The following is a 55,522-nucleotide window of genomic DNA, read 5'->3' as shown; positions in this document are numbered from 1 at the left end:
CGCGCACCGACCGTGACCTCGTCCTGGCCCGCCTCACCGCTCCCGCCGCCGGCATCACTCCCCTGGCTCTCAGCACCAGCGCCCCCGCCCAAGGTGAAGACTTGCAGATCGCGGGCTACGGACGGACCAGGACCACCTGGTCCAAGGACAAGCTGCGCACCGCCACCTTCACCGTCGGCAAGATCGCAGCGACCGGGGTCGACCTCGCCGCCAAGGCACCGGCCGGCGCGGCCATCTGCAAGGGCGACACGGGCGGCCCGGCCTGGCGCACCGTCGACGGCCAGCCCCAGCTGGTGGCCGTCAACAGCCGCTCCTGGCAGGGGAGCTGCCTTGGCATCCCCGCCGCCGAGACCCGCACAGGCGCCTACAGCACCCGTGTCGACGGCCTGGCAGCGTGGCTGAAGGAGCAGGTGGACCGGACCGACCGGTGGACGGAGACTGCACCGGTCGCGGTGTACCACCCGGACAAGAACACCATCGAGGACTTCCGCATCGGGGCGGACGGCCAGGTGTACCACGCGTTCTACACCACCGGCGGCGCCGGCTGGAGCAACTGGAACCTGGTCGCACCGGGCCAGTTCACCGCGATCAGCACCGTTCACCAGACTGACCTGAAGACCAGTGAGGTGTTCGCACTCGGCACCAACGGGCAGGTCTACCACTCCTTCTACACCACCAACAGCCCCAGCTGGAGTGCCTGGAAGCTGGTCGCCCCCGGCACGTTCACCGCGCTGAGCACGGTCTACCACGCCGACAAGAACACCATCGAGGTCTTCGCCACCGGCACCGACAAGCAGGTCTACCACGCCTACTACACCACCAACAGCAGTGGCTGGAGCAGCTGGAACCTCATCGCCTCCGGCACCTTCAAGGGCCAGACCAGCGCCGTCTACCAGGCCGACCTCAAGACCATCGAGATCTTCGCGCTGAGCACCGACGGGCAGGTCTACCACTCCTTCTACACCACGGGCAGCCCCAGCTGGAGCGCGTGGAAGCTGGTCGCCCCCGGCACGTTCACCGCGCTGAGCACGGTCTACCACGCCGACAAGAACACCATCGAGGTCTTTGCCACCGGCACCGACAGCCGCATCTACCACGCCTACTACACCACCGGCAGCAGCGGCTGGAGCAGCTGGAACCTCATCGGCTCCTGATCACGCCTCACCTGGCCGGGACGACACGCCCAGGACAATCTCCCCGGTCAGGCCGCTGGTGTGAGCTTGCCTCTGGGAGGGCTCGGCGCGGACCCGGTCAGGTGCGGTTCGCCGATAGTGACGTCCAGCCCGCGACGACAAGATCGTCGACACCCCGGTCCTGACGTTCACCCACGCGAGGTAGGACGCGTTCCTCTACCGTGCGGTCCCCGGTGGGTTCACCCTCCGCAGACCGCACGCCGCTCAAGAACTTGGTGGCCCGGCGCATCCCGCGTCGGGCCACCAACTTGTCCCGGCCCGCACTGGCGCTGGCGGTAGCGCGACAGTCAGCGAAGAGCGCGCTCTCGGGGTGTGTCTAGTGCTCTGACCGCACAGGTCCACCGGGTTGGTGGTGGCACGGTCCGGACGGGTTGGATGTGAGTCGACATCCAAGGTTCGGGGAGCGTGGTGGCGGGGCCGGTGAGGGTTCGGAGACTGACGGATCAGGAAGGTCAGCAGTTACATAGGATTGTGCGTCGGGGCAGTACGAGTTCGGTGCGCTACCGCCGGGCGATGATGCTGCTGGCCTCGGCCGGCGGCAACCGGGTGCCGGTCATCGCCCAGCTGGTAGCGGCCGACGAGAACACCGTGCGGGATGTGATCCACCGGTTCAACGAGATCGGCCTGGCCTGTCTGTGGACCCTCGGTGGGCGGGAGGCCGTCCTCGCCAACTCAGCACTGACGACGAGGACTTCGTCGTCCAGATGGCCACCACCCGCCGGGCCAAGCTCGGCCAGCCCTTCACCCGCTGGTCGATCCGCAAGCTCGCCGCCTACCTGCGCAAGGTTCATGGCCGGGTGGTCCGCCTGGGCCGCGAGGCCCTGCGCTGCCTGCTCTCCCGACGCGGCGTCGCCTTCCAACGGGCCAAGACGTGGAAGGAGTCCACCGATCCGGAGCGCGAAGCTAAGCTCGACCGGATCGAGCACGTGCTGAAACGCTTCCCGGATCGCACGTTCGCATTCGACGAGTTCGGGCCGCTCGGCATCCGCCCCACCGTAGGCAATTGCTGGGCCGAGCAAGGCCGGGCGAACCGGCTGCCTGAGACCTACCACCGCACCCACGGCGCTACCTACTTCCACGGCTGCTACTCGATCGGCGACGACTCCCTGTGGGGCGTCAAACGCTGACCCCGCATCGGCTCGGACTGGGCCCGGCTCTGGGCGAAGGAGCACGGGGGCAGCCTGGCCGCGCCGGCGCGGGCGGTGATCGGCGGCGGGTACGCCATCAGGGCCTGGCTCGCCGCGCTGCGGGCCGCCGCCGAGGTGCCGGACGGCGAAGCGGTCGCACTCGACGCGGAGCGCCGGGCGCAGCTGGAGGCGGTCGACCCGTGGTGGGCCCCGCGCTGGCCGATCATCTGGCAGCGCTCGTACGCCGTCGCCCGGATGTGGTGGCTGGAGGCCGACGGCCAGACCGACTGGGCCGGGCTGGACGTGGGCCTGCAGTTCGACGGCGAGGAGCGGGGCCGGCGGGTGCGGGCGCAGCGGGCCGCCTTCGCAGGGCTGAAGCAGGAGCGGCAGGACCTCCTGGCGGCGCTGGGCATCGAGGAGGACCAGGAGCCGGCCGCTGCCCGGGCGAAGGTGGCGGCCCGGCCGAACAAGTCCCGGGGTGACCGGTTCGCGGCCGGCCTCGCAGCCTTGGCGGCGTTCGTCGCCGAGCACCAGCACGCGAAGGTGCCCCGCCCTCACAAGCAGCCATTGGCGGCGGAGACAGGGGACAGAATAACGTTGTTCGCGCTTCGCACCTGGCTCAACAACAACAAAAGCCGCAGGGCGGGGCTGACGACGGATTAGCCCGCGCCGCTCGCCGAGCACGGCGTGGAGTGGGCGGTGGTGGAGGCGTGAGCGGGGCCGCTGTGCCTGGTGTGCCGTCGGGTGGTGACGCCCGGGGTCAGATTCCGATTCGCACCAGGAACATGCGCACCATCAGCAGCGCGTCGACGACGACGACGCCGACCAGCAGAGGGCTGGGGGTCTGCCGCAGGGTGGTGGCGCCGATCCTGATGCCGAGGGCGAGGAGTACCGCCGAGGCGGTGAAGACGGTGCCGACCAGCAGGGAGGGCGCGCCGAGTTCGGCGGCCAGGTTGCCGGCGATGAAGGCCAGGAGCACCTGGGGGATGCCGAGCAGCCAGACGGCGGCGACGCGTCGGGGGGGCCGGTCGGGGCCGGGTGGTGGTCTCGTGGAGCGGCCCCGGGCTGCCCGGCGAGGGCCCAGACGGGGGGTACGGCGGGGGCGGGGGGACGGGAGGGGTTTGGGCCGGACTGGGTACGAGGCCGTCCAGTGCGGTCTGGATCAGGTGTCCGAACACGGCGTCGGCGGCCATCTCGCGGGCCAGCACCTCCGCTGCGTCCGCTTCGGCGGCGGCGCTCCACTCCGTGTCGAGGCGCAGCACCGCCGATCGGCCCGTCTCCGTTCGGCCGAGGCGTTCCCGTACGAGTGCGATCACCTGGGCCTCTGGCCCCGTCGCCGCCCCGCCCCTGGCGACGGATTCGACGAGCACCCGGACCGCGGCCGCAGCCGGTTCCTGCTCCTGCATGTGCGTCCCCTCGTTTCCGCTCCCGGTGATGGTAGGGGCGGGCATGAAGGGCCGCCAGATGGCCGTGTCAGCTGAGCCGGGCGCGTGCGCACGCCGGCCGTTGTGGCAAGTCTGCGGCCGTCTCACGCCGGGGTGGCGGCGCCTGCGGCCGGCTTTCTGGCACGCCGAGGAGATCGGGCGGCAGTGGAGCCGGCCAGGGCGGGCTTCGCCGGTGTCGAGGGGCTGGGTGGGGGTGGGGCCGGGGTAGCGGGCGCGTTCCAACCAGCGGTCGGCGATGAGGTTGCCCTGCGCGTCCTTCTCGTCGGGGTAGGCCGCGCGGGCCTGCGCGGCGATCCGGTCGCACCATCAGCCGACCGCGGCCTGGGCGTCGCCTGGCTCGGGGACCGGCATCACGAAGTCGGGGTGCGGCTCCGCCTCGGTCTGCTCGGGGGCCTCGGTGGTGTCGGCGCTGGCGGTGGGGGTGTCGGGCACGCCGGGATCGTGGAGGGCGCCACCGACACCCTCGGGTGGCCGCCGCTGTGACCGGCAGCTCAGGATCGGTGGTGACCGGCGAGGCCCCGCTCCTCGCGGCGGAACCGGACCTGTGGGGCGCGTCGTCGTGGAGTACGACCTTGGGGGGAATCGTTGCTCGAATTCTTCGTGCTTGTCGCAGTGGTGCTGGCTGGGCTGGTTGCCGCGCCGGTCCTGTTCATCCTGGGGACCGTGGTACTGGTCCGCAGCAGCAGCGACGCCGGTCCGTCCGGCGGCCTGCGCGGGGTGGCGCTGCTGTCGGCCGGGGGCGCGGCCGCCGCGTACCTGTGGGGTGCGCTGCACCTCCTCGGCGCCGTCCTGACGACGGACGACAGTGGAACCGACGCTTTCCCGATCCAGCCCTGCCGTGAGGGCGGCATGGCCCGGGCGGAGACGGTCGTGGACCACAGCGTGAGCTTCCTGCCGCTGCGCTTCACGTGCGAGCTGCGCGCGGGAGGTGGCTACACCGTCGCCGTACCGGGGTACGTCAACCCGGCCGTGGGGGTTCTCGGGCTTGCTGCTGTGGCCTGCGGGATCCTGGCCGGCGCGGCCGGCGAACGGTCCGACCGAAAGCGATCCCCCGCACCCTGAGCCCGTGGAGAACGCTCGCATTGCCGCAGCGGTGCCCTCCGTGGTTCGCGGGCGCGCGGCAGTACTTGCGCTGCGATACGTCGCCCGGCCGTACCCCGGCGCTGTGTTGTCCGCGGACAACACGGTCGCGGAGGAGGCGGCGGCGCCCCGGGCCTCGGCGACCTGCTCCGGCAGGGCCCGTCGCCCGTTTCGCCTCTGCCCAACCCCGCTCGGGGCAGGGAAACTGACCAGTGTTCAGGAGATGCGACGGGCCGGGGAGACACGACCTGATGAGCGCGCTGAAGCTGATGACCTTCAACGTCCAGTTGCTGCCCACCGTGCCCGGCACGACCTCGCCGGGCAACGAGGCGGAGGGCCGGGCGCACGCGGTGGCGGACGCCCTCGACGCCCTTGCCCCCGACGACCGGCCGCACGTGATCGCCTTCAACGAGGTGTTCAGCGAGACCGGGCGCGACGTCCTCTACGACCGGCTCAAGCCCGCCTACCCGCACATCGCCGTCAAGCTGGACGACTGCGCCATCGGGCAGGACAGCGGGCTGATGCTGTTCAGCCGCCTGCCGTTCCGCACTCTCCCCCCTCAGGCCAGCGACCCCAAGGTGCACTTCTTCTCCTACCCGGACTCGGCCGACAAGGACGCCCTGGCGTGCAAGGGGGTGGGCCTGGTCCAGGTGCTGTTCCCGCCGACCGGGGTGGTGACGATCGCGTTCACCCACACCCAGGCCTTCTACAAGTGGGAGGACCAGTACGCGGCCGAGCGGGCCGGACAGTTCAAGGACCTCGGCCAGCAGCTCTCCCTGATCCTCGGCCCGCCCGGCACCGGGCTCTGGCGCACCCTGGTGGTCATGGGCGACTTCAACGTACGGGGCGACCCGGGCGCGGCCCTTGCGGAGTGGGGCACGGTGTTCGCCGCCCCGAGCGGTGTCTTCAGCACCGACCTGACCGACGGCTGGCGGACCTTCATGCGTCCCCCGAACGCGTTCGTGGAGTCCGATCCGGGCTACACCTGCAACAACCTGGACCCCGGCGAGAACGGGGAGCTCCCGGCCGGGCTGCTGATGCGGCTGGACTACCAGTGCTACAGCCGGGCCCCCGAGCGCAGGCTCGTGCCGCAGCACATGCGCACCAGGTTCCGCGCGCAGAGCGACCACTGGTCGCTGGAGGCCGACGCCCACCTGGAGACCCCCGCCTGCACCCCCTCCCGCGCCGTCACGGTGCCCTCCGCCACCACCCCGGAGGGGCTGCGGGCGTACGGGCTGAACATCGTCCACGACGGCAGCTACCAGTGGGTGTACATCGAGGAACCCGGGACGTACACCGTCTTCCCCGAACCCCAGCTCGACATCGACCTGTTCACCGCTGACGACATGTCAACTCCCCTCGTCCCCTACGACGTCCTGCCACCGGCCGCGAGCGGGCTGAGCACACTGCCGGGAGACCTGCGCCGGCTCGGGATCGAACCCGGCGCGGACGGGCAACAGTTCGAAAGCCGTGGCCCGTTCTTCATCCGCGTACGGGCCACGCGGCAGAGCGGCGGCTACCGCGGCGTCTGCCACGTCGGCGTCCTGCGCCACCGCGGTGAGACCCGAGCCACCGCCATCGCCCTTCTGCCCTGGGAAGCCGCGAAGGACCCGCAACTACCCAACGGCCAGAAGCTCGGCCCCAACGACGAGTGCTGGTTCCGCGCCCGCATCGACCGCGCCCACAGCGGCCTCCCGCACACCTCCACCTTCACCCTCCTCAACAGCACCGGCCACGAAGCCGCTCTCGAGGTCCTCAGCGGATCGGCCGGGACGCTCACCGCCTCCGGAAGCGGACCCCTCTCCGAGGTGGACCTGAGCGCCGTCGGCGTCGAGGTGGTGATGCTGCGCCTGCTGCGCTCCTCCCTCACCGACACCGGATTCCGGGTGGGCTGGAAGTCGGGCCTGACCTACCTGCGCTCCACCCCCACCGGTCCGATGGTCCTGTGCTGCATCGACGAGACCGGACCCGACTGGGCCGGCGGCGACGAGATCACCCTCCAACTCCAGGCGGACGGCCTGCCGGGCCACTTCTTCAGCACCTACTGGGACGACGCGGACTCCGGCGAGATGCTCAAACTCGAAGGCCAGGTCCCCGTGGTCGCGTTCGCCCAGCACATCGAGGTCTGGGTGAAGGAGCACGACTTCCTCCAAGACCCTCCGGACACCACCCTCATCCAGGCCCTGGCACCCGGCGACCCGCTCACCAAACGCGTCCAGTCGCCCTTCTCCGTCCAGAGCGGCACCTACCGCTTCGAATGCACCCTCACCCGAACCCCCGACTGACCGACCGCAGCGGCCCCGTGGGTACCGGCGCTGCCCGCAGGGTGGCCTGTACCGGCATGCTCCTCCCCCGCATCACCGCCCTGGGAGCTTCGTCACCACCGGCCGCCCGGTCATGAGGTCGGGCGAGGCGGGTTCGGTCGGAGCGTCCGCTGGGAACGCTCGTTCCGTGGACCAAGGGGTAGCCGCGTTGGTCGGCGCCGGGGTGGGTGTCGTCGGATCCGCGATCGTGGGCGGATCGGGCCGGTCGCCCATCGGCTCGTCTCGGCGACGGCCGATCTCCGGGCTCGGGCCGGACTCACAACGGCTCTCGGCGGACGGCCAGCGGACATCTGAGACGGCGTCGCGCCGCCGCACGACCTGGTGGGTTCGGCGGTGGTGTCCCGGGCTCGCCCCGGCCGGGGCGTTCTTGCCGGGTGGGTGAGACCGGTCAGAGCCGGTAGGGGTACAGCTCCACCTTGTCCGCTGCGACGGTGATCTCCACCCAGGTGCCGTCGATTCCGTCGGGCGGTGGTGGCGATCCGATCTCGAACCACACCGGCGAGTCGCCCAGATCGAGAACCGCGAGGGGTTCCTCGACGAGCTCCAGCCGACCGCGCAGGACCACGTGGCCGGCGTGCTCGCGGATGCCCGGTTCGGTGAGCGGGGTCGGTCGGGTGTTGAGGCCCCAGAGGATCTCCTCCCTGACGGTCCACTCGATGTAGTGCCGGCCCGCCACCTCGAACGGGTCGCCGCGCCACACCGCCACGGCACTGCCGACGGATGTGTGAAACCTGACCATCATCCGCTCCGGCTCGGAGGTCGGCATCAACTCTGTCTGCACCAGCACACCCTGATCATCCACCATCCCTCCGGTACGGCCGGCGGACCGACCACGAGCGCGTGTCGGAGGGCAGGTGACCGTCTCACCGGGGCTCGACCCCACCGGGGTGGGCCGAGCTGACCGAGGCCCTGCTCCGAGTGGCTCGCCGCGCTCGGCCTCGACCGGCAAGCCCGCCCGCCCGCCCGCCGTGATGGAACGTCGTGGCGGGCGGGCCGGTAGTCCACTCGGAGTTCTCCGTCAGGCCCCGCTCACCAGGTCACGGGCAGCGACCGCATGCCGTAGATGAACGAGTCGGTACGGAACTCGCGCTCGCCGGCCGGCCGCAGCCCCGGCAGTCGGCGGAACAGCGTCTCCAGGGCGATCTGGAGTTCGGCGCGGGCCAGCGGCTGGCCCAGGCACTGGTGCACGCCGAAACCGAACGCCAGCTGCCGCCGGGCGTCCCGCTCCAGGTCCAGCTCGTCCGTCGCCCGACGGCCGGCGCCACCGAACACCGTCTCGTCCCGGTTGGCGGTGGAGAGCAGCGCCATCACGCCCTCCCCGGCCCGGATGGTGACGCCGCCCAGCTCCACGTCCTCCAGCGCCACCCGGGGCAGGCCGGTGTGCACGATGGTCAGCAGCCGCAGCAGCTCCTCCACCGCACCCGGCAGGGTGGCCGGATCGGCCAGGGCGGGGATCTGCTCGGGGTGGTCCAGCAGCAGCGCGGTCGCCAGCGAGATCATGCTCGCGGTCGTGTCGTGCCCGGCGATCAGCAGCAGCACGCCCATGCCGGCCACGTCGTCCGGGGTCAGGTCGTCGCGCGCGGCGAGCCGGCTGAGGGCGTCGTCCTCCGGGTGTTCGCGCTTGCGGTCCGTCAGGCCGCGGAGGTAGTCGCGGACCTCCTCCTGGGCCACCCGGAGCTGCTCCACGGTGGCCTCCCGGCTGACCATCGTGCGGCTCAGGTCCTGGAAGCGCTCGTGGTCCTCGTACGGCACGCCGAGCAGCAGGCAGATCACCAGTGAGGGCACCGGCAGCGCGAAGTCGGTGACCAGGTCGGCGGTGGTCCGGCCCTCGGTCATCCGGTCCAGCACCCCGTCCACGATCCGCTGGATCTCCGGGCGGTGCTCCTCCACCCGCTTGACCAGGAACTCCCCGGTGATCATGCGGCGCTGGCGGGCGTGCTCGGGGTCGTCCAGTCGCAGGAAGTCCGGATTGTCGGTGATCAGCTCGCGAGCGCCCGCGATCAGCAGCGGGAAGGTCGGGTGGCGGATGTCGGCGCTGAACCGGCGGTCGGACAGTACGGTGCGGACCTCGGCGAAGCCGGTGACCAGCCAGCAGAGGTCGCCGTCGGGCAGCTTGGCCCTGGTCACCGGCCCGGTGGCGGCGGCCTCGGGGTACGCGGGCGGCGGGCCGAACGGACAGCCGCCGGAGTGCGGGGCCGGCAGGGCGAGGACAGGGGTGGTGGGTGCGCTGGTCACAGCGGGGGTCTCCTCACGTCGCGGGTGTTCTCGTGGGGCTGGGGACCGGGAAGGTTCCCGGCGCGGCCTGCGGGGTCGGTGGCGGAGGTCCGTCAGGCCCCGGTCCGCACGGGCTCGCCCCCGGTGACGGTGATCGCCCGGCCCGGGCAGAGCTCGGCGGCGAGTCGGGCGTCGTCGAACTGCTCCGGCAGCAGGACGGTCTGACGGAGCCTCACGAGACCGTCCCGGTCGTCCTGCTCGAACACCGCGGGGGCGTTCGTCACGCACATGCCGGAGGTGCAACAGAGGTCCCGGTCGACGCTCACCTGCATGTCGGGCACCTTTCGCCAGGGCGGCACCGGCTGGCCGGCGGCCGCCTCTCCTTGTCACGGCCAACCTAGCCGCCACTGGTCCAGACCACGGTGGCCGGAACGGGAATGGCTGATTCGGCCACCGTGCGCGAACCCCGTTACGGCGCAAGGCGTTTCACCCCGTGGTACCTGGCCGGACGGGTCGGCGGACCCAGCCGTCCGGACGGCCTCACAGGCCTTCGGTGGTGGCCAACTCCCCTACGGGGAAGGCCGTTTCATGCTCGGCGGCACTCTTGGCCGGCCGGGAGCCCACCACCTCGGCAAACCGCAGGGCCGACCGCGAGGTGACGGGACGTCGCGGGGGGGGGGCAGCAAGGACTGCCCTGGCGGGACAGCAAGGACTGCGCTCGCAGGGTAGCGGTGACTGCACCGGAGGCCGTCGAAGGTGACTTCGACGACGGGTTCCGGCCGGGCCGGCAGCGTCCGGGCGCCCCGGGACGGGCCCCTGCGGCACGGCCGGCCCGCCCCGAAAGGCCGGCCACGCCGTCGCGGAGGCGTCCCCGCGAGTCGTTCGGAACCGCAATCGGGGAGGAGGCCGGACCGAGGAACGAGCCGTCCGGTGACGGCATGTGACGGACGTCGCCGGTCTTGTCCGCCTCCGCGGCGGAGCGGCACCCGCCCGTGCTGCCGGCGACTTCGGCGGCTCGCAGCCCGTCGTAGGTCGGCGAGCGGTCGCGGTCGCCGTCTCGCTGGAGTGCTCCGGCGGCGAGGGCCCGCGCCGTGAACCACACGCGGGGATGCGGGCGTGGTCGCGCACTACGCGGTCGCCACGCCCAGGAACCGCAGCACCGCCGGCACGCGGCGGTGGTCGGCGTCGGCCCTGGGCAGGTCGAGCTTGGTGAGGATGCTGTTGATGTGTTTGGCGACCGCGCTCTCGCTCACGACCAGCTCGGCGGAGATGCCGGAGTTGGACCGGCCGCCCGCCATCAGCTCCAGGACCTCCCGCTCACGCGGTATCAGCCGGTCGAGCGGATCGCTGTGCCGGCGTACCAGCAGCTGCGCGACGACCAGACCAGCACCAGGGTGATGGCCAACCGCAGACGGAACCTCCTCCAGCACTCCGCCCGCCGGCCGTCAGGGGTGTCGGTGCGCCAGACCGACTCGACCTCGACGCGTCCCTCGGCGATGGCCACCGCCGCCAGCGGCACGTCCTCGGGGTGGTAGTAGGGGTGGTCCTGGCCCGCCCCGTACGTACCGTAGGTCGGCCCGGGAACCGTGTGGCTGCGCACCCCCGCCAGGTGTGCCACCCGTCGCACCCAGTCCTCCCGCACGGACCACAACACGGCGACCTCCTGGGCGGTCAGCCAGGCGCCCGGGGTGAACTTCTCGTCCGGATCGGGGTCGCCGGGGGACGGTTCCGGCGCATCACCGTGCGGCGCGGGCGGTCCTGGATCCGAGGTCTGCGACATACGGCCCCCTGACACGGCAGGCCACCAGTACACCCCCATCGGACCTCCACGACACCAGAGTTCCGGGAGCCGCCCCGTGCGAGGTACGCCCCCGCGACCAACGGTTTTGCAGGAAACGAGAATTGGCCGTCCCCCCGGCGGGCACGTCCGCGAGCTCGTCCCGGACCCGGCCCACCCCCACCACCGCCCCGGATGGCTCAACCGTCCGGGACCAAGACGGCAAGCACTGCATCGGCAGTCGGCAGTCGGCAGCCAGGAGAACAGGCCGCCGGCAACTGAACTGCCAGGCCGCACGCCTCCCAGTCAGGCTGGCGTGCTCGATCGCCAACTCTTCCGGGGGGGCGACCCAGCACCCGGCGCATGGTCCCTGCTTGTTGGGACTCAAGGAGTCCGGGTCGGATTCGGTGCGGGTGCCTTCGTCGTCCTGGTCGGGTTCGGTGCGGGTGCCTTCGTCGTCCTGGTCGGGTTCGGCGTGGGTGCCTTCGTGGTCCTGGTGGGGTTCGGCGTGGGTGCCTTCGTCGTCCTGGTCGGGTTCGGCGTCGGCGCCTTCGACGTCCCGCCGGGCGTGGGCTTGGAGTCCTTGAAATGCCAACTCACGCCGGAGATCGCGTTCTGGCTCTGGCCAGCGAAGTACTTGAACAGCCCCGGGGACATGTCGAGGTCGTTGATGCCCGCACCCGGTGCCCGATCGGTCACCTTCGCGGTCGCGGTGCGGCCCTTGTAGGTGATGCTGACCGTCGCGAAGCACACCGATCCGTTGTGGAACATCTGGGGGCTGACCGCCACGATGAAGTCCCCGTCGGAATCCACCGTCCCGCACGCGTTGAGCCCGGGCGAGTAGGAGGTAGCCCGGCCCTTGTACGTGGCCGCGGAGGCCGGCAGTGCCGCCGCCGCGAACACGGCCGCGAATGCCAGCGTTCCCACGCCTGCGGTGATGGTGTTCCTCGTCGAACTCTTCATGGTTCCTCTCAGGTGTTTTCTCATGGGAGTCGCTACACCGGGCCGTGCCCGGAGCGAATTTGACCCTTGTGGCCGGCTCGTCGACCGGTCCGCCGAACCGTGCACCGCGAACTCGGATATGCAGGTGTCGCCCTGGCAACGGTCACCGCACCGGACGCCCGGCACGACGCCGGGCGCTGCATCCAACCGGGCCGACAGTGGGTTTCGACGGAATCCGCCTTCGACGGCGGGTGACGTTACCGTTCCCGGCCGGCCCCCGGCCTTTTCGGGCAGCACCACCGCCATCGCAGCGATCGTCAGCCTTTCGGTGTGGGCACTGCTCGGCTGCCGAGGCCGCCTGTGCGAAAGCATGGCGGGAGCCCCTCCGTACTGACGGCCTCCCCCTCAGAACGAAGATCGCGAACCTGGCAACACCCGAACGCTAGCCACACGAACAACTCCGCGTCCATTCCACGACGCAGAACTGCCCTTTGAGGCAGAGCTTTTGGCCCTTCGTCACAGAAAACACTCTGGCGGCCTTGCTGCCGGCGCTCCCGCAGGTCGACCGCCGAGCGTCCAGGCCGCCTACACATGCGTCACCGCAGCCGGGGTTCGTCTGCGAGGGCTACAGGAGCTTCGGTGTCCTGCCCCCTCCACTCGGGAAAGCGCTGCGACCTGACACCAGGGCAGTCACGTCGGGGCCGTAACGGCCTTCCACCGAGCGGGGTGGGGCGTCGGCCGTGGGGCCCGCGGAAATTGCGTTGCCCGCGCCTTCGGCCGACGTGCACGCTTGCCCGGTGTTCAATGTGCTGTACCCCAAGGATCTGACCTGGGACCAGGTCGACCCCGCCGGCCACCCCTTCGACCCCGTTTCGGCGGCGCGGGAGATCCGCTCGCTCGGCCCGGCCCAGCGGGTGCCCTCCCGGCTCGACCCGGCGCTCGACCTGACCAAGGTCAACTGGGACTGGGACGTCGCCAAGCCGTGGTCCGATGCCATGACACACGTACTGATCCAGCGATTCGGCCCCTGGGCGGCAGGATGGCGCTGGTCGAACGGTGAAGGAGACGTCGACGGCGGACCCGTCGGCAACTGGTGCTGCGCCTCCCACTCGATCAGCACTCCTGAGCAGACCGTCGACCAAGTCGTGGCGGCGCTGTGCGAGTGGCGTGACTGGCTCGAACGCCTCGCGGACCTTTTCGAGGCCTACCCCCTGGACACCGAGCGCCTGGACGCGGACAGGGTCCTGTGGGAGCGGGCCGCTCGCAACCTCATCCTGCAGGTGGCCGACCAGACGGGCGCCGACAGCGGCTGGTACGGGCACTGCAACCAGGTCCTGGAGTGGTTCCTCACTTACTGGGGGGTTGGCCCCGAGCTGGCTGCGCGGCTCGTGAAGCAGGCGGTCGGCGGCCGGTTCAAGAGCTGGACCGCACCGGACTCCGTCCTGGCGGAGGACATCGCCGAACGGATGGTCGGCCCACTGCGGCCGCAGGACACCCAGTGGCCGCCGGAGGCCGGGCCGCTCCCGGACCACCTGGAGCGCTGGATCGCGGTGCGCGAGAGCGTGCCGTGGCCCGCCCGTGAGGACGGCGCGGACACCGGGAAGGTGGTCCCCGCCCGCGACGGCGCCGCGGAGGAATTCCGCTCCTTCGACGCAGCGGTGGACCCCGCCCGCGCCACCGGCCTCCTCACTGCGCTGGATCTGGTGCGGGCCGACGCGGGACGCGGTGCCGTGCTCGACTTCGAACTGCTGCGCGGCTGGCAGCAGCACGTGCTGGGCACACCCGAGCCGCCGAACCTGCGTACGCACCCGGCCTTCGCCAAGGACGGTGAGGAGCGCTACGGGATCGGCCCCGACACCCGTTCCCACCTCGACACCTGTCTCGCGCAGGCAGCCGACAACCGGCGGTCCCCGGCCGCCAGGGCAGCCCGGGCCTACCTCGATGTCTGCTTCTTCCACCCGTTCGACGACGGCAACGCCCGCGCCGCCCTGCTCGCCCTGCTGTTCGTGCTGGCCCGCGAGGGCATCACCCTCGATTCGGTGCTGTTCATCCGCCGGTTCAGCCTCCGGGCCGACGACCCGCAGGACGCGCTGAGTCTGTGCCGCACCGTCGAGTTCCAGATCGCACAGAGCCGCGCCGCCGCTCGGTGACGGTTGCCTCGCCAGTTCGGTGGCGGACGTCGCTCCGGACGCCACGCGCGCGCCTTGGCGGATGTGTATCGGTGAGGACCGTCACCGGCCGAGCGGCGTTCGGTGGCTTCGTTGCCACGGGCGGCCGAGTTGGTCAGGACGTGAAGCCGTCCCAGTACGCTTCGGGGCTTTCGCTGAAGCGTTCGGGGTACCGGTGCCGTAGCTGGGTGTACCGCTCGCTGAGCAGGTCCACCGCCAGGGGCAGACTCGCCCCGAACCGGGCTCGGATGGCCTGGACGGCATGGATCTTCCGGTTACCCGTGATCAGGTCATCGATTCCCGACCATCGCAGGTCGTCCGACCGCTCCGTGTCCACGAGTCTCGCCAGATCATCTCGAAGCCGTTGAACCCCCTGGACGATCTCCGCATCACTCGCAACGCTGAGAACTGCGGAGGGAGCCTCGTCCTGCTCCTCTCGGCGGACGATGCCGAGCTTGATGCACAGCCTGGCCCTCAAGTCGCCGAGTTCCCGCTGCAGTGCGTCGCGTTCGGCGCGGGCCTCGGCAAGCTCGCGCCGCATCGTCTCAAGATCGTCCTCCGCCATGGCGACAGTCTGCCAGGGGCTGCCACCCCCTCGGCCACTCCGGCAGACGGGCACGAACGTAACGGACCTGGCCGTCCGGTGCCACAACGACCACCGCCGACTACGCAGCCGGCGCCTGGACGCCACCGGGCTGCCGACCTGGGCGCTCGTGGCCACTGGGATTCCTTCGAGCAGCCTGCCGGAGGAGCCGCGGCTGCACGACGTTCGGTCCGTTCCAGTTCAACCGCGACCAATACGATGACGCGTTGCGGGGCCTGTGCGCGGAGATCGACTCCGACGCCGTCGAACCCACCTGAGCACCACCAGGTGCGGCCCGGCAGGGTAAGGACAAGGAAGAGGTTCATGGAGAGATTCGAGACGGAGAGTCTGGCGCTGATGCCTGGTCAGAGGGTTCGGGCCAACGTCCTGAGCCATCACCCATGGGGCGTGCTCGTTGAGATCGTCGGCTACGAGAACGCCCGTGGTCACGCCCGTCTCTCGGCCTCTGTCGACATGATCGAGCAGTTCTCCCGAACCACGAGCAGCCATGACGAACTGCTCGCGCTCTTTCCACCCGTCGGTTCGCAGATCGATGCGGTCATCGAGCAGGTCCGCCGCTGGCATCCGCCGGTGTCAGTGCGGCTCAGCATCCGCCCTGCCGACCTGGAGTCGCTGGTCCGGGCCTGCGACTTCTGCGGTGAACGGGTCACGGTGGCCCCAGGCGGAGACGCGCTTGTCCTGGACTCGCGGAGCAATGACGGTCCAGGAAGCCACACCGTCATAGCCCACCGAAACTGCCTGGCCGAGCGGATCCGCCCCGAGAACACCGGAGAGCGGGCTCGGGCATGGGAGATCGGGAAGATGTGCTGAGGATCGGACGGCGCGGACTCGACCGCTCGCTGACGTAGGTGGGGTCGACTGCTCGTGCGGCGTAGATCAACGGGTGATTCAGAGCAGCAGGCGTGATCGTGAGCGCACGGGGTGCTGTGGGGACAGCCGCAGGAGCCGAGGTCGGCGCGGACCTCGCGGTGGGGGTCACCGGTAGAGCCGGCCGACGAGGTGCACCCGAACCGGGCCGGCACGTGACGAGCCGTCACACCCGACCCGGGACAGCAGCGCGAAGAACAGCCGCGCGGTGAACGCGGTGGGTCTGCCACCATCGCCGCATGGACCTTCCGAACGAGCTCGCTGACTGGGTCGACTCCGACGGGGCCGCGTACCTGCTGGGTCGGACGCTCGGGATCTTCGCGGAGGACCAGGACTTCTCGTCGATGAAGTGGGCGTTCTGGACCGCGAACCCGGTGGGAGACGCCCTCCACGAGTCGCTGCTCCAGCTCACTGCGGCGGGCATCCTCGAACGGGACGAGGACGAGGACCGCTTCCGGTGGGCCGGCGACACCGCACAAGTACTCGAAGCAGCCAGGTGGGGGCGACCCCGGCTCACCTGAGCGGCCCGCCAGGTCCCGGCCGCCTGCTCAGGGCGTCGTGCGCCATCTCGGGCCGGTCTCGGCGTCCAGCGCCCACACCCACTGCCCGTCCGCGGTGACGGTCATGCCGTAGTCGTACACGCTCGGGCTGCCCAGCACGGACCACTGGTCCCACGCGGATTCGAGTTCGTCGGCCAGGCGGCGCGGCCCGCCCTGATGGGCGAAGACCCCGTGGGCCTTGGTGGACAGGCTCGCCCACGACCGGCCGTCGTGGATCCACGCCGACGTGCCGTCCCCGTCGGCCGCGGTGGTCAGCTCGACCTCGGGCAGCGCGACCCGGAGGTGGAAGCGCAGCCCCCAGTCCGCACCGAGCGGGGTCAGATCACGACGGAGGGGGCGTTCGCCGTCCGGCTCCCGGTGGCCGCGGACCTCGGCGTAGGCGCGGTGCGGGTGGCTGGGGGCGGTGCGGTCGGGCATGAACTGGGCCAGGCCCTGGAACCAGCCCTGGGCGTGGGTGTGGTCGTCGGCGACGGTGAGGGCGACGTGCCCGAGCCGACCCCACGGCACGACGAGTCGGCCGCCGGGCCGGCACTGGGCGATCCACGCCCACGGCACGCGCTCGACGGCGTAGGTGGCCACCACCCGGTCGTAGGGGGCGCCGGCCTCGCATCCCGCGTTGCCGTCGCCGGTCACGGCCGTGACGTGGAGGCCCAGGTGCTCCAGACGGACCGTGGCGGCGGCCGAGAGCCGGGGGTCGGCCTCGACGGTGGTCACGGTCTTGGGACCGGTGCGCCAGGTGAGGAGCGCGGCGTTCCAGGCGGACATGCCGGTGCCGAGCTCCAGTACCTGGTTCCCGGGCTCGGGTTGCAGGGAGTCGAGCATGTCGACGACGAGGGCCTGCGCGGAGAGGCTGGAGGTGGGCAGGTTCGCGGTGATCTGGGTGACGGCCGGGGCGTGCTGGTCGGCGTAGAGCAACCCGGCCCAGCGGTCAGGGCTGCTGTCCCGGTCGACAGGCTGCCAGGCGTGGCCGTCCCAGTCCCACAACCGCGAGGGGGCGAACCTGTCGCGCGGCAACGCGGTGACGGCTTCACGGATCCAGGGCGAGCGCCCGGGCCAGGTGCCCGCGCTCGCCATCCGCTCGTCCAGCCGCGCCCGCCATGACGCGATCCCGCCCTGACCAGTGGTGTCGCCGGCCTCGGCCACCTCGCCCGTCCCCTGCCGCTCCACTACTTCTTGTGCTTGCCGTCGCCGGGTGGCGGAGGCGGTACCTGGCCGTCCGCGTTGCCGGGAGGCGGAGTGCCCTGGCCCGGATCCGGCGCCGGCTTCTCGTGGTCTCCCATGCCCGCGTCCCTCCCTCGTCGTGGCCGCCCGGCCGACCCGGCGGGCCTCGACGCCCATCGTGCACGCCCGACGCCCGCCGGGAAAGAGCGCGTCGGGGTGGTGCGGCAGCACGCCGTGTTGACCGGCTACGCAGGACATCACGGCCAACCGGCAGGACCAGCCCGCGCCCGCTCATCCGTACCTGGCTGACCACCCGTCAGCGACCATCGCGGCGATGACGGCGGTGATCCCGATCGTGGCTCCGCTGTGCACGCTGTGTGCACCCTTCCAGGACAACGGCGGGTGAGGATTCGGTCCGGCCCGCCAACGGGTCACCCAGTTGCCCAGCCGGGCGCGACGGCGATGGTGATCAGCTGCTCGGCGTCCAACAGGGCCTGCCCCTCGTGCAGTTCGGGCCCGCTGCCGGCGTACGCCTCCAACAGCACGCGTCGGCCGTCGGGCCGCAGCACGTCCACCCGCCAGCGCGGCGCGGAACCGCTGCCGCTGGACACCAGCACCCGGTGGCCGTCGCGGACCTCTGCAGCCCGGTACCGGTCGCCGTAGCCGGGGAGGTCGGCCCGGTGGTCCTCGACCAGGACGTCCAGCAGGCCGCTGTTCTCGCCGCCCTTGACCGTGAGCCTGGCCCGGCCGTCGGCTCCGTGGCCGGCGGGGACGCCGATGAGGCCGGGCGGCATGAGGGAGCCGGCGACGGCGGCGGCCCACGCGGACGGCAGCACGGCCTGGCCGGGGCTCGCGCTCGCCGCGCTGCGCCGTTCGCCGGCCGTCGGCAGGTCGGCCACCACCGGATCCCAGGCCCGGGACTGCAGGGCGGCGGTCAGTTGGGCCACCGACAGTGGCGGCGTGGGCCGGCTGACCGGGGCGCCCTTGGACTCGGGGGCGTTCCATTCGTCGATCTCGACCACCCGGCCGTCCTTGCCCGCCAGCAGCGCGCTCCAGAACTTGGTGTCCTCCCGGCCGTCCGGGTACTCCAGCCCCTGATGGATCCTCAGTACCGAACCGTCCGGCAACGTCTCGATCCGGCAGACGGCCGCCGGTTCCACCGACTTGGGCCGGCAGCCGTAGGTGCCCTCGGCGACCTGGACCTGCCGGGCGAACCGCGTCACGGAGACGGAGATCTGGCCGAGGCCGGCACCGTCGTCGAACCGCGTCTGCATCCACGCCCCGTCCCTGGGGACGTCCTGCTCCTCCACGCCGTGCACCTCGCTGAACGCACCCGGTGGCAGGGCCGACTTGAGCGCCGCCAGAACTCGTTCCGTCGCCACCGGCACCGGCCCCGAGGTGCGACCCCGTCCGGTCGGGCCGGCCCCGCCACTGGGGGTGGCCGCACCGGACGGCGCGGTCGCGGACGGCGCGGTCGCGGACGGGTTCGGGCCGAGCGCCGGGCCGATCGGCGCGCCGGCCGGCACACCCGGCTGCGCGAACAGGTAGGCGCCCCCGCTCACCAGCGCCAGCGCGGTCGCGGCACCGACCGCCCGGCCGACCTGGCGACGGCGCCAGAGCCGCCGGCCCCGGGCCAGCCCGGCCGCCTCCAGGCGGAAGGCATCCGTGTGGAACGCCTCGCCGGCCCGCGCCATGGCGTGCGTCAGGTCCTCTTCGAACGTGTGGTCACTGCACATACGGGGTCCTCGTCACGGTGGTCGTGGTCCTGAGCGGGACGGGATCAGTGGTCGGCGAGCTCGGCCATCGAGTCGCCGAGCAGGGCGCGCAGCCTGGCCAGCGCCCGGGTGGTCCTGGTCCGCACCGCCCCCGGGGAGGAGCGCAGCACCTGAGCGGTCTCCTCGATGCTGCGGTCCTCCCAGTGCCGCAGGACCAGGACCGCACGGTCCTTGGGCGGCAGTTGGGCCAGTGCGTCCAGCAGCGTCAGCCGCAACGCGCTGTCCCCGTGCCCGCCGCCGGTCTCGGGGAGGTCGGCTACGGGCAGTTCGCCGCTCGACCTGCGTCTGCGGTGGTTGAGGAAGGCGCGGACCAGCACCTGGTGGGCGTACGCCCCCGGGTCCTCGATCCGCGAGCGGCCGGACAGCCAGGAGTTCTGCCGACGCCAGATCGTGTACATCCGCGCCAGCGTCTCCTGCACCAGGTCCTCGGCCAGGTGGGAGTCGCCACCGGTCAGCAGGCACGCCGTGCGGTACAGCTGCACTGCCCGACCGGCCGTCAGCTCCAGGAACCCGGCGTCCCCGGCCTCGGCGGGCGCGCGGTTGCCGGCCATCTCTCATCTCCCCCTCGAACGCTCTCCATCTCTCAGAACCCCGGGAGCGGCGGAACGTTACAGCCCGCTTCCGGAAATCCTTCCGGGCACCCGACCCAGCCCGGGCTGGGCGGAGCCACGGCGGGCCAGGAAGGGAGAGCAGACCCCGGCAGCCCGGCAGGGTGCGAACACCGTTCGGTTGCCGAGGTGGGCAATGAGCCTCATGCAGGGCCGAGCAAGCAGGGTCTCGCTCTTTTGAACACGTTCAAGCATGTGGCATGATGCCGTCTCCGAACCGATGGGATGAGGGGGCGTCAGTGAGGAGCTCGGCCACGGGCAGCGGTGGGGGACGGATGGCGTTCGCGTGGGCGTCGGTCATCGGATGGGCGGCACTGGCCGCCGTGGGCCCGTTCGTCGGGCTGCTGGTGGGGATGATCGTCCTCGGCTCGGTCCCGGCTGTCCCCCTGGGGACGTTCCTCGGACGGGCCCGAGCGGTGACCGCCCTGGTGGTGGCGGCCGCAGCGGGGACCGGCGTACTCCCCCTGACCGGCGCCGCGGTCGGCGGGCAGTCCTGGGGAGCACCCTGGCTCTGGTCACTCGCGCTGGCCGGCCTGATCCTCTACACCTTCCCCCTGGTCACGGCAGGCTGGGCAGCCGCATGGCTCGCCAGCCGCGAACAGGACTGAGCTCAACCGCACCCTCTCCCGACCTGCGCGGCCGATCGGCCGGGGAGACCTCAGTAGGCCCGCAAGTCGCGGCGGCGCACTCCGCTCACCAGGGCAGGAACCCGACCGCCGCCATCAGCACCAACCGCCCCGCAGTGCCACTCACCGGCTGCTGCGGAGAAGAAATTTCCTCGCCGCCTGTCACATTCCCCGGCTGGGGCGTGTCAGTGAGATGTCCGAGCAGGGAGGACGACCTCGCTCTCCCGCTCCCGCCCGACCACCATTGGAGCCACGCCATGTCCGTCGCCCACGTCGTCCTCTCCGTCGTCACCGCCCTGTGGATCGGGTTCTCCGGTGTGTCCCTGGCGCGCCGGGCGGAGTTCGTGACCCAGCCGCTGGTGGACTACGGCGTCCCCCGTTCCTGGTGGACTCCGCTGGCGCTCGCCAAGCTCGCCGGCGCGGCCGGTCTGCTGGTGGGCCTGGCCGTGCCCGCCCTCGGGATCGCGGCCGCTGTGGGACTGGTCCTCTACTTCCTCGGCGCCGTCATCACCAACCTCAGGGCGTGCTCCTACAAGACCGTGGTGTTCCCGATCCTGTACCTGGCCCCCGCCGCGGTCACCCTCGGCCTCGGCCTCGCCGCCTGACGACCGTCACCACGCCCGCCGACATCAGCAACCGTGCCGGAAGGACGCGATGACGGCTGAACAGCTCCCGGCCCAGAGGGGTCCGTCCGGTCTCCGGCCGACCGCCCCGAGGTGCCGGGCCCGGCCTCGGCCGGGCGGTGACCGCCCCGGCGCTGCCGGTGCGAGGCGCGCGGGTGGCACGGACCCAACACCTGCGGCCGGGAGCCCATCACACGCTCGCACAGCCGCACAAGCAGTGGCAGCGCACCATCAAGGGGGAACCACCAGTGGACACGCCATCACCTGATCTGCCGGGCAGCCCGCAGGGCCGAGCCGCGCAGGAGCGCGAATCCTTCACCGCACCTCAGGGCCCGAATCCATTCGCCGCACCGTCCCACCCATCACGGCACCCACGGCAGCAATTCGGCCCCGCGGCCTGGGCCGCCCTGATCGTCGCGGGCGGCCTGGTGGCCGTCACCGCGGTGGTGGCCGTGGTCAAGGGCCCGGCAGTGCTCCGCGAGGCCGGTGAGCGGGCCCGGGCCGCGGAGAGGCCGTTCGAACCGGGCGAGTGCTTCCGGGGTGACGGGGACGGATTGGAGCGGTCTGAGCAGGTGCCGTGCACCGAGCCGCACCGGATGGAGGTGTTCTCGTCCTTCGCGATGGATGACCGGGAGTACCCGGGGAAGGAGGCGCTGTTCGCCATGACCACGATGCTCTGCCGCCGCGCCCAGTCCGCGTACGTGCTCGACTGGATGACGATCCCGCGTGAGACCAGGACCGGCATGCTGCTGCCGAGCCAGGACATGTGGCGCCGAAGCGACCGTACGGTGGTCTGCCACTTCGCCCACCCGCGGCCCCGGCAGGGTTCGATCGCCAAGGACACATCCGAGTACCAGCCCGAGCAGTCCGCCTACCTGACGGCCGAGCGCACCACCGCCCGGACACAAGCCGAGTGGCCCGTTCAGGAGCCGTCTCGAGCACCGGACCAGTACCGTCAGTTCGCAGCCAGCCTGGCCAAAGCCCTCAGGGCCGAATCAGCCCAGCTCGACGCCACCCACTGGAGCGACGGCCCCCAACGGGAACTGCCCATCCTCAAAGCAGAGTTGGAAGCCCACGCCCAACAGGCCGACCGGGTCGTACTGGCCGACTCCACCCAACTGCTCACCGAAATCGACAAGCTGCACGACTACGCCCCGACCGGTCTGCGCTTCCGAGCCGCCTTGAGCCTGCCGACCGCCCAACAGGACAACCCCTGACCGGACCGCAGGACAGCAGCCCAACCGCGATCCGCAACACCTGGCAGAGCGACCTGGCCGCTCCGGTGGGGTCGGGCGGACGGGTTTGGTGGGCAGTTCCCGGCGGTGTGGTGTCGATGGCTTGTTGCCGGGCTGACCGAGGGGTGACAGGACCCTGGGAAGGCGGTTGTGACGGCGGCCACCTGCGGGCGGTGCCGAATCCAACGGTCCGTACCCGCGCCCTGGCACTGGGTCGACGATGTGGTCGCGGTCACCGCCCCAAAGGGGTGACTGCGACCACACCCACTCCCGCAACGATCTTCCGGAGGGCTCACCGGGCCCTTGGAATCAGGGGCCGGGCCTCGCTCGTACCTTCGGTAACGCCGCCCCGAGCTGGCATTTCGCCGAAATGCTTGTCCCAGACCCCCGACCGCTCGTAGCTTCGTAACCAGTGCACAGCGCACCACCCGGGCCCACCACCCGCGGCCCCCGCCCCACAGGCGGCCGGGCACACGCGGTCAAGGTGACCGGGGCGGCCCACCACACCCCTCGTGTGAACAGCCGCCCGCCGCGTGCGACACCCCGGAGACCCAGCCCACTGTTCAGGGCCCGCTCCGTGCTGTCCGCCCCGGGACTTCCGAAAGGATCTGCATGACCTTCCGTCACGAGACCACCGCCACCACCACCGCCACCGTCAAGCGCAACCGCCTGCGGATGGTCCTGATGGGCGGCGCTGTGGCCGCCCTTCCGGTTGCGGGCCTCGTCACGGCCACCTCGGCCTCCGCCGCGTCCTCCTCCACCTGGGACTCCGTCGCCCAGTGCGAGAGCACCGGCAACTGGAACATCAACACCGGCAACGGGTTCTCCGGCGGCCTGCAGTTCACCCCGAGCACCTGGGCCGCCTACGGCGGCACCCAGTACGCCTCCTCCGCCAACCAGGCCACCAAGGGCCAGCAGATCGCCGTCGCCGAGAAGGTCCTCGCCTCCCAGGGCCCCGGCGCCTGGCCCGTCTGCTCCGTCAAGGCCGGCCTCACCAAGGGCGGCACCCCCGCCCAGACCGACACCAGCGCCCCGGTGAAGTCCACCAAGCAGGCCGACCAGAGCACCAAGACCGCGCCCAAGAACGACACCCAGGCCGCCTCGCGCAGCACCGAGCGCAAGCCCGTCGCCAAGACCACCCCGGACACCGCGGCCGCGCCGGTGCAGAAGAGCACCGGTGGCAGCTACACCGTCAAGAGCGGCGACACCCTCGGCGCCATCGCCGCCGCCCACGGCGTCAACCTCACCACCCTGTACGGCAACAACGCCCAGGTCATCGGCAGCGACATCGACATGATCCTGCCCGGCCAGGTCCTCAGCATCTGACCCGACCACAGGCACCACACCACGAAGCCTCCCTCCACAGACCCAGGTCCGTGCAGAGAGGCTTCGTCGCACTCAGCGAACAGGGCAGACAGCTCTGCCACCGCGTCCTGCTGCGCTCAACCTGAGGTCGCGGGCTGCACTGCCCGTCGCTCGGTCTTGGGCAGTCGCCGACCTCCGGAGGGGGCGTCAGCTCCCAGCTCCTTCGGGGTGAGAGGTGTCCTGCTGGGAATGCCAGCCTCCTCTTCGCGCGTGCGGCTGCCAAGAGACGACAGAGGCTCCGAGAACAGCGGATCTAGTGGCTCGTCTCGGTTCCTTGGCCGACTGATCCTTCGTCCGTGGCACGGCAGGCTGCTTCCAGGTTGTGATCGTGGAGGTGGTTGTGGGGCGTCATATGGGGGTGTTCGTCCGGCCGGTGGGCTTGGAGGAAGAGCGTCGGCTGCAGCGAACCAGCCGAAACGCAGGGGAACCGGTGAGGCTGCGGCGGACGATCGTCGTGATGACCTCCGCGCAAGGGGACGGCTCGGCGATCGAGTGGTCACGGTGGGGACCAGGGTGCCGTCGAGGATCAGCACGGTGTCCTCGCGGAAGCGTCGGCAGGGCTTGAGCGCGAGCGGGGAGCCGATGTGGTCGATGATCCGGTCGGCAGCCGACTTCGATACCTCGCACAGCGGAGCAATCTGGCGCAGCGTCAGGTCCGTTCACCGGTAGGCCGTGACGAGCAGCACCCGCCCCAGCAACGGAAGACTCCACGGCCGGCCCGGTCGCACCGATTCGCCCCCCTCACGCCGCAGCGCCGTCATCAGCTTGCGGAAATCGCGGGGCCTCAGCCCGGTGAACAGGGCCGTCCAGACACCTCAGGGTTCCAACGTGTCAGGCCGAGGCTGCCAGCGGCTGTGCAGCCTGTCGTCCGCTCGAACGGATCGGGGGCTGGCGACCCGCTCTTCGTCAGCTGCCCTGCGGTGTTCCAAGATCCTGCTCTCCGCGCACCCAACTCCGAGGAACTGGCGGCAGTCACCGGTCTGCTCGGTGAAAGGCCACCCGTGCTCGTCGCCTTCGAGGCGGACGCCGCCGGGACCAACCCGACCTCGTGCCTCATCGCTGCGGATCGCCTGGACATTGTGCAGAGGACCGTCTTGAGGTACTGGCGTGAGGACGCGGCTCCTGGCCAGCGGTTCGCTTCGTGGGTCCGCCCTCCAGGTCAGTGACGGTCAGGCGGCCATGGAGTTCAACTCGTCCTGTGGGGCGGGGAAGGCCAGGGCCTCCTCGTAGCGGCGGCCTGTCCGAAGGCGGCGTCAGAGCTGTCCGATCATGCGGTTGAAGAGGTTGCGCTGGGCGACGGCGGGCCAGTCCCCGGCGTCGCGTCGGCGTCAACTGTAGGCCTTGGCCCCGGCTGAGGCGGTGGTGGCGGAGAGCGCCTAGCAGCAGCCGGCATGGTTGAGCCGGTCGTTCTTCACCCATCGCCGGGCGATGCTGGACTGTCACCGGTGAACCGACTGAATGCCTCGGACGGCCCCTCCAAGAATGTCGGATGCGTCGCTTCGTGGTCCAGGTCAGTGAGTGAAACGCGGGTCCAATGCGTCGTACTGGTATCCCCGGGACAGGACTGCTGCGAGCTCGACCTCTCCGTGCGCCTCAAACCACGCGCGGAGCAACTCCTGTGCCGCTCTGTGGCGTTCGGCTACCTCGCGCAGCAGTACAACGGTTTCGGCCAGCACTTCGCCTTCTGGCAAGGCCTCGTCGTCGACAGTCTCGGCACTGCCGTCATCCACTGCGGCGACCCTGACTCGGCGAGGCGTTCCGGGGGCATCCGACAGCGGGAGCAGTTTGGCGAAGTATGAACCCTCGAAGAAGTAGAAGTCATGAATGTCACCGTTGAGCGCCCCGGCAACCGCAGCCCCCATCGAGCCAAGCACGGAGAGGACCGCATCCGTCCACCCCGAGACCGGGAAGTCCCGGCCGCCCAGCGTCAGCCAGACCGGGCCGTCGACGAAGACGGGATCGCGGGAGTCGATCTTGAGCTTGTCCGGAACGACATGCACGTCAAACAACTGCTACTGCTCCCGTGTACGCGAAACCGCACCGGCTGCGGCCCCCTGTTGCAGCCTAGTTCCGTGACCGAGATGTTCGCCAGGTTGCTTGATCACACTACGAGGTCCGCGCTGCCGCCCCACCGGATGCCCTTCTCGCTGCGGATGCGGGCGCGCGGGTCTGGACCGGGTGGTTCGGATAGTGGGAGTTCGCCGGAGCGAACTGCCGCAGCGGTCCGAGGTGGGCCTCTATCGGGTTCGCCCAGGAGGTGCTGGTCGACGCGAGCGCGGCCAGGGTGTTCGTGGTGCCCTTGTGGCGCTGGTTGGCGCCCCACGAGGTGTCGTCGCCGATCGAGCAGCAGCCGTGGAAGTAGGTCACGCCGTGGGTGCGCTTGTAGGTCGCCGGGAGCCGGTCCGGCTTGCCCTGTTCGGCCCAGCATCTGCCGGCGGTGGGGGCGGATGCCGATCGGGCCGAACTCGTCGAAGGCGAACGTGCGGCACGGGAAGCGGTCCACGACGTGCTCGATCCAGTCGAGCTTGGCGTCGTAGTCGGGGTCCATGGGCGATCGAGGTCATCGTGACCGGCTTCCTGTACAACCTCCCCTTCCCGGGGCGGCCCGGCTACGGGATCGAGGTGCACCTCGGGCCGGTCATGATGGAGCGGTACCTGCGCATCCGCCCCTGGTACGGGGAGTACCCGCCGGGCACCGACCGCACCGAACCGGCATAGCCGCAGCAGCACAGCCCGGGCCCCGGGATCGGTAACTGCTCTGCTTCGGGCCCCTTCTGGCGGTACATCAGGAGCAGCGAAGGCCGGCGGACGATCGACCGGGGGTCACCGGGCCACCGGCAGGCCGTACTCGGGAAGGTCGATGTCGCCGGCCTTGGCGAACTGGGCTGCCAGGAGCTGCCGCATCGGCCAGCGGTTCATCGACCGCATCGACATCGCCCGCAGGCGGATCGCCAGGGCGCTGTTCGGGGCGAAGCCGCCGGCGCCGCCCGGCGGGAGCTGCTGCGCCTTGGCGACGTACGGGCGCATGATCCGGTCGTAGCCGCGGAAGGCGGAGGCGATGTCTCCGGGCGCAGCGGCGAGTTCGCCCGCCAGGACGTAGGCGCCGACCAGGGCGAGGCTGGTACCGAGGCCGGTGAGCGGGGAGGGGCTGTAGCCCGCGTCGCCGAGCAGGGCGACGCGGCCCCGGGTCCAGCTGTCGAGGTGGACCTGGCCGAGGGAGTCCAGGTGGAAGTCGGTGGAGCGGTGCATCGCGTCGAGCAGCCGGGGTGTCTGCCAGCCGACGTCGGCGAAGCGGCGGGCGACGGTCTCCTTCTGGGCGGCGAGGTCGCGGCGGTCGAAGGTGAGCGGGGGCGAGCGGAAGGCGAGGCCGGCCTTGACCTCGCCGGGGCAGCCGCCCCGGGCGGGCGGAGGCGACCAGTCCGCCGGGGGCGTTGTGCATCAGGTACCAGCCGTCGAGGTCGAGGTCGGTCTCGGCGGTGAACCAGGCGAGCTGGATGTCCAGCGGCCGGACGCAGGAGGACTCCGGGCCGAAGGCCAGGCCGCGGACGACGGAGTGCAGTCCGTCGGCGCCGATCACCGCGGCGAACCGCCGGGTGCCGGCCCGTTCGAAGTCGACGGTGACGCCGTCGCCGTCCTGGGCGAGGGCGGTGACGGTGTCGTCGAAGAGGTACTCGGTGTAGGGCGCGGTGGACTCGTGGAGCAGGCCGGCGAGGTCACCGCGGAGGATCTCGATCTCGGAGACGATGCCCTCGCCGCCGAAGGCGTCGGCGGGCAGCCGTGAGGTGATCCGGCCTGCGGCGTCGACCGTGGCGATGCCCTTCTGGTCGAGACTCAGCTCGCGGGCCCGGTCCATCAGCCCCATCCGGGTGATGACGGTGCGTCCGGCGCCGCGCAGGTCGACCGTCTGGCCGCCCGGGCGCGGGGCCGGCGCGCGTTCGACGACGGTGGCGGTGAAACCGGCCGCGTGCAGCCAGTGGGCGAGGGCCGGGCCGGCGATGCCGCCGCCGGAGATCAGGATGTCAGTGTTCCCCATGACTCGGAATGTACGCTGTACGCATTAGTCGTAGCAAGCGAGAAATGCCGTGCAGAAAAGGCAAGTTGAGTGGAGTGCACTAGTGCGGAGAGCATTGGTGGACCAGCCCTGGGGCGGCGCTGGCTAGGCTGACGGGCAGCGTAGGTGCACTAGTGCGGAGGGGATGCGGTGGACCGGAACGACGGGGCGCGTTACCGAGGAATCGTCGAGGAGCTGCGACGCCGGATCGAGCTGGGTGAGCTCGCTCCCGGCGAACGGGTGCCCTCCACCCGGGAGATCACCCGGCAGTGGGGGGTGGCGATGGCGACCGCGACCAAGGTGCTCACCGAGCTCCGGAACGCCGGGCTGGTCCGCGCCGTCCCGGGCGTCGGCACCGTGGTCGTGGGCCCGGAGCGGCCACCCGCCCTGCGTCCGCCCGCGGCCCGGCTCCGGCGGGCCGCACCGGAGGTCGCGCTCGCCGCGGAGCGGATCGTGGCCGCCGCGGTGGCGATCGCCGACGCCGAGGGGCTCGCCGCGCTCTCCATGCGGCGGGTCGCGGCCGACCTCGCCGTCTCCCCCATGGCGCTGTACCGGCACGTCGCGGACAAGGACGACCTGCTGGTGCGGATGATCGACGCCGTCTTCGCCGACCGCGCCCTCCCCGCCGAGCGGCCCGAGGGCTGGCGCGAGCCGCTCGCGGTGGCTGCCAGGACCCTCTGGGACGCCTTCCGCGCGCATCAGTGGCTGGCGCCCGCGCTCTCCATGACCCGCCCTCAACTCGCCGTCAACGCCCTGCCGTTCACCGAGTGGGTGCTCGCCGCCCTGGACGGCCGCGGCCTCGACCCGTGGACGGTCTTCACCGCCCACCTGACGCTGCTCACCTACGTGCGCGGCATCGCGATGAACGTCGAGAGCGAGAACGCGGCGGAGGCCGACACCGGCCTCGACGCCGAGGAGTGGATGGCCACCCAGGAGACGGCGCTGCGCGCGGTGCTGGCGAGCGGCCGGTTCCCGCTGCTGGAGCGGTACACCGTCGACGGCTACGACTTCGACCTGGACCGGCTCTTCGCGTTCGGCCTGGACCGGCTGCTCGACGGCATCGCCGTCCTGCTCGGCGAGTCCCCGCCGCGGCCCTGACCAGGTCCCGCCGGACCGCCTCCGAACTGCTCTGCTGATCATCGGAGTTGGCCCTCGGGATTCCTGCGACGGCCGCAGGGGAAGACCGACCCCGACGACGGACTCTGTCCCCGAGGGGGAACGGGTGGGGATCTTCCTGACGGTGTGTGCGGCACTGGTGGCCACGGCCTCGGCGTACCGCCTGGGGTACCGGCTCCGGGCCGAGCGTCCACCGGTGCGGACGCCACGGCCGACGGGCACCGAGCTGACGGTCTACGAGGTGGCGGCCCTGCGGTCCTGGCCGCTGCACCCCGATTCCCGTTTGGGCGGGCTCTGAGCGGGACGGAGCGCCGGCGGGCGTACTGCTGACCCTGGCTCAGGAACCGGGACGCCGCGCGACGTTCGGAGCAGGTCCGGTCACGGGGCGTGCAAGTGCACCGGCAGGCGGCTCACTCCGCCGATCAGGTTCCCGCCCGGGAAGGGGAGGTCGGTGGCGGCTTCCGCGAGGCGCAGGTGCGGGGCGTGGTCGGCGAGCGCGCCGATCGCGGTCCGCAGTTCCAGCCGTGCGAGGTCGGCGCCGATGCAGCGGTGCGGGCCGTGTCCGAAGGCCAGGTGCGGGCCCGGGGCGCGGGTGATGTCGAAGGTGTCGGGCCGGGTGAAGACGGCGGGGTCGCGTCCGGCGTGTGCGTGGGAGGGGACGACGGCTTCGCCGGCCCTGACCGTGGTGGCCCCGAGGGTGACGTCCGCGACGGCCAGGCGGGGCAGGCCGACGTCGGCGATGGTGTCGAAGCGCAGGATCTCCTCGACGGCCGGTCCGAGGAGGGTGCGGTCGGTGCACAGGGCCTGCCACTGGTCCGGGTGGTTGAGCAGGGCCAGCACGCCGTTGGTGAGGGTGGCGGCCGTGGTGGCGTGTCCGGCCACGAACAGGTTGACGGTGGTGGCGAGGAGTTCGGGCCGGCTCAACTCGCCTGCGGTGTGGGCGTCCCGCAGGCGGTCCAGCAGTCCGCCGGGGACGAGGGCACCGTCGGCCGGCGGGGCGGACAGCAGCCGGTCGAAGTGGGTGCGCAGCGCCTCGTGACCTGCCCGGGCCTGCTCCGGGGGCAGGGAGGTGAGCGAGAGCTTGTGCCGGGCCCACTCGGCGGTCGCGGCCTGGTGGGCGGCGGCGACCCCGAGGACGTCGCCGAGGACGGCCTCGGCCAGCGGGAGGGCGAAGGCGGCGTGCAGGTCGACCGGTTCGGGAGCGGCGGCCGACAGGGCCGACAGCAGGCGCCGCACATGGGCCTCCACCGCGGGGGCGAGGGCGTCGACGGCGTCGCGGCGGAACGCCCGGGCGCACAGCCGCCGCACCCGGGTGTGGTCCGGCGGGTCGAGGCCGAGCAGGCTGGGCTCGTCACGGTCCGCCAGGGTGAACCGGGGACCGCCGGGGGCCGTGAGCATCTCCCGGCGGCTGAACCGACGGTCCGTCAGGACCCGGACGACGTCGGCGTGCCGGACCGCGAGGTGGGCCGGGCAGCCGCTCGGCAGGGTGACGGCGGCCAGGCCCGGCAGGGCCAGGAAGTCGGTGTGCGGCATCGGTGCGAGGCAGTCGGCGCGGTCGAACGGATAGGGCGGGCGGCCGGGGCCCGGGGCGGCCGTCGTCATGGGGTGGCCTCCGTGCGGTGGGGAGCGGGCCGTGGGCCGACGGGCGGCAGGCCGCAGGACTCGCGGGGGTGGACGTGGTCGGGGCGCGGGTTGGACGAGAGGTGCTCGTGCCAGCGTCGGCGCAGGGCGCCGTCGGCGGTCAGACCCAGCCGCTCCAGCACGCGCCGGGCGGTGCCGTCGGGGTCGGCCGCCAGGTCCGTGAAACGGACCGTCAGGCAGCGGTCGGCGACCGACGGGTCGGCGGTGAAGGCGTGCATCCGCGACAGCGCGGCATGCGTGGCCGCCGTCATCTCCCGGCCGATCTCGACGGGGTCGACGGCGTCGCTGCGTCGGCGGCGGGCCGCGGCGACGAGGCCGCAGACCGAGCCGACCGCCTCGTCGACGTCGCGTTCGAGGACGACGTACCGGGCGCCGGGGTGGGCCCGGTCGAGGGCGGGCAGGTGCCACAGGTGGGAGGGGCTCTTCAGCAGGAGGCGGGAGCCGGCCGGGGCCGGGCGCCGCGCGAGGATGTGGGCGAGCTGGGCCCGGTGCAGGGCGTAGGCGGCCGTCAGGTCCTGCTCGGCGAGCCAGCGGGCGTAGGACGGGGTCCGGTAACTGAGCATCCCCAGCACGCTGTTGCGGAAGTCGGTGTTCATCAGGTGCTCGCACTCCTCCGGCTCCCTCGCCCCGGTGGGGTGGATGCGGGCCAGCTCGGGGGCGGTGCGGGAGAGCTCGGCCACGTGCCGTTCGGCGTCCGCGACCAGGTCCGCCGTTCCGGCCCCGGGCGGGGTGAGCGGCGCCAGCAGCTCCCACAGGCGGGGTGCGCGCAGCGCCGGATGGTGGGCCAGCAGCCGGTGCAGCAGGGTGCTGCCGGTGCGCGGCAGGCCGATCAGAACGACGGGCGGCTCCGGCGGCAGCACCGGTGGCACGGGCACGGCGTGCAGCCGCAGCCGGGTCCGGAGCGCGCGCAGCAGGGTCTCCCGCGCCTCGGCGCGGCCGACCGGGGTGAGCCGGGCCTCCGACTCCAGCGAGGCGACGAGCAGGTCCAGGGCCGGGCCGTGACCGGGCGCGCCGAAGTCCGCCAGACCGGTCGACCGCACCGCCTCGTCCCGCAGCGCGTCGGCGTCCAGACGCTCGGCGGCGTACGGGCCGCCGCGGGGCGCGCGGTTCACCGTACGGCTCCCACCCGCTGCTGCGGGGTTCCGGTCCGGGCGGCCCACAGCGCGGCGATCCGGTCCACCACGGCCCGGACGCCCTCGGGCCGCGCCCGTGGGTTGATCGTGCAGAGCCGGAACACCCGGCGGCCGGCCACCGTCACGGCGGCGACCATGGCGCTCCCCTCCGCGCGCAGGTCCTGGCAGACCGCCTCCACCGCCGCGTCGGCATCCCGTCCGGTCGGACCGGGCCCGGTGGAGGGCGGCAGCCCGCGGAAGGTGACGACGGCCAGGGACGGGCCCGTCACCACCTCCAGGCCGGGACGGACGGCGATGTACGCGGCGACGTCCTCCGCCGTCGCCAGGCCCCGCTGCACGGCGGCGCGGAACGCGTCCGCCCCGAACACCTTCAGCGACAGCCACAGGCGCAGCGCCCGGAACTCCCGGGTCTGCTCCACCCCCCAGTGCAGGTAGTCCACCCCGTCCCCCTCGTGACCGGTGGCACCCGTGTCCAGGTAGCCGGGCAGCCCGATGCCGAACGCCCGGGTCAGCCGGGCGGGGTCACGCAGCAGCACGCATCCCGTCCCCGCGGGCTGGAACAGCCACTTGTGCGGGTCGACGCTCAGCGAGTCCGCCTCCTCCAGGCCCTCCAGCACGCCGCGCCCGCGCGCGGTCAGCGCGGCGGGGGCGCCGAACGCGCCGTCCACGTGCAGCCACAGGCCCTCGGCGCGGCAGAAGGCGGCCAGTTCGGGGAGCGGGTCGACGTCACCGGTGGCCGTGGTGCCCGCGTTGGCCACCACCAGGAACGGCCGCAGGCCGTCCCGGCGGTCCCGGGCCACCTGCCGTGCGAGGACCTCCAACGGGATCCTGCGGTGCGCGTCGGCGGGCAGGACCCGGACCCGGTCCTCGCCGATGCCCAGCACGTGCAGCGCCCGGGGGACGGAGAAGTGGGTCTGGTCCGAGAAGTAGGCGCTCGCGCCGCGCGCCTCCGTCCCCACCAGCGCGTCGCGGGCCGCCGTCAGGGCGGTCAGGTTGGCGGTCGAGCCGCCCGACACGAACAGCCCGGAGGTACCCGGGGCGAGCCCCAGCAGCTCGACCAGCCACCGGACCGCGGCCGACTCGATCGCACTGGAGACCCCGCCGCTGAACCGCCATCCGGTGGGGACCGCGAACCCGGTGGCCAGCGCCGAGGCCAGCACCCCGGTCACCGTCCCCGGGGAGGGCACGAACGCCAGGAAGTCCGGGTGGTCCGGGTGCGCGTTGCCCTCCCGCAGCAGCCGTCCCACCTCGTCCACCAGCGCGAACGGATCGTCGGCCGCGGCCTCGGGCAGGGCTTCGGAGCCCAGCCGTGCCGCGTCGGCGGCCGCGCCCGCCGAGGCCACCGGAGCTCCCTCGCCACCGGCCACCAGGTGCCCCGCGACGATCTCCCACACCCGCTGCCCCAGCGCGTCGACCGCCTCCGGCGGCAGCGTCAGCGAATCCGACGCGCGGCCCCCACTGATGGTGTTCATGGAAGCACACTGTGGTACCTCGGCAGGGACGTGACAAGTACACCCCTCCCGGTGGCCCGGCACCGGGCCGGGATCGTCAACCGGTGCGGCCAGGGCGCTCGTGCGGGTGAACCCGGGCCGGTCCGCGTGTGTGGGCGCCACTGCCGGGCAGGGGACGGCCGCGGCCGTGATCGCTTGGCTGCCCAGTTCCTCTCGACCATGTGGAGTGCACGATGTCCTCAGTCCTCAAGCCCGGCGAGGTTCTCGCAGTGGACCAGGAGCTGCTGTCCGGCAACGGGCGGTTCCGGTTCACCCTGCAGCAGGACGGGAACCTCGTCCTGGCGGACCTCAGCACCAGCGCCGTGCTGTGGGCCTCCGCCACCGACGGCAGCGGCGGGGCCGAGGCGAGGATGCAGGGGGACGGGAACTTCGTCCTCTACGACGGCGCCGGGCAGGTCCGGTGGGCGGCCGGCACCGACGGCCACGACAGCGCCTACGTCAGCCTCGCCGAGGACGGCAACCTCGTGGTCACCAGCCAGGCGGGCGGGACGCTGTGGGAGACGGGGACCCGCGTCGCCGGAGCCGACCGGGTGGCCCCGGAGCCCGTCCGGGAGCCCGAGCCGGAGCCCGTGCAGCAGCAGACCTACACCGTCCAGCCCGGTGACAGCCTCTCGGCCATCGCCCAGCGCTTCTACGGCGACGGGAACCGGTACCAGCAGATCGCCGACGCCAACGGGATCCCCGACCCGGACCTGATCAACCCGGGCCAGACGCTGATCATCCCCTGACGCCTGCTCACCCGCCGCGCCCCCGCCCGGAGCGGACGGGGGCGCGGCGCAAGCGAAGTGACGGTGGGTCAGCCCGGCTCGCTCGCGCCGCGACGGCGGTCACCGTCCCAGGACGACCTGGTGTCCGACGGCTTCCAGCTGGAGCCCCTCCGGGGTGGAGCGGACCGCCGTGAGGTTGATGTTCTGGGGCAGGGGAACCGGCCAGGCGTACCTCAGGCCGCCGAGCACGGGGACGCGCAGCTCGAGCTCGTCGGCCGCGACCGCGACGCTCGCCGCCGTGTCCACCGGCCGGCCGTTCCAGGTCCCGGTGATGCGCAGGGCCGCCTCCTGCCCGCCGCCGGCACCGGTGGCCGGCGCGACGGTGAGGGCGCTGCCGGCACCGACCAGCCTGGACACCGCGCCGGACAGGTCCGCGTAGCCGATGGTGAGGCGGCCGGTGACCAGGTTGGCGCCCGCGCTGCGCCCGGTGAGCGAGGACGCGGCCAGGTCGTACAGGTCCAGGTCGAGCCTGCGCACGGTGAGGTGGTCGCCCTGGGCGCCGGCCGTGGTGTCGAGGGTGAAGTTCCCCGCGGTCACGGTCACGTGGTCGAGGCTGAGGTCGGCGGCCTGGGTGAGGAACGGGAATCCGTGGATCGAGACCTCGGTGAAGCCGTCGGTCGATCCCGCCCCGTAGCCGTAACGCTCCTGCGCGAGCGCGACGGCCTCCTTCTCCGCGTAGTGCAGGGCGATCCGGTCCGCGGCGACGAACAGAGCCGCGAGGACGACCACCACGACCACCAGCACCTTGACCCAGCGCCGCTTCATCTCCCGCTCCCCCGTGCCGTGGGCCGGATCGGCCGCTGCCGACGGCTCGTTCCGGTCCCGCATCCCATTAGTGGCCACCGATCGGTCCGATGCATCCGATCAGCGGATCGGCCCATCAAAGCATGCGCCGGCCGATGGTGAACGCGTAGGCCCGGAGGCGCGGTTCGAGGTGGGCCCGGCGGGCAGTCGCGTGCTCCCCGCCGAACCGGTGAGCGGGCCCCGCCGTCACCCGGGCGGTGGAGCGGTCCGGTGTGCCGGATGCGGACCCCGGCCCGGTGGGCTTGGCTGGTGCGTGCACCGAGTGCCGTCCCGCCTGAACCGCCGCACGCGCACCGGACCGCCCTTCCGCCGGACCCCGACCCCCTGGCCGGGCGCACGTCCGAGGTCGGTGCGCCGCGTTCCCGTGGGTCCTCCCCGACATCCCGATTCGGAGTCAGTCATGCCCTACTGCACGACACGTGACGGTGTGGAGATCTTCTACAAGGACTGGGGCAGTGGCCGCCCGGTGGTGTTCATCCACGGCTGGCCGCTGAACGGCGACGCCTGGCAGGACCAGCTGAAGGCGGTCGCCGACGCCGGGTTCCGTGGCATCGCCCACGACCGCCGCGGTCACGGCCGCTCCACCCCGGTCTACGACGGCTACGACTTCGACACCTTCGCGGACGACCTCGACGACCTCCTCACCGAGCTCGACCTCCAGGACGTCACACTGGTCGCGCACTCGATGGGCGGCGGCGAACTCGCCCGCTACATCGGCCGCCACGGCACCTCGCGGATCAAGTCCGCGGTGCTGCTCTCGGCGATCCCGCCGCTGATGGTCCAAGGTCCCGACAACCCGGAGGGCGTGCCCGGCTCCGTCTTCGACGACATCAAGGCGGGCATCCTGAACGAGCGTTCCCAGTTCTGGAAGGACACCGCCGTCGGCTTCCTGTCCGCCAACCGCCCCGGCACCAAGGCGACCCAGGGCAACCAGGACGCGTTCTGGTACATGGCGATGGCCCAGACCGTCCAGGGCGGCGTCGACTGCGTGGACGCCTTCGGCTACACCGACTTCCACGACGACCTGAAGAAGTTCGACATCCCCCTGCTGGTCGTCCACGGCGACGACGACCAGGTCGTGCCGATCGACGCCACCGGTCGCAAGACCGCCGCCCTGGTCCCCGGCGCCGTGCTCAAGGTCTACGAGGGTGGCTCGCACGGCATCGCGATCGTCCCCGGCGACAAGGAGCGCTTCAACCAGGACCTGCTCGACTTCCTCAAGGCCTGAGAACCGCAGCCCTCCGCCGGGGCCGGCCGCGTACCCTCAGTCCCGCTCGTCGGCGGCCGGCTGCGTGCCCGCCGCCTCGGACTCCACCCGGTCCGGGGCGGCCGGCGCGGCCTGCTCCCCGGCGGGCGGAGCCGGTGCCACCGGCGTCTGTGCGGTCGAGACCCGCGACTTCGGCGGGTATCCCGTGCTCGGCATGTCCTGCTCCCAGCTGTCGTCGTCGTTCGGCCCCGCTCCGGGGCCGTGGCACCACCGGTGGGGTTGTGCCCGGCCTGACGGCCCCTCACCCCACCGGCGGGCAGCGGGATTCAGCGGACCGCCCGGGCGGCCGGGCTCAGGACGACCACGGTCCGAGCATCCCCCTCATCGCGTCCGTCAGCGCCAGCTGAAGCAGCGGGCCGTAGGTGATCCGGCCGACGCCCAGGCGGCGGAAGCGTTCGATGTCGTGCCTGACCGGGTGGGCGGTGGAGTTCACCGGGACCGACACCGCGCCCGTGACCGCCGCGAGCAGCTCGTCGTCGTCCTGGATGCGCACGGGGTAGACGCTGTCGGCGCCCGCCCGCTCCATCGCCAGCAGGCGCTCGATCGCCTCGTCCAGGACGGCCTTGGCGCTCTCCGCGTGGACGAAGAGGTCGGTGCGCCCGTTGATCCAGACCGGGACGCCCGCGTCGTCGGCCGCCGCCCGCAGACCGGCGATGTAGTCGGCGTGCTCCCGGGTGCTCCGCACGCGCCCACCCTCCGAGTGGACGGTGTCCTCGACGTTCAGGCCCGCCCCGCCCGCCTCGACGAGCCCGGCGATCAGGTCGGCCGGCGACTGGCCGTAGCCGGACTCCAGGTCCACCGAGACGGGGACGTCGACCGCCGCGATGATCGGCCGGACGGCCGCCAGCACCTCCTCGAAGCTCTGCCCCTCCTGGTCCTCCGCCCCGCGGGACTCGGCGAGGGGATGACTGCCGATCGTCAGCGCCGGGAAACCGGCCGCGGCCGCGGTCCGCGCGGACCAGGCGTCCCAGACGGTGGGGAGCACCAGCGGCTTGTGCTCGGCGTGCAGCTGCTTCAGGCGCTGGGCGCGCTCAACGGTGGTGTGAAGGTCCATGCCGAGGACGCTACCCCGTGGTGGCCCGGGAACGACGGAACAACGGAACGATCGGGCCCCGGTCCAGGCTGGGGCGGAGTCACCGTCGCGACCGTCTGACCTGCGGGATCTGACTGAATTCCGGCGACTTGGGTCACCTGACTGACGTGCCCGCCGGTGTCCGGGCGCGACAGTGGAGCCGCCGGCGGTGCTGACGCACCATCAGCCACCACCTGGCCGAGGCCGCCTCGAAACGGCGGATCGGCCTGCAACTCCCTTGGAGGGGATCCACCTTGAAGACCCGTACGAAGACCTGGCGCCTGCTCCCGGTCGCGCTCGTCGCCGCCACGTCCGTCCTCCTGGCGAGCTCGACGGCGTCCGCCGCGGAGCCCGGCGAGAGCAACGGCTGGAGCCAGGAGATCGAGGACAACGCGCCGGTCTACTCGGACGGGGACATGTCCGAGGCCCGCGATCCGAACGGCAACGCGCTGGTCCAGGTCTGGCGCGGATGGAGCAACAACAACATCTACCTCTCCATCAACCACGGGACTCCCATCCAGATGGGCGGCGCCCAGACCAACGTCAGCCCGGTGGTCGTGTTCGACACCCACGGCGGGAACAGCTCCTACTTCCGGGTCTTCCACACCGGCACCAACGGGTTCGTCTTCTACTCCAACATCCAGGTCACCGGCAACCTGCTGAACCCGAGCGCCTGGTACCAGGTGCCCAACGACGTGCGCACGCCCAACAACCTGTCGGTCGCCGTGACGGCGCTGCCCTCGCGCGGACTCCTGCTCGCCTACCGCGGGCAGGACAGCGCGAACGTCTACAGCGTCTTCTTCAACGGGCAGAACAACCTCTGGGACCTCCCGGTGGCGGTCCCGAACGCGACGAGCCCCTCCTCGCCCGCCCTCTCCGTTGCACCCTCGTCGAACATCATCCTGCTGGCCTGGCGCGGCACCGACAACCAGGTCAACGTGATCCGCCAGCACTACGGCAACGGCGGCTGGTGGGGGCAGGAGATCCTGCCGGGCGTACTCACCGACGCCCAGCCCGCCATCGCGATGGCGAACAGCGTCTGGGGTCAGATGGCCGTCCGCGAGCAGGGCACCCACCGACTCCGGCTGTCCTCGGTCGCCTCGACCGGCGGGTGGGCCGGCGGCTGGAGCGCCGAGGTCAACGGCTTCGTCGCCCGCTACGGCCCCACCCTGGTCGCCTACGCCGCGACCGTCTACCTCCTCGCCACCACCGCGAGCGGCGGCGTGTGGTGGAAGCAGTCCCGCCAGTACTGACGATCCGTTCTAGCCGAAGGTGAAGGCGAAGGCCTGGAGGCCCGGGGTCAGGCGGAGTTCGAGCTGCGCCTGACGGGCCGTGGCGTCGTCGGTGAGCCGGTAGAGGGTGGGGGTCCCGTGGATCTGGAGGGTCCCGGTCTGCTTGCCGTCGACCAGGACGGTGACGGTGCCTTCGCCGGCGAGGACGAGGTTGGCGTTCTTGGCGCGGTAGGTGAAGGCGAGGCGGGCGTCGGGGCCGGCGGTGAACCGTTCGTAGCCCGTGGTCCAGGTCCCGGCGAGGGAGAGCCGGCCCGGCGGGACGCCGTCGGCGGGGAAGGCGTAGACGGTCGCCTTGTCCTGGACCAGCCCGGGCGTGCCGGTGTAGCCGCGGATGCCGGTGGTGCTGAGGTAGGTCTCCGGTGTGCGGTCGGCCGCGAGCGCGTCGTTGGTCTGGCCCGTCGCCGGGGGCAGTTGGACCGTGGGGTCGGCCTGCCGGAGGAGGTCGCGGATCAGGTTCTCGGTCTGGGCGTAGCGGCCTTCGCCGAAGGTGAAGTAGCGGACGGTGCCCTGGGCGTCGACGAGGTACTTGGCGGGCCAGAAGCGGTTGCGGTAGTTGTCCCAGGTGTCGAGGTCGTTGTCGAGCGCCACGGGGTAGCTGACACCGAGTTTGCGGGCCTGGTCGGCGACGTTGCCGGCGTCCTTCTCGAACGCGAACTCCGGTGAGTGGACGCCGATGACGGCGAGGCCCTTGTCGCGGTAGGCGCGGTCCCAGGCCTCGATGTGGGGCAGGCTGCGCTGGCAGTTGATGCAGGAGTAGGTCCAGAAGTCGATCAGGACCACCTTCCCGCGCAGGGCGGCCAGGTCGACGGGTGCCCCGCCCGGTGTGTTGAGCCACTTGGCGATGCCGGCCAGCGGCGGGGCGGCGCCGCAGGAGCGGAGCTCGTCGACGCCGTCCTCGCAGCGGGCGAGGTCCTTGTTGGAGTCGTCGAACAGGCCGGAGAGCTTCTGCCGGGCGGTGTCGTTGTCCTCGACCCGCTTCTGCACGGTCGCCGTGTAGTCGGGCAGCGCCCGCTGCAGGGCGGTGGTGACGTCGAAGGCGAGGGCGAAGGCCAGCACGATCATCAGGCAGCCCGCCGCGATCCGAAGTTTGCGGGCGCGGGTGCGGAACGCGGCCACCCGCTCGGACACCCGGCGGCCCGCGAGCGCGAACACCAACAGCGGGATCGCGGTGCCGACGGCGAAGGCCAGGGTCAGCGCGACGATGCCGGCACTGATCTCCCCGCGGGCGCCCGCGACGGTGATCGCGGCGAGGACCGGGCCCGCGCAGGGCACGTAGAGCAGCCCGAGACCCAGCCCGAGGACGAAGGCGCTGCCCTCCTTGTTGACCCGGCGCTGCGGGATCCGGGAGAAGGGCCGTTCCAGCAGCCGCTCGACGGGCGGGAAGACGAGCCCGAGACCGATCAGGACCAGCAGTGCCAGCCCGGTGTAGCGCAGGACGTCCTGTGGCAGGCCCAGGGCCGAGATGATCGTGACCCCGAGCAGGGTGAAGAAGCTGAAGCTCAGCACCAGCCCGGCGACGACGGCGTACGGGCGGCGGTTGCGGCGGGGCGCCGACGGCGCTTCGGGGGCGGCGGTCACGACCGCCCCGGCTTCCGTCGGCGCCGCGTCCTTCGGGGCGGCCGGTGGTGTGGACGCACTGCTCGGGCCACCCGCGAGGAAGACCACGGGCAGGACCGGCAGGATGCACGGCGAGACCGCAGTGATCAGGCCGCCGAGCAGGCCGATCAGGACCAACGTGAGCATGAGGACCGCCTCCGTCCGAGGCAACGCCACCCGCGCCTCCTCACCCGGGAATTCGGAACCGCCCGGGGCCCAGATGGGTGCACCCGGCACTGCGCGGCGACGGATCCGGGGTGGCCCCGGTGCAGCGGCTCAGCGCCGGCGGGCGCGCCCACCGGCGGCTCGCGGCCTCGTCCGGCGGAAGGCCCCCGCCGGACGATGACGTGCCGTCAGGCGGCGGCCGCGAGGTCGGCGCGGCCGAAGAGCAGGGCGTAGCCGCGCGGGAGGTGGGCGAGGAGGCGGTCGGTGAGCTGCTCTCCGGCGAGGTCCGCGAGGGCGGCCAGGACTGCGGTGGTGTCCCAACGGGCGGTGGCGAGGGTGGTGTTCAGGGTGCGGGCGACCGCTTCGACGAAGGCGGGCCCGGCGACCGCCTCGGGCGCGGGGATCTGGGCGGCGAACAGGGCCCGGTCCTGCTCGGGCAGGACCGCGGCGAGGGCGCAGCGTTCGTCGCCGGCCAGTTGGCCGCCGAGGGCGGTGAGGACGGCGGCGAGGACGCTCTCGGTCTCCTGGTCGGTGGTGTGGTGGCCGTTGGCGCGGATCTGCTCGATGAGGCGGCGGTGGGTCATGGTGGTGGCCTTCCTGGGGCAGCCGGTGGGTCGGGGCGGTGGCGTGCTCGTCGCTCTGCGGATGTCCGGCGGCCGCGCCCCTCCCACGAGGGGTGCGGCCGCCGGACGGGCTGCGGGGTTCAGGCGCGGCTGCGGTGCTTGTTGCCCGTCACCAGGCGGTAGGCGATGAGGAGGATGACCGATCCGGCGACGGCCGCTATCCAGGTGGAGAGGTCGAAGAAGCCGTCGATGGAGTCGACGCCGAAGAGGACCTTGCCGAGCCAGCCGCCCAGTAGGCCGCCCGCGATGCCGAGGAGGATCGTGACGATGATGCCCCCGGGGTCCTTGCCCGGCATCAGTGCCTTGGCGATGAGGCCCGCGAACAGTCCGATCAGAATCCAGGCGATGATGCCCATGTGCTTCTCCTCACTCGGGGTACGACAGCGTCGGCACTCGTCTTCACCGATCTGCGATCCCCAAACCCACTGATCTTCCGCAGCCGCCCGAAGCGGACGTCGCCACGCACCGCCGTGAACCGGGCCCGACCCACCGCGGGTGGGGTCAGGTCGCGGTGCGGTCGGTGAGCGGCAGGGTGACGGTGATCCGCTTGCCACCCGCCGGCAGGGTCTGGACGGTGCAGGTGGCGGCCAGTTCCCGGACGATCGCCCATCCCCGCCCGCCGAGGGTGCCGAAGTCGTGCAGGGCAGCCCGGTCGGTGCGCGGGTGGCGGGGGTCGGCGTCCTCCACGGCGATCCGCAGCAGGCCGCCGCACTCCTCGATCCGGGTCTCGAACCCGGTGACGCCCCCGGCGTGGCGGATCGCGTTGGTGACCAGCTCGGTGGCGGCCAGGTGGGCGTCCGCCTCGGCCGTGGCGTGCACCGGCCCGGCCCCGACCAGCACCCGGCTGACGGCCCGCCGGGCCTGCGAGGCCGTCCGCACCGCGGTGTCCGAGAACGCTCTCCGGTCGCCCCGGGCACCGTCGTCGGCGAACGGGGACGGACGGGGAGACGGCATCGCGGTGACCTCGGATCGGTGAGCGGCCCCGCGGGAGCAGCGAGGGAGAGGTCTCCGCGGGCGGTCGGAGGCTCGCCTACCCCCGGACCCGTCCGGCATTCCGGTCCGGCCCGGGACACAAGGTGAGGGTGATGTGGATGCGTTTGCCGCGGCCGGGCAGGGCCCGCACGTCGACCGTGGTGGCGAGCAGCCGCACCAGGGGCCAGCCCCGGCCGCCGATCCGGGTGGGGTCGTCCAGGTCGGCGGCGGCGCCGCGCGGGTGGCGGGGGTCCGCGTCCTCGACGGTGACGTGCAGGACCTCCGCACCGGGATCAAGGGCGGCGGCGAAGGCGGTCACCCCGCCGGCGTGCCGGATGGCGTTGACGACCAGTTCGGTGGTGACCAGCAGGGCGTCGGCCTCCACCTGGGTCCCGGCCGCGACGGTGCCGTGCAGCACCCGGCCGACCAGGGCGCGGGCCTGGGCCGCGGACTCCACCGCCCCGGCGGCGGGCACCGACCCTGCGGCGGGCACCGGTCCGCCCGGCTTCGGCCCTGTCGGCACCGGCACGCTCCCCCGCCTCACCCGTTCGGGTGGTGGGTGCCGCGCCCGGCACCCTCGACGGCGGCCAGTGCGGCGGGCAGGTCGTCCGTGAAGGCGAGGTGGTCGCCGAGGTCGACGACCTCGAACAGCCTCCGCACCGTGGGGTGGAGCGGCCCGGCCAGCACCAGGGCCCGGCCCTCGGCGGCCATCCGCCGCCGGGCGAGCAGGAGGGTCTGCAGGACCGAGGAGTCCATGAACCGGACCGCCGCCAGGTCGACGACCACCGGCCCGGCCCCGGAGTCGAGTACGGCCTGGACCTCGGCGGTGAAGGCCGCCGCGGTCTCCCAGTCGAGCTCCGCCTGCGCCCGCACGACGCTCGTCCCGCCGGCGGCGGGGATCCGCGCCCCGCCTGTCGTCTCCTGAGCCATGACCGGCATCCTACTGACCTCTCCGGGGCGCGCCCTGACCGGCCGTCACCTGCCGCGGCCGGCCGGGGCGGACCGCACCAGGCCAGAGCCGGCCGGGGTCAGCCGGAGTCCGCCTCTCCGGCCGCGGCGGGCCGCCCGTACCAGTCGAGGCAGACGATGAGCGCGTCGTCCTGCGGGTCGTCGTCGCGGTGGACGGCGAGTTCGGTCAGGATCGCCCGGGGCACCTCCGCCGCCGGCAGCAGCCTGGTGGACTGGATGGCCCGGGCGAGCGCCGCCTTGCCGTAGATCTCTCCGGCCCGCGAGGCGACCGCGTGCACGCCGTCGCTGACGAAGATCAGCCGGTCGCCGGGCCGCACTTCGACGTGCTGGGCCTCGTAGGGGGTGTCGTCGGCGAGCCCCAGGGGCAGCTGGGCCTCGAACGGCACGTGCTCGACGGCGCCGGCCCGCAGCCGGTGCAGCTGCGGCGAGCCCGCGTCGACCACCTCGACCAGGCCGGTGTCGAGGTGGAACTCCAGCAGCAGGACCGACAGGTGGGCCTCGCCCCGGTGCTGGGCGTAGACGGCCTGGTCGGCCAGCGCGGCCTGGTCGGCGATGCCGATGCCGGCCCGGCGGGCGTTGCGCAGGGCGTTGACCGCGAGGTTGGTGAGCAGGGAGGCGTCGATGCCCTCGCCCATGCCGTTGGTGATGGTCAGCGTGAGGCGGTCCTCGGTGGCGGACCAGTCGAAGTTGTCGCCGTGGATGGCGTACGCGGGTTCGAGCTGCGCGCCGATCGCGTACTCCTCGCGGGCGCAGGCGCGGGCCGGCAGCAGCTGCCACTGCATCTCGGCGGCCAGGGTGAGGCGGTCCTTGCGGCGGGCCTGCAGGTAGAGGTCGGTGTCGCGTTCGGCGACCACCATCTGGTGGCCGAGCATCTCGGCGATCTCGAGCAGCTCGTCCCGCAGCTCCGGGGCCGGGTGGCCGGGGTCGAGGTCGAGGCTGAGCACGCCGAGGCGGTCGCCGCGCACGGTGACCGGCAGGTGCAGGAGCGTGCGGTCGGGCCCGGTCTCGGCGAAGGGCTGCTGGGAGCCGAAGGCCCGGCCCGGGGCGCTGGTGTGCACCGACACCGGCGCGGCGGTGAGCGGGAGGTCCGTCACCCGCTGAAGGACCGTCAGGCTGTAGTCGGCGAGCAGCAGTTCGGCCGTCCGCACGCGGTAGTGGCGCGTCAGGACGTCGCGCAGGGCGTCCAGCAGTGCGTAGGGGGCGGCGGTGCGCAGGGCGCGCTCCGCGGTGGCCGGGCCGGTCGTCACTCGTGCTCCTCGTTCTTCTGAAGGTCGGTTGATACGGCGTCGGGATGTCGTTGTCGTCCGGGAGGGTGTCAGGATGGGTCCATGAACCCCGCCTCCCCGCTTCCGGGCCCCGTCGACGCGGCGACCACGCTGTCGTCGGTCGCCGAGCTGCTGGAGGTGCTCTGGGGCGGCGGCCGGGACCTGGCCGCGACCCCGGTGTCGGTGTCGCAGCTGCGGGTGCTCTACGTCCTGGCGGAGAGCGACGGGATCAACCTGCGCACCCTCACCGAGATCCTGGCCTCGCGCCCGTCCTCGGTGAGCCGGCTGTGCGACCGCCTGGAGGCGGTCGGGCTCCTCCAGCGCGGGGCCAGCCCGGTCAGCCGGCGCGAGCTGGAGCTGCGCCTCACCCCGGCCGGGCGGAGCTTCGTGGCCGACCTGCGTGCGGCGCGGGAGGCGTCGCTGGGCGAGATCCTGGCCGTCATGTCGCCCTCCGACCGCCGGGCGCTGCTGACCGGGCTGACCGCGTTCCGGGCCGCCAGCGCCGCTGCGGCCGGGCCGGCCGCGGGCGGTGCCGCGGCAGCGGGCGTGCGCACCGCCTGAACACCTCGGCTCCTCAGGTCGGGATCTTCCGTGACGATTCCCGCATTCTTCCACACCGAAAATGTTGCCGAGCGGAAAATGTTGCCGCGCTTCCGCCTGGGTCGGGGGCCAGGTTGCCAGCGGACGCCGGCATGGGGGATTGTTGCCGGACGACAACTGTTCCGTCGACTTGATGAGGTGAGGGATCCGCCCAGCGGGTCTTCGACACTTGCTACCCATCCCCTCGCAGACCACCGAGACCCGGCACTTCCCCTGGTCGGGCGCGCCGTACCCGGCCCTGGTCGCCGACGCGCAGGACACCCTGACCCAGCGCAACGACGCCGCGGGCCTGCTGCTGCCGCTCTCCACCCCGGGGACGCCACTGGCCGACGCGGTCCCCGCCTGGCTCTACGAGGCGCACCGCGCCCTGGTCCGGACCGTCGATGGGACCGGAGGACGGACCGCAGGTCGGGGCGCCGAGGGCCCGCCCTCCGGTCCCATCGACGGCCGCACCTTCGAGGCCCACCCGAGCGTGCGGGCCGACGGCACGGTGGCCTGGTGGCTGGTGGACGACACCGACCGCCGGCTCGCCCGGGAGGCACTGCGGATGGAACGGGAACGGACCGCTTTCCTCGCCAGGGCGTCCAGCGCCCTGCTCTCCTCCCTCAACCTCGAACGCTGCATGAACACCACCGCCCGGCTGGCCGCGGAGAACCTCGCCGACGCCGCCCTGGTCCTCGCCCCCGCCAAGGGTGCGTGGCTCCCGGTGGTCAGCTGCCTGCGCGGCGGCGACCCCGTCGCCTCGCAGCACGCGGTGGACCCCGACGGGGTGCCCGGCCTCGGCGAGGCCCTGCGCGGCTTCCCGCCCGTCCCCTCGCGCTGGATCGACCCGGCCTCGGCCCCGGAGTGGATGCTGCCGGAGGGCTTCGGCCCGGTCGGCTCGATCGTCATCACCCCGCTCCCGGGCCACGGCGTGCCGGCCGGCGCGCTGGTGCTGCTGCGCCGTTCGGAGAGCGCCGCGTTCTCGGAGGCCGAGGAGGTGTTCGCCCGCCTGTTCGCCGCCCGCTCCGGGGCGGCGATGTCGGCCGCCCGGCTGTACTCGGAACAGGCCGCGATCAGCGAGATCCTGATGCGCGAGCTGCTGCCGCCGGTGCTGCACCAGGTCGCGGGGGTGGACTTCGCCGGCGGCTACCGGCCGTCCGCCGACCACGAGCGGGTCGGCGGGGACTTCTACGACGTGCACCCCGCCGTGGTGGAGGGCGAGGCGTCCCTGGTCACCATGGGGGACGTCTGCGGCAAGGGCCTGGAGGCCGCCGTGCTGACCGGGAAGATCCGCAACACCCTGCACGCCCTGCTGCCGCTGGCCGACGACCACGAGCGGATGCTCGACCTGTTGAACACCGCGCTGCTCACCTCGCGCCACACCCGCTTCGCGACGGTGGTGCTGGCCTCGGCCGTCCGGCGGGGCGGCGTGGTGGACCTGCGGCTGACCAGCGGCGGACACCCCGCGCCACTGATCGTCCGGGCGGACGGCACCGTCCACGAGGCCGACACCCACGGCAACCTGGTGGGGGTGCTCCCCCGGGTCGTCGCCCGTACCGCCGAAGTCGCCCTCGCACCGGGCGAGTTCTGCGTCCTGTACACCGACGGGATCACCGAGGCCCGGGGCGGGCCGATGGGAGACGCCCAGTTCGGCGAGGAGCGCCTGCAGCGGGCGCTGGCCGGGTGCGCGGGCATGCCGGCCGAGGGCGTCGTGGAGCACGTCCTGATGCTCGCCGCCCAGTGGCTCGGCGGGCGCCGGCACGACGACATGGCCGTCGTCGTCATCGCCGCACCGCCGGCCCGGCACCTGACCGCGGTGGACGGGCACACCCGGGGCCGGTACACCGCGTGACCACCGGCACCTCCGCCCGGCCCGCCGCCCCGCGCCCGGACCGGCTGGCCGACGCCCTGCTCGACGCCGTGCTGGCCATGGACGCCGACGCCGCCGCCGCGCTGGTGATGGGCGCCCTGGCCGACGGCCTGGCCCCGGAGCACCTGCTGCTGGACGTGATCGCGGTGGTGCAGCGCCGGATCGGCGAGCGGTGGGCCGACGACACCATCAGCGTCGCCCAGGAGCACGCCGCCACCGCCGTCAACGAGCGCGCCGTCGCCGCCCTCGCCGCGCGGACCCCCGACCCGCTCACCCCCGCGCGCGGCCGGGTCACCGTGGCCTGCGTGGACGGCGAGTGGCACGCGCTGCCCGCCCGGCTGCTGGCCGAGGTCCTCCGGCTGCGGGGCTGGCAGGTCGACTTCCTGGGCGCCCAGGTGCCCGCCACCCGGCTGATCGCCCACCTCCACACCACCCCGACCGACGTGGTCGCCCTGTCCGGCTCGATCACCACCCGACTGCCCGCCGCCCACGCGGCCGTCACCGCCTGCCAGGCCGTCGGCGTCCCGGTGATGGTCGGCGGCGCGGCCTTCGGCCCCGACGGCCGCTACGCCGAGCTGCTGGGCGCCGACGCCTGGGCCCCGGACGCCCGCGCGGCGGCGGACCTGCTGGCCGCGCGGCCGCTGCCGCGCCCGCAGCCCGACCACCAGCCCCTGGACGACCTGCCGCACCTGACCGACCAGGAGTACACCCTGGTCACCCGGAGCAGGGCCGAACTGGTCCGCACCGTCCTCGCCGGCCTGGAGGCCGCCGTCCCGGCCGTGGCCGCCTACAACGACCTCCAGCGCGAGCGCACCGCCGAGGACCTCGCCCACATCGTCGACTTCCTCGCCACCGCGCTCTACCTCGACGACCAGGACCTGTTCGGGGCCTTCCTCACCTGGACCACCCGGATCCTGGTACGAAGGGGTGTGCCAGCCGCCAGCCTGCCCCCCGCGCTCGTCCTGCTGGCCGACGAGCTCAAGGACTTTCCCCGCGCCACCCGGATCCTCGGCCACGGCCTGCGGGGACTGACGCACCAGCCCACCGCCACCACCGGGAAGACCGCATGACCAGCTCGCCCCTCACCCCGCTCCGCCTGACCACGGCCGACGACGGCCACGTCCTCCGGATGGAGCTGCACGGCGACCTGGACCACGACAGCGCCGACCTGCTGCTCGACCAGGTCACCGCCCGCCTCGCCGAGCGGCCTGGCCTGGAGCACCTGCACCTGCACTGCGCCGGGCTCGACACCGTCGACTCCACCGGCCTGTCGGTCCTGCTGATGATCCGCCGCCGGACCGACACGGCCTCGGTGCAGCTCCACCTGGACGACCGCCCCGCCCGCCTGGAGCGCCTGCTCCGGGTCACCGGCACGCTCGACCACCTCACCGCCGTCTCCCCCGTCGGCGACGGGGGCCGGGTGGGCTCCGCCGCCGGCCGCCCCGGGAGCGGCGGCTGACGCACCGTCAGTCCCGCTGCAGCAGGCCCAGCTGCCGGTGGACGGCGGAGCCCACCCGCTGCTCGTCACCGGTGGCGAGCAGGTCGAGCAGCGCTCCGCGCAGCACCGCCAGCGTCAGCGTGCGGCGGACGGCGCCCTCCTCGGTGTCCCGCTCGGCGGTCGGCTGGCAGTCGGCGAGCACGTCGAGCCAGTCGGTGACGGTGCTCCGCGCGAATCCCGCCCACGGGCCGTCGGGGTTCACCAGCGAGCGGGCGTACGCCTCGGCCCACAGGCGCAGCAGCGGCCGGTGCTCCTCCGCCGCGAGCCAGCTCCACACCCCGCGCGCGGCCTCGGCGAGGCCGACCGGCCGCTCGGGCCGGCGGAGTTCGGCCAGCAGCCCGAGCTCGTCCTCGCGGGCCCGCTCCAGCAGCGCCCGCACGAGCCCGTCCTTGGTCCCGAACAGGAACATCAGGACCCGGGTGCTGGACCCGATCGCCTCGGCCAGCGGGCGCAGCGACAGGTCGTTCAGACCGTGGCGGAGCGAGTAGCGGTACGCGGCCTCCAGCAGCTCGGTCTGACGCGGGGAGGGGTTTGCGGCGGTCGGAGGCACGGGCCTAGTCTAGGGCCACTGACACACTCGTGTCAGTAACGGAGCATGCCGATCCGACGACGGAGCGTCTTCATGGAACAGGTCCGCGACCCCCGGGTCACCCTCCGCCGAGCCGACCGCCCGGGCGACCTCGGCTGGATCGTGATGGCCCACGGCGAGCTGTACGACCGTCAGTTCGGCTGGGGCACCGCCTTCGAGACCCTGGTCGCCCGGATCGTCGCGGACTACGCGACCACACCGCCCTCGGCACCGCAGGAGGCCTGGATCGCGGAGGTCGACGGCGAGCGGGCCGGCTGCGTCATGCTCGTCGGCGACGGACAGCCGGGCACCGCCAGACTCCGCGTCCTGCTCGTCGACCCGGCCGCCCGGGGCCTCGGCCTCGGCACCCGCCTGGTCGAGACCGCCCTGCACTTCGCCCGCGCCTCCGCCTACCGGCGGGTGACCCTCTGGACCACCGACAACCTGCTGTCCGCCCGCCGGATCTACCAGCACTTCGGCTTCCGCCTCACCGACGAGAAGCCCCACGAGGGCTTCGGCCAAGGCCTGCTGGGCCAGACCTGGACCCTCGAACTCCCCACCGCCGACCGTCACCCCGACTCCCCCTGACAGGCCTGGGCCCGGGCGCACCGGTCGCATCCGGCAGGAGGACATCGGGCACCCCGGGCCACCGCCCTCAGACCCGCAGCCGGGCCAGGCACTCCTCCAGGTCGAGGTGCGCGCTCTCGGTGCCGGCCGGGACCTGCGCGAAGCAGTCGGCCAGGAAGGCCTCCACCTGCGCTCCGGACACCGCGAGGACCGCGCTCCCGGCGCAGCCGTGCAGCTCGATCAGGAGCGAGCCGTCCGCAGCGGGAGAGATCAGTACGTCACCCTCCCCGACCGCTTCGCGGCGGCCGCGCTCCAGCAGGTCACGCCCGAAGGTCCAGCACACCGGCGGCTCGCCGCCCCCGAACGGGTGGGCGTCCGCCACGCCGAAGTACACGGCGTACGGGTCGACGGGGTCGTAGGCGAGCCGGCCCGCGAGGACCACCTCCGGGTACGGGCTGCTGAGCACCCGTACGTCCAGCCGCTGCAGAACGGTCCGCGAAGCTCTCAACGTTCCCCCTCGGGACGGGCCGGGCGGCCGCGCTCGCCGCCCGGCCGCCGTCTCGAGGTGCGGCTGCCCCGTCCGCGCGGAAGCACACATCGGAGCGGGCCGCCGATCACGCCCCGCCGGTCTCCGGCCCCTCCGACGCTGCCGCCCGGCGCCGGTGACGGGGGAAGGCCCGGCGCTCGGTCTCGACCGGGACGAGCCGGTGGGCGCCGCGGTGACGCCCGTACGGTGCGGTGGCCACCTCGACGGCGGCGGCGGCGATCAACGCGAGCAACAGCAGGAGCATCATGGGCGGAACCTCCAACGTGCCGGGCCGGTCGGACGTCCTTCCTCCTGCCCCCGATCGCGGCACCGATGCCCCGGTTCACCCTCCCGCCCGATCCGGACACCGGTCCGGCCGACGGACCGCTCCCTCCCGTCAGAGGAAGTGCCGGATCGGCGCGGTGGCCGCCTCCAGGGCACGGCGGGCCGGGCCGCGGCGGTGCCAGCGGGTGGCGGTGACGGCCTCACTGCGGTTCAGGTCCTGGTCGAAGTCCCGGTCCAGCCGGGCGGTGAACTCCTGGTCCACCACGGCGAGGACCACCTCCTCGTCGTGGTCCAGCGAGCGGCGGTTGAAGTTGGCCGAGCCGATGACCGACATCTCACCGTCCATGGTGAGCACCTTGGCGTGCATCATCGTCGGCCCGTACTGCCACACCGTCACCCCGCACGCGGTCATCCGCCCGAAGTGGCGCTCGCCCGCCAACTGGCAGACCCGCTTGTCCATGTGACGCCCCGGCACCAGCAGTTCGACCTCGACGCCGCGTCCGGCGGCCTCGCAGAGCAGGTCGACGAAGTAGTCGTCGGGCGCGAAGTACGCCGTGGCCAGGCGCAGCCGGTGTTCGGCGGAGGAGATCACCACCCGCATCAGGGTCTGGAGGTCCTGCCAGCCGACCGCGGCCGATCCGCGCACCACCTGGACCACCGCACCTCCCGGCTGCTCGTGCGCCTCGAACCGGTCGGCCTCGTCGTACAGCGTGCCGGGGGCGCACTCGGCCCAGTTCTGCGCGAAGGCGGCGGCGATGCCGTCCACCGCCGGGCCGACCACCCGGACGTGGGTGTCCCGCCACTCCCCCGGGTGGCGGGCGTCGCCGCACCACTCCTCGGCGATGCCGACGCCCCCGGTGAACGCGGTCCGGCCGTCCACCACCAGGACCTTGCGGTGGCAGCGGTGGTTCTGCTTGAACGGCGACAGGCGCACCGGCCGCCGGAACCAGGAGATCCGGACGCCCGACCGCTCCATCTCGTCGATCAGTTCCGGTTCGATCAGCCGGCTGCCGAAGCCGTCCAGCAGGAGCCGCACCCGCACGCCCTCGGACGCCTTGCGGGCCAGTGCCCGGGCGAACCGGCGGGCGATGTCGCCGCGCCAGTAGACGAAGGTCATCAGGTCGACGGTGTGCCGGGCGCCGTCCACGGCCTCCAGCATCGCCGGGAAGATCTCGTCGCCGTTGCGCAGCGGGCTGAGCAGGTTCCCCTCGGTCGCGGCGATTCCGAGCAGCCCTTCCAGGCGGCGGCGCAGCAGCGGTCCGCGGGCGGCCGCCGAGGAGGCCGGGGCGGGTACGGGGGTCGCGGGATCGGCTTCGATCTGGGTGGTCATCGGGGTCTGCTCCGTCCTGACGGGGGGCGCTGGTGGCGCTGACGGATCTCCGGCTACCCGCTCGCGCCCGATCGACGCCCGGGCGGGCGAGGAGCCGGGCCGTGGCCGCCGTCACCCCGCCGGCGACGCCGGCCGCGAACGGAAGCGGATGAAAACCGCAGATCGGGGGACACGCCGTCCATGACGAGGACTCAGGAGCGCTCCGCTCGGATCGGCGCACCGGCCCGCACGGTGGCCGGCGTGGTGGCCTGCTCGGCAGCCGTCCAGACGGGTGTGCTGGTCGTGGCCGGGCTGGTGATCACCCACCCGCCGGGCGGGTGGTGGGACCCGGGCGAGCGAGGAGTGGTGGCCTGGCTGGCCGCCCACCGCTCCCCCGCCCTGACCACCGCCTCCGCCTGGCTGTCCACGCTCGCCTTCACTCCGGCGATCGTCGCGGTGACGGCGGTCGCCGCCGCCGTGGTGCTGATCCTGCGTCAGTGGCGGGGCGCGGCCCTGCTGGCGGGGGCGGTGGCGCTCCAGGCCACCGTCTTCGTGACCGCCGCCCACCTGGTCGACCGGAGCCGGCCGGAGGTGCTCCGCCTCGACGGCGCCCTGCCGACCTCCAGCTTCCCGTCCGGGCACGTCGGCGCCGCGACCGCGCTGTACGGCGGCCTGGGGCTGCTGGCGCTGCGCGCGGCGGGGGGGCGGGCGGTGGCGGGTCGTGGTGTGCGCGGTGGCCTGGACCGTGCCGTTGCTGGTGGCCGCCTCACGGCTGTACCGGGGCATGCACCACCCCACCGACGTGGTGGCGGGTGCGGTGTGAACGGCGCGGCCGCGCTCTGGGTGGTGTCGCGGGCCCTGTCCGCCGGTGAGCGGCGCTCCGCCGTACCCGACGCCCCTGGGCACCGCTCCGCCCCACCGGCCGACGACCGCGCGGGCGGCCCCGTCGCGCTGGTCTACAACCCGGTGGGCGTGGACGACGCGCTCCTGGACCAGCTCGCCGCCGCCGTCACGGCACACGGCCACCTCCCACCACGCCTGCTTCCCGGCTCGGCACGTCAATACAAGGAGACTCGCCGGGCCGCTCGCGGATCCCTCGCCGGCCGCGGCCACCGGGGACGGCCTGCGACCGACCGACGCGCGCCGCCTACGGGACGCCACAACCCTGCTGGTTGTGTCCCGTGCGGCAACCCCACGGCAATACCAGAGATAGAGCTGCCTGTCACTCGACCGCGACACACACATCGGCCGTATAGGTGAGCGCCGACCACGACCCGGTCTCGAGGGCGTCCGATCACGTCCGAACCGCGCCGGTCGTCTCGGCGGTGCACGTCTACTGCAGCTACACAGACACAGCACGGTATCAGAATCGGACATACCGATACAATGGCGTTCAGAGTGAAGCGCAGGCCTGACCGCCTACGCGACCGCCACGAGCCCGACCCTAAGTGCGCCCACCAGGAACGGGCGACTGAGGCCTACAGCGCCGCCCGATCAATGGGCCATCACCACCCGCCATGGGCCTGAACTGGTCTCCCGGCACCCCAGCGGCTCGGCTGGACCTGCTCTGACCGGCTCTCTGGGCTACTCCCCCCCACCCCTTCGCGCTTTGAGGCACACCGGTCCGGACCTGTCACACTTTCGCGCTGCTGCCTACTCCGTGACACGTACCAGAGCACCTTCACCCTTTGGCACCACCACACCGCGGTGAACGGCGCGCCAACCACGCTTTGAAGAACGGATGAGCCGTGCGAGTCGGTGCTGCATAGCGTCGTGCCACGATGCTTCCACCGAACGGCGGCGCCGTCTATCGCCCTGCCCCACCAGTCAAGACCGCCGGTGTACCCTGACCGACAGAGACTGCTCGGACTCGGTACCAATGAGTGGCTGCACGCTATGACTGCGCGCACGGTCCTGCGCACCGCATGAGCGGCCGCCGATCCAGTCGCTACGCTACGCGGTTGACTGCACCCGCACTGGCGCACGGCTCCTGCACGCGACGCACGGGCTCGACCGCATCCTGGCTCCCACATAGACAGCATTCTCCGCGGCCGACCCGGATCGTAGCTCGAGCTCACCGAACGATCCGTCCCGCCACGCGCAGATGCGACACGGCGCCGCTCGGTCGACGCTACGGAACACGGTCGTCCTAGGCCCTGACGGTCCGTCCTGGGCGGGGACCGACCCCGTAGACGGATCCGCGGTGCATCCGGCCCGTGCCCGCCGCGACTCCAGACGAGAACGACACACGGAGCTGGCGCGCTAGAGAGACCCAGCACAGACGGACTCCCGCGACCGACTCGTCCAGTCCCCGAACGGACACCTAGGCCAAGACCCGCACTTGATCGCGTGAACAAGCCCGCCGAGGCTCCCGGCCGCTTGGCCATATGATGCTACAGCACCTTGTGTACTGCGCGCACCAGACGACAAAGAGCCACACGTGTCTTATACGGGATACAGCTCCGTACGGCTGCGAGATCTCGAGCCTGGTCCTGAATGGTCTCAACTAACCAGCTCTGATGCCATCTATCAACGCGCATTCCGCTTACGCCAGATCGCGCTTCAGCTCCCCACGGCCCAGCCGCTCTCTCTGCCTTGCCCCATGGTGCGTAAGCTAGTGCCACCTGTGCTCGCCGATTCGCCATCGCTCCACATAGCCAATGTCGCGCTACCACCTCGCCTCCTCCCGCAGCGGCACGTGGGGGAAGGCGCCCGGTTCGGCCCGGTTCTGCTCCGGGCCAGGTCCGACCTGCCTTCCGTGCGCGAGAATGACCTTTCGATGTAGGATAGTGTAGCAGCCCACGAATTGCTACCGTTGCATTCCGTCGATGCACTGGCTGCGTCCCCGAGTCCACGCGCCGACCTGGTCCGGCGTAACGCGCTCGACCCGCAGCAGCCGCGCGACACCCCGGCTGGCCAGACCCGTTACTGCGCATTCGGCTTCGGCGCGCCTTGTTCGCCCTCAAAACAAACCTGATCACACGCTGTAAAGCTGCCCCCGATTCGAGGCGCGGCTGCGAACCGCATCTACGGCAATCGGGAACGAAGGGAACACCGTACGCGTTCCACACCGACAAGTTCACGGCAGTGCAGACCCACATCGACACTGATGGACACCGTTCACGAGGAACAGCAGACGGTACACTGCCCCTCTCGGCCCACCGCTGCTTGCCGTCCTCGTTCTATACCTCGGCTCAAGATCCCGCCCCACAATCTAGGCTGTCAGCAGGCCGTATCCCCGCCCCCCTAGACGTAGGTGTGCTCTGTGTCTAGGCGCTTGCGCTGCACACGGTGGGCGTACCGGCCAGCCGTCCCCTGCGTACCCGCGCCTGCGCTAGGCCTCGCTCGCGCTGACTACTGCTCATCGCACTGTAACTTCCACGCCCGGCCTGGATATACGCTTCCGTTGTGCGGGGTTACGTCCCCGTCCGGTCGGACATCGCAATACTCCGGACGCTACACCGTCTGGCTCGCCGCCGGGGCCGGGGAGATACCGCTAGCTGGTGAGCTTCTGGCTGAACGCGGAGGACCTCCTGGGCTGACTGCACCCGGTGTCTACCTCCGCCTGACAGCGAGCGAAACTCGCCTTTGGTACTGGGCCTTTCGTTACTGACGAGAGCCCATTTCAAGTTACCCGTTCAGGCCCCGGTCTCACTCGCTCCCCTTCGCACTGGTCCTACTCTCGACGATGTCACAGATCTTCCTCTGTTCTACTATGGCCCGAGCTCTCGCCGCGCCCACGCTGCGATGGCATGACATCGCACCGGATTCGCCCCCGCACCCCGTCCTGCCCGAACGGAACGGAGCTGCCTGATCCGCCCGTCTGCTGAGTCCTCGCCACCGCCGCCCGCTCCCTCCGCTAGCGCGGACTACGACACTACATGCGGACGGACCCTGCCGCTTTGCTCTCGGCGAGCGCTCTGCTGACGCGCCGTTGTGACTTCCGCGGTATACGCACCGTATTCGTCTTCGTGCCGTATCCAGCAGCGCGGGTACGCTGCCACTCGCGAGTTGCATGCTGGTGCTGATCGAGGCCAACTCGGCACACACGCATGCACACGCCCATGATGCACTGGCGCCGCACCGCACGCGGTCTGCCACATCCGCCCCGTAGCGCGACCACCCGCCGCGCCGTCAACCGCGACTTGCGCTGGACTCAGCGTAGGGCGTGGTGGGTATCCGCTGACGCTACTGTCTGCCTGGTCCGAACTGGTCGCCGTCCTCAATGGAATGATAGCACACACACACTCACCGCTCCTCCTCTGGACTGATCGGGTAGTGGGCCGTCAAAGTTGCCGCCGGCACGTCGACCGCGGCCGCCGCCACCGCGCTGCCCGACCCGGTGGCTAACGCCCAGCCGGCTTTCTGTACCCCCGGCA

At 72.3% G+C, this 55,522-nt stretch carries 53 protein-coding genes and 5 pseudogenes (1 of these 58 cut by a window edge); 24 read left to right on the top strand and 34 right to left on the bottom strand.

Features of this window, described 5'->3' with window-relative positions; all coding sequences use genetic code 11:
* From ABD946_RS31385 to ABD946_RS31375, 3 genes and pseudogenes are all read left to right on the top strand, one after another.
* A protein-coding gene (locus ABD946_RS31385) for a DUF8189 domain-containing protein (protein WP_345288977.1) crosses the window boundary here: on the top strand, window positions 1–1,154 show its 3' portion. It extends 364 nt beyond the left edge of the window; 1,154 of the gene's 1,518 nt are visible here — the last part of the coding sequence; its start codon lies off the left edge, out of view; its stop codon occupies window positions 1,152–1,154.
* 447 nt (window positions 1,155–1,601) lie between these two features.
* Window positions 1,602–2,317 (top strand): annotated as a pseudogene (locus ABD946_RS31380) (helix-turn-helix domain-containing protein); the annotation flags it as partial.
* A gap of 78 nt (window positions 2,318–2,395) precedes the next feature.
* Window positions 2,396–2,983, top strand: a complete 588-nt coding sequence (locus ABD946_RS31375; protein WP_345288975.1) for a hypothetical protein — start codon at window positions 2,396–2,398, stop codon at window positions 2,981–2,983.
* Between the two features lie 97 nt (window positions 2,984–3,080).
* On the opposite strand, the gene ABD946_RS31370 is transcribed toward ABD946_RS31375, so the two are convergent.
* Together ABD946_RS31370 and ABD946_RS31365 are read right to left on the bottom strand one after the other, a co-directional pair.
* Window positions 3,081–3,299 carry a hypothetical protein gene (locus ABD946_RS31370; protein WP_345288974.1) on the bottom strand — a complete coding sequence of 73 codons (219 nt, stop codon included), beginning with the start codon at window positions 3,297–3,299 and terminating at the stop codon, window positions 3,081–3,083.
* A gap of 772 nt (window positions 3,300–4,071) precedes the next feature.
* A complete protein-coding gene (locus tag ABD946_RS31365) occupies window positions 4,072–4,197 on the bottom strand; it encodes a hypothetical protein (protein WP_345288973.1) in 126 nt (41 codons plus the stop codon).
* A 153-nt stretch (window positions 4,198–4,350) separates the two neighbouring features.
* Here ABD946_RS31365 and ABD946_RS31360 point away from each other — a divergent pair, with 153 nt between their 5' ends.
* Together ABD946_RS31360 and ABD946_RS31355 are read left to right on the top strand one after the other, a co-directional pair.
* Window positions 4,351–4,827, top strand: coding sequence for a hypothetical protein (locus ABD946_RS31360; protein WP_345288972.1), 477 nt, complete (start codon window positions 4,351–4,353; stop codon window positions 4,825–4,827).
* 269 nt (window positions 4,828–5,096) lie between these two features.
* Window positions 5,097–7,130, top strand: a complete 2,034-nt coding sequence (locus tag ABD946_RS31355) for an endonuclease/exonuclease/phosphatase family protein (RefSeq protein ID WP_345288971.1) — start codon at window positions 5,097–5,099, stop codon at window positions 7,128–7,130.
* Window positions 7,131–7,557: 427 nt separating this feature from the next.
* On the opposite strand, the gene ABD946_RS31350 is transcribed toward ABD946_RS31355, so the two are convergent.
* The 6 genes and pseudogenes from ABD946_RS31350 to ABD946_RS31325 form a co-directional block, all read right to left on the bottom strand.
* Window positions 7,558–7,956, bottom strand: a complete 399-nt coding sequence (locus tag ABD946_RS31350; protein ID WP_345288969.1) for a hypothetical protein — start codon at window positions 7,954–7,956, stop codon at window positions 7,558–7,560.
* 242 nt (window positions 7,957–8,198) lie between these two features.
* Window positions 8,199–9,404 (bottom strand): cytochrome P450, encoded by a 1,206-nt coding sequence (locus ABD946_RS31345; protein ID WP_345288968.1) that lies wholly within the window; start codon window positions 9,402–9,404, stop codon window positions 8,199–8,201.
* Between the two features lie 92 nt (window positions 9,405–9,496).
* Window positions 9,497–9,715, bottom strand: coding sequence for a ferredoxin (locus tag ABD946_RS31340; RefSeq protein ID WP_345288967.1), 219 nt, complete (start codon window positions 9,713–9,715; stop codon window positions 9,497–9,499).
* Window positions 9,716–10,510: 795 nt separating this feature from the next.
* A pseudogene (locus ABD946_RS31335) lies at window positions 10,511–10,762 on the bottom strand (response regulator transcription factor); the annotation flags it as partial.
* Window positions 10,711–11,163, bottom strand: a complete 453-nt coding sequence (locus ABD946_RS31330) for a hypothetical protein (RefSeq protein WP_345288985.1) — start codon at window positions 11,161–11,163, stop codon at window positions 10,711–10,713. The pseudogene ABD946_RS31335 and the gene ABD946_RS31330, both read right to left, overlap by 52 nt.
* A 381-nt stretch (window positions 11,164–11,544) precedes the next feature.
* Window positions 11,545–12,408 carry an RlpA-like double-psi beta-barrel domain-containing protein gene (locus ABD946_RS31325; protein ID WP_345288965.1) on the bottom strand — a complete coding sequence of 288 codons (864 nt, stop codon included), beginning with the start codon at window positions 12,406–12,408 and terminating at the stop codon, window positions 11,545–11,547.
* Between the two features lie 491 nt (window positions 12,409–12,899).
* Here ABD946_RS31325 and ABD946_RS31320 point away from each other — a divergent pair, with 491 nt between their 5' ends.
* Window positions 12,900–14,252: a Fic family protein gene (locus ABD946_RS31320; protein ID WP_345288964.1), complete on the top strand. Its 1,353-nt coding sequence runs from the start codon at window positions 12,900–12,902 to the stop codon at window positions 14,250–14,252.
* Window positions 14,253–14,385: 133 nt separating this feature from the next.
* Here the strand turns inward: ABD946_RS31320 and ABD946_RS31315 are convergent, their stop codons facing one another.
* Complete coding sequence (locus ABD946_RS31315) at window positions 14,386–14,835, bottom strand: coiled-coil domain-containing protein (RefSeq protein WP_345288963.1); 450 nt, start codon at window positions 14,833–14,835, stop codon at window positions 14,386–14,388.
* 342 nt (window positions 14,836–15,177) lie between these two features.
* Between ABD946_RS31315 and ABD946_RS31310 the strand changes: the two genes are divergently transcribed.
* Both ABD946_RS31310 and ABD946_RS31305 read left to right on the top strand, forming a co-directional pair.
* Entirely contained in the window at window positions 15,178–15,684 is a 507-nt protein-coding gene (locus ABD946_RS31310) for a hypothetical protein (RefSeq protein WP_345288961.1), read from the top strand.
* A 296-nt stretch (window positions 15,685–15,980) separates the two neighbouring features.
* Window positions 15,981–16,262 (top strand): hypothetical protein, encoded by a 282-nt coding sequence (locus ABD946_RS31305; protein ID WP_345288960.1) that lies wholly within the window; start codon window positions 15,981–15,983, stop codon window positions 16,260–16,262.
* A 27-nt stretch (window positions 16,263–16,289) separates the two neighbouring features.
* Here ABD946_RS31305 and ABD946_RS31300 read toward each other — a convergent pair whose 3' ends face one another.
* The 3 genes from ABD946_RS31300 to ABD946_RS31290 all read right to left on the bottom strand — a co-directional run bounded on the left by ABD946_RS31300 (window position 16,290) and on the right by ABD946_RS31290 (window position 19,788).
* A complete protein-coding gene (locus ABD946_RS31300; RefSeq protein WP_345288959.1) occupies window positions 16,290–17,444 on the bottom strand; it encodes a methyltransferase domain-containing protein in 1,155 nt (384 codons plus the stop codon).
* A 449-nt stretch (window positions 17,445–17,893) separates the two neighbouring features.
* Window positions 17,894–19,198, bottom strand: coding sequence for a hypothetical protein (locus ABD946_RS31295; RefSeq protein ID WP_345288958.1), 1,305 nt, complete (start codon window positions 19,196–19,198; stop codon window positions 17,894–17,896).
* Between the two features lie 44 nt (window positions 19,199–19,242).
* Entirely contained in the window at window positions 19,243–19,788 is a 546-nt protein-coding gene (locus ABD946_RS31290) for a SigE family RNA polymerase sigma factor (RefSeq protein WP_345288956.1), read from the bottom strand.
* A gap of 332 nt (window positions 19,789–20,120) precedes the next feature.
* Between ABD946_RS31290 and ABD946_RS31285 the strand changes: the two genes are divergently transcribed.
* The 4 genes from ABD946_RS31285 to ABD946_RS31270 all read left to right on the top strand — a co-directional run bounded on the left by ABD946_RS31285 (window position 20,121) and on the right by ABD946_RS31270 (window position 23,655).
* Window positions 20,121–20,453, top strand: a complete 333-nt coding sequence (locus ABD946_RS31285) for a hypothetical protein (RefSeq protein ID WP_345288955.1) — start codon at window positions 20,121–20,123, stop codon at window positions 20,451–20,453.
* 275 nt (window positions 20,454–20,728) lie between these two features.
* Window positions 20,729–21,076 carry a DoxX family protein gene (locus tag ABD946_RS31280; protein ID WP_345288954.1) on the top strand — a complete coding sequence of 116 codons (348 nt, stop codon included), beginning with the start codon at window positions 20,729–20,731 and terminating at the stop codon, window positions 21,074–21,076.
* Window positions 21,077–21,522: 446 nt separating this feature from the next.
* Window positions 21,523–22,311, top strand: a complete 789-nt coding sequence (locus tag ABD946_RS31275) for a septum formation family protein (protein ID WP_345288953.1) — start codon at window positions 21,523–21,525, stop codon at window positions 22,309–22,311.
* Window positions 22,312–22,941: 630 nt separating this feature from the next.
* Window positions 22,942–23,655, top strand: coding sequence for a transglycosylase family protein (locus ABD946_RS31270; protein ID WP_345288951.1), 714 nt, complete (start codon window positions 22,942–22,944; stop codon window positions 23,653–23,655).
* A 513-nt stretch (window positions 23,656–24,168) separates the two neighbouring features.
* Here ABD946_RS31270 and ABD946_RS31265 read toward each other — a convergent pair.
* The 3 genes and pseudogenes from ABD946_RS31265 to ABD946_RS31255 all read right to left on the bottom strand — a co-directional run.
* Window positions 24,169–24,494: pseudogene (locus ABD946_RS31265) on the bottom strand (IS5/IS1182 family transposase); the annotation flags it as partial.
* A 711-nt stretch (window positions 24,495–25,205) separates the two neighbouring features.
* Entirely contained in the window at window positions 25,206–25,703 is a 498-nt protein-coding gene (locus ABD946_RS31260) for a hypothetical protein (RefSeq protein ID WP_345288950.1), read from the bottom strand.
* Between the two features lie 92 nt (window positions 25,704–25,795).
* A pseudogene (locus ABD946_RS31255) lies at window positions 25,796–26,239 on the bottom strand (IS630 family transposase); the annotation flags it as partial.
* Window positions 26,240–26,259: 20 nt separating this feature from the next.
* Here ABD946_RS31255 and ABD946_RS31250 point away from each other — a divergent pair.
* Window positions 26,260–26,412 carry a hypothetical protein gene (locus ABD946_RS31250; protein ID WP_345288949.1) on the top strand — a complete coding sequence of 51 codons (153 nt, stop codon included), beginning with the start codon at window positions 26,260–26,262 and terminating at the stop codon, window positions 26,410–26,412.
* Between the two features lie 105 nt (window positions 26,413–26,517).
* Here ABD946_RS31250 and ABD946_RS31245 read toward each other — a convergent pair whose 3' ends face one another.
* Window positions 26,518–26,943 (bottom strand): Rossmann-fold NAD(P)-binding domain-containing protein, encoded by a 426-nt coding sequence (locus tag ABD946_RS31245; protein ID WP_345288984.1) that lies wholly within the window; start codon window positions 26,941–26,943, stop codon window positions 26,518–26,520.
* Between the two features lie 349 nt (window positions 26,944–27,292).
* Window positions 27,293–27,727: pseudogene (locus ABD946_RS31240) on the bottom strand (FAD-dependent monooxygenase); the annotation flags it as partial.
* A 168-nt stretch (window positions 27,728–27,895) separates the two neighbouring features.
* Here ABD946_RS31240 and ABD946_RS31235 point away from each other — a divergent pair.
* A complete protein-coding gene (locus tag ABD946_RS31235; protein ID WP_345288947.1) occupies window positions 27,896–28,843 on the top strand; it encodes a TetR/AcrR family transcriptional regulator C-terminal domain-containing protein in 948 nt (315 codons plus the stop codon).
* A 124-nt stretch (window positions 28,844–28,967) separates the two neighbouring features.
* Window positions 28,968–29,159 (top strand): hypothetical protein, encoded by a 192-nt coding sequence (locus ABD946_RS31230; protein WP_345288946.1) that lies wholly within the window; start codon window positions 28,968–28,970, stop codon window positions 29,157–29,159.
* Between the two features lie 80 nt (window positions 29,160–29,239).
* Here ABD946_RS31230 and ABD946_RS31225 read toward each other — a convergent pair whose 3' ends face one another.
* The 3 genes from ABD946_RS31225 to ABD946_RS31215 are packed head-to-tail and all read right to left on the bottom strand — an operon-like array spanning window position 29,240 to window position 33,107.
* Complete coding sequence (locus ABD946_RS31225) at window positions 29,240–30,463, bottom strand: cytochrome P450 (RefSeq protein WP_345288945.1); 1,224 nt, start codon at window positions 30,461–30,463, stop codon at window positions 29,240–29,242.
* Window positions 30,460–31,614 carry a sulfotransferase family protein gene (locus ABD946_RS31220; RefSeq protein WP_345288943.1) on the bottom strand — a complete coding sequence of 385 codons (1,155 nt, stop codon included), beginning with the start codon at window positions 31,612–31,614 and terminating at the stop codon, window positions 30,460–30,462. The genes ABD946_RS31225 and ABD946_RS31220 overlap by 4 nt, the downstream gene beginning before the upstream one ends.
* Window positions 31,611–33,107, bottom strand: a complete 1,497-nt coding sequence (locus tag ABD946_RS31215; protein ID WP_345288942.1) for a pyridoxal phosphate-dependent decarboxylase family protein — start codon at window positions 33,105–33,107, stop codon at window positions 31,611–31,613. The genes ABD946_RS31220 and ABD946_RS31215 overlap by 4 nt, the downstream gene beginning before the upstream one ends.
* 212 nt (window positions 33,108–33,319) lie before the next feature.
* On the opposite strand from ABD946_RS31215, the gene ABD946_RS31210 reads away from it, so the two are divergent.
* The gene (locus ABD946_RS31210; protein WP_345288941.1) at window positions 33,320–33,874 is read left to right on the top strand and encodes a LysM peptidoglycan-binding domain-containing protein; all 555 of its coding nucleotides are present in this window, start codon (window positions 33,320–33,322) and stop codon (window positions 33,872–33,874) included.
* A gap of 99 nt (window positions 33,875–33,973) precedes the next feature.
* Here ABD946_RS31210 and ABD946_RS31205 read toward each other — a convergent pair whose 3' ends face one another.
* Window positions 33,974–34,741: an LmeA family phospholipid-binding protein gene (locus tag ABD946_RS31205; protein WP_345288940.1), complete on the bottom strand. Its 768-nt coding sequence runs from the start codon at window positions 34,739–34,741 to the stop codon at window positions 33,974–33,976.
* A gap of 376 nt (window positions 34,742–35,117) precedes the next feature.
* On the opposite strand from ABD946_RS31205, the gene ABD946_RS31200 reads away from it, so the two are divergent.
* Window positions 35,118–35,945: an alpha/beta fold hydrolase gene (locus ABD946_RS31200; RefSeq protein WP_345288939.1), complete on the top strand. Its 828-nt coding sequence runs from the start codon at window positions 35,118–35,120 to the stop codon at window positions 35,943–35,945.
* Window positions 35,946–35,981: 36 nt separating this feature from the next.
* Here the strand turns inward: ABD946_RS31200 and ABD946_RS31195 are convergent, their stop codons facing one another.
* Window positions 35,982–36,140, bottom strand: coding sequence for a hypothetical protein (locus ABD946_RS31195; protein WP_345288937.1), 159 nt, complete (start codon window positions 36,138–36,140; stop codon window positions 35,982–35,984).
* A gap of 136 nt (window positions 36,141–36,276) precedes the next feature.
* The gene (locus tag ABD946_RS31190; protein WP_345288936.1) at window positions 36,277–37,038 is read right to left on the bottom strand and encodes an isocitrate lyase/PEP mutase family protein; all 762 of its coding nucleotides are present in this window, start codon (window positions 37,036–37,038) and stop codon (window positions 36,277–36,279) included.
* A gap of 272 nt (window positions 37,039–37,310) precedes the next feature.
* On the opposite strand from ABD946_RS31190, the gene ABD946_RS31185 reads away from it, so the two are divergent.
* On the top strand, window positions 37,311–38,309 hold the full coding sequence (locus ABD946_RS31185; RefSeq protein ID WP_345288935.1) for a hypothetical protein: 999 nt from the start codon (window positions 37,311–37,313) through the stop codon (window positions 38,307–38,309).
* A gap of 9 nt (window positions 38,310–38,318) precedes the next feature.
* Here the strand turns inward: ABD946_RS31185 and ABD946_RS31180 are convergent, their stop codons facing one another.
* From ABD946_RS31180 to ABD946_RS31150, 7 genes are all read right to left on the bottom strand, one after another.
* Entirely contained in the window at window positions 38,319–40,091 is a 1,773-nt protein-coding gene (locus tag ABD946_RS31180) for a cytochrome c biogenesis protein DipZ (RefSeq protein ID WP_345288933.1), read from the bottom strand.
* 206 nt (window positions 40,092–40,297) lie between these two features.
* Entirely contained in the window at window positions 40,298–40,693 is a 396-nt protein-coding gene (locus ABD946_RS31175) for a DUF2267 domain-containing protein (protein ID WP_345288932.1), read from the bottom strand.
* A 119-nt stretch (window positions 40,694–40,812) separates the two neighbouring features.
* Window positions 40,813–41,088 (bottom strand): GlsB/YeaQ/YmgE family stress response membrane protein, encoded by a 276-nt coding sequence (locus tag ABD946_RS31170; RefSeq protein WP_345288931.1) that lies wholly within the window; start codon window positions 41,086–41,088, stop codon window positions 40,813–40,815.
* A 145-nt stretch (window positions 41,089–41,233) separates the two neighbouring features.
* Window positions 41,234–41,686 carry an ATP-binding protein gene (locus ABD946_RS31165; protein WP_345288930.1) on the bottom strand — a complete coding sequence of 151 codons (453 nt, stop codon included), beginning with the start codon at window positions 41,684–41,686 and terminating at the stop codon, window positions 41,234–41,236.
* Between the two features lie 76 nt (window positions 41,687–41,762).
* Window positions 41,763–42,227 (bottom strand): ATP-binding protein, encoded by a 465-nt coding sequence (locus ABD946_RS31160; RefSeq protein WP_345288929.1) that lies wholly within the window; start codon window positions 42,225–42,227, stop codon window positions 41,763–41,765.
* Between the two features lie 17 nt (window positions 42,228–42,244).
* Window positions 42,245–42,634 carry an STAS domain-containing protein gene (locus ABD946_RS31155; RefSeq protein WP_345288928.1) on the bottom strand — a complete coding sequence of 130 codons (390 nt, stop codon included), beginning with the start codon at window positions 42,632–42,634 and terminating at the stop codon, window positions 42,245–42,247.
* A gap of 98 nt (window positions 42,635–42,732) precedes the next feature.
* Window positions 42,733–43,920, bottom strand: coding sequence for a PP2C family protein-serine/threonine phosphatase (locus ABD946_RS31150; protein ID WP_345288926.1), 1,188 nt, complete (start codon window positions 43,918–43,920; stop codon window positions 42,733–42,735).
* A gap of 81 nt (window positions 43,921–44,001) precedes the next feature.
* Here ABD946_RS31150 and ABD946_RS31145 point away from each other — a divergent pair, with 81 nt between their 5' ends.
* The 4 genes from ABD946_RS31145 to ABD946_RS31130 all read left to right on the top strand — a co-directional run bounded on the left by ABD946_RS31145 (window position 44,002) and on the right by ABD946_RS31130 (window position 47,849).
* Window positions 44,002–44,499 (top strand): MarR family winged helix-turn-helix transcriptional regulator, encoded by a 498-nt coding sequence (locus ABD946_RS31145; RefSeq protein WP_345288925.1) that lies wholly within the window; start codon window positions 44,002–44,004, stop codon window positions 44,497–44,499.
* Window positions 44,500–44,776: 277 nt separating this feature from the next.
* A complete protein-coding gene (locus ABD946_RS31140) occupies window positions 44,777–46,372 on the top strand; it encodes a PP2C family protein-serine/threonine phosphatase (protein ID WP_345288983.1) in 1,596 nt (531 codons plus the stop codon).
* Window positions 46,369–47,460, top strand: coding sequence for a cobalamin B12-binding domain-containing protein (locus tag ABD946_RS31135; RefSeq protein WP_380149826.1), 1,092 nt, complete (start codon window positions 46,369–46,371; stop codon window positions 47,458–47,460). The genes ABD946_RS31140 and ABD946_RS31135 overlap by 4 nt, the downstream gene beginning before the upstream one ends.
* Window positions 47,457–47,849 (top strand): STAS domain-containing protein, encoded by a 393-nt coding sequence (locus ABD946_RS31130; RefSeq protein WP_345288924.1) that lies wholly within the window; start codon window positions 47,457–47,459, stop codon window positions 47,847–47,849. Before ABD946_RS31135 ends, ABD946_RS31130 begins: the two co-directional genes overlap by 4 nt.
* A gap of 7 nt (window positions 47,850–47,856) precedes the next feature.
* Here ABD946_RS31130 and ABD946_RS31125 read toward each other — a convergent pair whose 3' ends face one another.
* Window positions 47,857–48,438 carry a TetR/AcrR family transcriptional regulator gene (locus ABD946_RS31125; protein ID WP_345288923.1) on the bottom strand — a complete coding sequence of 194 codons (582 nt, stop codon included), beginning with the start codon at window positions 48,436–48,438 and terminating at the stop codon, window positions 47,857–47,859.
* 72 nt (window positions 48,439–48,510) lie between these two features.
* Here ABD946_RS31125 and ABD946_RS31120 point away from each other — a divergent pair, with 72 nt between their 5' ends.
* A complete protein-coding gene (locus ABD946_RS31120) occupies window positions 48,511–49,044 on the top strand; it encodes a GNAT family N-acetyltransferase (protein WP_380149825.1) in 534 nt (177 codons plus the stop codon).
* A 67-nt stretch (window positions 49,045–49,111) separates the two neighbouring features.
* Here ABD946_RS31120 and ABD946_RS31115 read toward each other — a convergent pair whose 3' ends face one another.
* The 3 genes from ABD946_RS31115 to ABD946_RS31105 form a co-directional block, all read right to left on the bottom strand.
* Window positions 49,112–49,531 carry an SsgA family sporulation/cell division regulator gene (locus tag ABD946_RS31115; RefSeq protein ID WP_345288920.1) on the bottom strand — a complete coding sequence of 140 codons (420 nt, stop codon included), beginning with the start codon at window positions 49,529–49,531 and terminating at the stop codon, window positions 49,112–49,114.
* Between the two features lie 106 nt (window positions 49,532–49,637).
* Complete coding sequence (locus ABD946_RS31110; protein WP_345288919.1) at window positions 49,638–49,817, bottom strand: hypothetical protein; 180 nt, start codon at window positions 49,815–49,817, stop codon at window positions 49,638–49,640.
* 129 nt (window positions 49,818–49,946) lie between these two features.
* Window positions 49,947–51,164, bottom strand: a complete 1,218-nt coding sequence (locus ABD946_RS31105) for a phospholipase D-like domain-containing protein (protein WP_345288918.1) — start codon at window positions 51,162–51,164, stop codon at window positions 49,947–49,949.
* A gap of 180 nt (window positions 51,165–51,344) precedes the next feature.
* Between ABD946_RS31105 and ABD946_RS31100 the strand changes: the two genes are divergently transcribed.
* Entirely contained in the window at window positions 51,345–52,403 is a 1,059-nt protein-coding gene (locus ABD946_RS31100; protein ID WP_345288917.1) for a phosphatase PAP2 family protein, read from the top strand.
* The last annotated feature ends 3,119 nt before the right edge of the window (window positions 52,404–55,522 follow it).

It is taken from the genome of Kitasatospora albolonga (assembly GCF_039535905.1).
Taxonomy (GTDB): domain Bacteria; phylum Actinomycetota; class Actinomycetes; order Streptomycetales; family Streptomycetaceae; genus Kitasatospora; species Kitasatospora albolonga.
This window is presented reverse-complemented; position numbering and strand designations above follow the sequence as displayed.

Bases quoted from the DNA above. Each gene is read 5' to 3' on its own strand.
- ABD946_RS31355 (WP_345288971.1), top strand. From the start codon at position 5,097: ATGAGCGCGCTGAAGCTGATGACCTTCAACGTCCAGTTGCTGCCCACC.
- ABD946_RS31340 (WP_345288967.1), bottom strand. From the start codon at position 9,715: ATGCAGGTGAGCGTCGACCGGGACCTCTGTTGCACCTCCGGCATGTGC.
- ABD946_RS31330 (WP_345288985.1), bottom strand. From the start codon at position 11,163: ATGTCGCAGACCTCGGATCCAGGACCGCCCGCGCCGCACGGTGATGCG.
- ABD946_RS31325 (WP_345288965.1), bottom strand. From the start codon at position 12,408: ATGGCGGTGGTGCTGCCCGAAAAGGCCGGGGGCCGGCCGGGAACGGTA.
- ABD946_RS31315 (WP_345288963.1), bottom strand. From the start codon at position 14,835: ATGGCGGAGGACGATCTTGAGACGATGCGGCGCGAGCTTGCCGAGGCC.
- ABD946_RS31310 (WP_345288961.1), top strand. From the start codon at position 15,178: ATGGAGAGATTCGAGACGGAGAGTCTGGCGCTGATGCCTGGTCAGAGG.
- ABD946_RS31305 (WP_345288960.1), top strand. From the start codon at position 15,981: ATGGACCTTCCGAACGAGCTCGCTGACTGGGTCGACTCCGACGGGGCC.
- ABD946_RS31295 (WP_345288958.1), bottom strand. From the start codon at position 19,198: ATGTGCAGTGACCACACGTTCGAAGAGGACCTGACGCACGCCATGGCG.
- ABD946_RS31290 (WP_345288956.1), bottom strand. From the start codon at position 19,788: ATGGCCGGCAACCGCGCGCCCGCCGAGGCCGGGGACGCCGGGTTCCTG.
- ABD946_RS31285 (WP_345288955.1), top strand. From the start codon at position 20,121: ATGGCGTTCGCGTGGGCGTCGGTCATCGGATGGGCGGCACTGGCCGCC.
- ABD946_RS31280 (WP_345288954.1), top strand. From the start codon at position 20,729: ATGTCCGTCGCCCACGTCGTCCTCTCCGTCGTCACCGCCCTGTGGATC.
- ABD946_RS31270 (WP_345288951.1), top strand. From the start codon at position 22,942: ATGACCTTCCGTCACGAGACCACCGCCACCACCACCGCCACCGTCAAG.
- ABD946_RS31245 (WP_345288984.1), bottom strand. From the start codon at position 26,943: ATGCACCGCTCCACCGACTTCCACCTGGACTCCCTCGGCCAGGTCCAC.
- ABD946_RS31225 (WP_345288945.1), bottom strand. From the start codon at position 30,463: ATGACGACGGCCGCCCCGGGCCCCGGCCGCCCGCCCTATCCGTTCGAC.
- ABD946_RS31215 (WP_345288942.1), bottom strand. From the start codon at position 33,107: ATGAACACCATCAGTGGGGGCCGCGCGTCGGATTCGCTGACGCTGCCG.
- ABD946_RS31210 (WP_345288941.1), top strand. From the start codon at position 33,320: ATGTCCTCAGTCCTCAAGCCCGGCGAGGTTCTCGCAGTGGACCAGGAG.
- ABD946_RS31205 (WP_345288940.1), bottom strand. From the start codon at position 34,741: ATGCGGGACCGGAACGAGCCGTCGGCAGCGGCCGATCCGGCCCACGGC.
- ABD946_RS31200 (WP_345288939.1), top strand. From the start codon at position 35,118: ATGCCCTACTGCACGACACGTGACGGTGTGGAGATCTTCTACAAGGAC.
- ABD946_RS31195 (WP_345288937.1), bottom strand. From the start codon at position 36,140: ATGCCGAGCACGGGATACCCGCCGAAGTCGCGGGTCTCGACCGCACAG.
- ABD946_RS31190 (WP_345288936.1), bottom strand. From the start codon at position 37,038: ATGGACCTTCACACCACCGTTGAGCGCGCCCAGCGCCTGAAGCAGCTG.
- ABD946_RS31180 (WP_345288933.1), bottom strand. From the start codon at position 40,091: ATGCTCACGTTGGTCCTGATCGGCCTGCTCGGCGGCCTGATCACTGCG.
- ABD946_RS31175 (WP_345288932.1), bottom strand. From the start codon at position 40,693: ATGACCCACCGCCGCCTCATCGAGCAGATCCGCGCCAACGGCCACCAC.
- ABD946_RS31170 (WP_345288931.1), bottom strand. From the start codon at position 41,088: ATGGGCATCATCGCCTGGATTCTGATCGGACTGTTCGCGGGCCTCATC.
- ABD946_RS31165 (WP_345288930.1), bottom strand. From the start codon at position 41,686: ATGCCGTCTCCCCGTCCGTCCCCGTTCGCCGACGACGGTGCCCGGGGC.
- ABD946_RS31155 (WP_345288928.1), bottom strand. From the start codon at position 42,634: ATGGCTCAGGAGACGACAGGCGGGGCGCGGATCCCCGCCGCCGGCGGG.
- ABD946_RS31145 (WP_345288925.1), top strand. From the start codon at position 44,002: ATGAACCCCGCCTCCCCGCTTCCGGGCCCCGTCGACGCGGCGACCACG.
- ABD946_RS31130 (WP_345288924.1), top strand. From the start codon at position 47,457: ATGACCAGCTCGCCCCTCACCCCGCTCCGCCTGACCACGGCCGACGAC.
- ABD946_RS31120 (WP_380149825.1), top strand. From the start codon at position 48,511: ATGGAACAGGTCCGCGACCCCCGGGTCACCCTCCGCCGAGCCGACCGC.
- ABD946_RS31110 (WP_345288919.1), bottom strand. From the start codon at position 49,817: ATGATGCTCCTGCTGTTGCTCGCGTTGATCGCCGCCGCCGCCGTCGAG.
- ABD946_RS31105 (WP_345288918.1), bottom strand. From the start codon at position 51,164: ATGACCACCCAGATCGAAGCCGATCCCGCGACCCCCGTACCCGCCCCG.
- ABD946_RS31100 (WP_345288917.1), top strand. From the start codon at position 51,345: ATGACGAGGACTCAGGAGCGCTCCGCTCGGATCGGCGCACCGGCCCGC.